This window comes from Frigoribacterium endophyticum, from assembly GCF_011759585.1.
Lineage (GTDB): Bacteria > Actinomycetota > Actinomycetes > Actinomycetales > Microbacteriaceae > Frigoribacterium > Frigoribacterium endophyticum.
Genome location: NZ_JAAOYV010000002.1, coordinates 410186 through 467856 on the forward strand (window position 1 = coordinate 410186; position 57671 = coordinate 467856).

Sequence of the window (57671 nt, forward strand, 5' to 3'; positions counted from 1 at the left end):
ACGCCTCCCCCGCCCGCTCCCCGCGCCCGGTGCGCGCGCAGCACGTCTTCGTCGTCGAGCGCACCGAGCGCCTGACGCCGCACCTCGTGCGCGTGCACCTCGGCGGCGACGCCTTCGACGGCTTCGTCGAGGCCGGCGCCGCTCAGCTCGCCGAGAGCGACCGCTACGTCAAGCTGCTGCTCGCCCGCCCCGGGCTCGGGCTGCAGCCGCCGTTCGACCTCGAGCGGCTGCGCGACGAGCTCGCCCCCGACGACCTGCCCGTGCGCCGCACGTACACGGTGCGCTCGGTCGACCACGACGCCCGCACGATCGCCGTCGACTTCGTCGTGCACGGCGACGAGGGCGTGGCCGGCCCGTGGGCCGTCGCGGCCCGGCCCGGCGACCGGCTGCAGATGTCGAGCCCGGGCGGCGGCTGGTCGCCCTCCTCCGACCCCGCGGTGCCGAACCTGCTGCTCGCCGACGACTCCGCCGTGCCCGCCGTCGCGTCGGCCCTCGAGGCGATGGGCCCCGACGCCCGGGGCCTCGCGCTCGTCGAGGTCGCGGGCCCCGACGACGAGGTCGCCCTGACCCCGCCCGCCGGGCTCGAGCTGCGCTGGCTGCACCGCGGCGAGGGCGCACCCGGCAGCGCGCTCCTCGCCGCCCTCGGGGCCCTCGAGCCGCCGGTCGGCCCGGTCACCGTCTTCGCCCACGGCGAGCGCGGGGCCGTGAAGGAGGCGCGGGTCGTGCTCCACGACCGCTGGGGCCTCGATCGGGCGTCGCTGTCGATCAGCGCCTACTGGGCGCTCGGTCGCGTCGAGGACGCCTTCCAGGCCGAGAAGCGCGAGCCGGTCGGCGCGATCTTCGCCGACTGACGCGGCGCGGCGCCGCCGCCGACGTCGCGTCATCGAGGCGACGCGTCCTGGGCCCTCGCCGTCGACGAGGGCCCGGGACGGGTCACCTCGACGGCCCCGGTAGCCTGTCCCGGTGAGGTTCTGCAGCAGGTGGGTCGTGCGTGGCCAGTGGCACGAGGTCTGCCTCTACGAGGACTTCTTCCTGTACCGCACCCGCCCGGCCGACAGCACCGCGCCTGCGGAGGAGCACCGCGTCGAGAACGGCGACATCGCCGACATCGGGGTCGACCGCGAGGGGCCGCTCTGGGGCATCACGCTCACGGTGACGAGCGGGGAGTCGCGCACGGTGCCGTGCCCGGCGACGATCGCCGCGCCGCTGCTGCTGCGCTGGCACACCCGCGACTGAGACCCCCCGGCGCTACGCGGCGCCCACCAGCAGCTCGCCGGGCTCGGCCCCCTCGGCGCCGAACTCGATGCGCCGGTTCGCGACCTTCTCGCTGAAGAACCGGTCGTGGCTGACGACGACGACCGCCCCGGGGAAGTGCACGAGGGCCCGCTCCATCACCTGCGTGCTGGCCATGTCGAGGTGGTTCGTCGGCTCGTCGAGCAGCAGCACGGAGGCGCCGGAGAGCAGGCACTGCGCCATCGCCACGCGGGCGCGCTGGCCGCCGGAGAGCGCGCCGATGCGCTGCTGGAGGTCGGCCTCGGAGAACTGGAACATGGCCAGGAAGCGCGCGACCGACTTCCGGGTGGCCTTCAGGGCCAGGCTGTCGGGCATCGCGTTGACCGAGTGCGTCACCGTGTCGGCGTCGTCGAGCTCGGCGAGCACCTGGTTGTACGAGACGACCTTGGCGCCGCCGGCCCAGTCGACCCGGCCGCGGTCGGCCGCCTCGGTGCCCTCGAGCACCCGCAGCAGCGTGCTCTTGCCGCTGCCGTTCGAGCCCACGACGACGATGCGGTTGCCCCTGCGCACCTCGAAGCCGAGGTCGTCGAAGAGCGTCTTCTCGCCGTAGGCCTTGCCGAGCCCCTCGACGCGGCAGAGCACGTCCTTCACGTGCAGCCCGCCGTAGATCTCGGTGATGATCTGGTCGACGGGCCGAGGGGTGCGCTGCTTCTTGATCTTGGCGAGGTCCTTCGTGAGGCCGCCCGCGCCTCCCTGCTTCTGCGCCTTCGCGGCCTTGACGGCCTCGCGACGGTCGCTGATGCCCTCGGCCTCGAAGGCGAGCAGCTCGTTCTCGTGCGCGAACTGCTGCTCGAGGGTCTTCAGCCGGAACTGCTTCTGCACGACGTACTCGGCGAAGGCGCCGGGGTACTCGTGCAGGTGGAAGTTCTCGACCTCGACGATGCGGGTGACGACCGCGTCGAGGAACTGCCGGTCGTGCGAGACGACGATCGCGGCGCCGCGGAAGTCGCGGAACCACTGCTCGAGCCACTCGACGCCGGCCACGTCGAGGAAGTTCGTCGGCTCGTCGAGCAGCAGCACGTCGGGCGCCTCGAGGACGATCTTCGCGAGGGCCGCGCGGTTGCGCCAGCCGCCGCTCAGGGCGTCGATCGGGCTGGTGCGGTGCGCCGCGTCGAAGCCGAGCACGGTGAGGGCGGTGTCGACGTGACGGCGATACTCCCAGCCGTCGAGCCGGTCCATCTCGGCGAAGAGCTCGGACTGCCGCTCGATCAGGCGCGTCAGCTCGTCGCCCTGGTCGGGGTCGACGGCGACGACCGCGATCGCGGCGTCGATCTCGGCGAGCTCGGCCTCCATGGCGCGGACGTCGTCGAAGAGGCCCTCGAGCACCTCGGTGACGGTGGCGGTGCCGTCGAGCTCGCTGAACTGCGAGAAGTAGCCGAGCCGCAGGCCGTCGTCGACGGTGACCGTGCCCTCGTCGGGCTGCACCTGGTCGAGGGCGAGCTTCAGCAGGGTCGACTTGCCCGAGCCGTTGCGCCCGATCAGGCCGACGCGGTCGCCGGGCTCGAGGCGGAAGAAGGCCTCGCGCAGCACCGGCCGCTGCTCGTAGCGCACGGTGACGTCGTTCAGGCGGATGAGGCTCATGCCCACCAGTCTCGCAGCCTGCGTCGGAACACTGGACCGGGCCGGGGCGTTGCACCCCCCGGAGCCGTGCGCACCACTCCGGGTGCGTCCCCGCTCCGAACTGGAGGCACCATGACCACCGAAGACCACGACCACGCACCCACCCCCGACGCCCTCGCCCGCCTGACGCCCGAGCAGCGCCGCGTCACCCAGGGCGGCGGCACGGAGCCCGCGTTCCGCAACGAGTTCTGGGACTCCCACGAGGCGGGCATCTACGTCGACGTGGTCAGCGGCCAGCCGCTCTTCGCCTCCGTCGACAAGTTCGACAGCCGCACCGGCTGGCCGAGCTTCACCCGGCCGATCGACGCCGAGAACGTCGTCGAGCGCCGCGAGGGCATGTTCTTCGCGCGCCGCACCGAGGTCAGCTCGGCGGGCGCCGGCAGCCACCTCGGCCACGTCTTCCCCGACGGCCCCACCGCGACGGGCGGCCTCCGCTACTGCATCAACTCGGCGGCCCTCCGCTTCGTCCCCCTCACCGCACTCGAGACCGAAGGATACGGTTCGTACATGACGCTCTTCTCCCCTGAGTCCACCCCCGCCCCCAGCGGAACGACCGAGACCGCGATCCTCGCGGGCGGCTGCTTCTGGGGCGCGCAGCAGCTGCTCCGCCGCCGACCGGGCATCGTCTCGACCCGTGTCGGCTACTCCGGCGGCCACGTCGCGAACGCGACGTACCGCAACCACGGCGGCCACGCCGAGGCCGTGGAGATCGTGTTCGACCCGGGCGTGACCTCGTACCGCGAGGTGCTCGAGTTCTTCTTCCAGATCCACGACCCGTCGACGAAGGACCGCCAGGGCAACGACATCGGCGACTCGTACCGCTCGGCGATCTTCTACACCTCCGACGAGCAGCGCGAGACCGCCCTCGACACCATCGCCGACGTCGACGCGTCGGGTCTCTGGCCCGGCAAGGTCGTCACCGAGGTCACCGCCGCCGGCGACTTCTGGGAGGCCGAGGAGGAGCACCAGGACTACCTCGAGAAGCTCCCCAACGGCTACACCTGCCACTTCGTGCGACCCGGCTGGGTGCTGCCGAAGCGCGAGCAGGCCGTCAGCGCGAGCTGAGCCCGGGCCCCGCGGTGCGGGGCCGCAGGTCTGCGGGAGGCGCGGTGCCGGTCGTGCCGGCACCGCGCCTCCCGTGCGTCCGGGGCCCGTCAGAGGAAGTCGGGCGCGGGCGAGCGCGGCGGCCGGCGCAGCGTGGCCACGACCCGCTCGACGAGCGGCACCGTCCACACGACGTTGGCGGCGATGCCCTCGTTCGGCTCGTCGTCGGGCTGGTGCAGGCGGTGCAGGTCGTTGAACGTCACGAACGCGCTCGGCACCCCCGCGTGCAGGAACGACGCGTCGTCGGTGCCGCTCGTCGCGGGGAACCTCGTCACGAGCTCGAGCCCCGGCCGCGTCTCCGCCGCGTGGTCGAGCACTGCCTGGCGGAACGCCGTCGAGAACGCCTCGGGTGACGCGAACGCCTCGAGGAACGACCCCCGGCCGAGCCCGTCGACGTTGACGACGAAGTCGAGCGCGTCGAGCTCGTCGGCCGACGCCTGTGCCACGTGGTGCCGCGAGCCGCCGAGGTGCCACTCCTCGGCCGTGAAGAACACCAGGCGCACCGACCGCTCCGGCGGCGCGGCCGCCCAGCGCTCGGCGAGGTGCAGCAGGGCGACGGTGCCGCTGCCGTTGTCGTACGCGCCGACCGTGTTGAAGAAGCTGTCGTAGTGGGCGCAGACGAGCACCCGCCCCTCGCCGGTGCCCGGCAGGTCGACGACGAGGTTGTCGCTGACGGCGGCGTCGACGGGGCCGCTGTCGACCTCGAGCTCGACCTCGACCCGGCGCCCGTCGCCGAGCCACTCGGTGAGCTGCAGGCCGTCGAGGCGGCCGATCGCCACGTGCGCCACCTCGCGGTCGGAGCCCGCCGGCAGGGGCTGTGGGGCGGCGGGGCCGCCGTCGCGGGCGTGCAGGTAGCCGAGCACGAGCCCGGCGTCGTCGCGCACGACGAACTTCTGCCAGACCATCGAGTCGCCCCACAGGCCCTGCGGGCCGACGGCCTCGACCGTGCCGGTCACCGCCCCCGCCGTCGCCCCCGACCACAGCATGGGCCAGGCCGGCAGGAGGCGCGGGACGGGAGCGAGGACGCCCACGCGGTGCACCGTGCCGGGCTGCCACCCCGGCAGCGAGACCGCCTCGCGGGCGACGGGCAGGCCGACCGCGGCGAGCCGGCCCTCGAGCCAGTCGGCGGCGGCGGCGATGCCGGCGGTGCCGTGGAACCGCGGGCCGTGGGCGACGAGGGCCTCGAGGTCGGCCAGCGCGGTCGCCACGAGGTCGGGGTCGGCGGGCGTGGGGGCGGGGGCGTCGGGGGTCACGGGGTGGTCCTCTCGTCGGGAGCGGGCGCGGGAGCTGGGGCCGGGGCCGGGGCCGGGGCGGGCGTCGAGCACGCCGCGGCGACGGCGGCGGCCGGCACGCCGACCAGCATCTCGACGACGAGGGCGACGTCGTCGGGGGCTCCGCGGAACCACCAGCTGGCGAAGGTGTCGGTGACCGCCTCGGGGGCGGGGCCGACGACGGGGGTGCCCCGCGCCTCCACCTCGGCGAAGCCGCCGAGGCCGCCGTCGTCGTCGTAGAGGTGCAGGCCGTCGCCGCGCACGCCGGGCGACGCGTCGGGCTCCTCCGAGTACTCGGCGGAGGGGTCGACGGGGCTCGACCGGACGAAGGCCAGCGCGCGCCCGTCGGGCAGGGCCCGCACGTGCGCGACCCGGCCGGTGACCTGGGGCGCGGCGACGCCGATCTTGAAGCGGGCGTCGCCGGGCAGCGCGACGGCCACGCCGCCGACCACCTCCGTGAGCAGCTCGCCGACCGGCTCGTAGTAGTCCGTGACCTGCACGCCCGGGGTGGCGGCGACGAAGGCCGTGCCGCCGCCCGGCACCTGGTCGAGCAGCCACGACTCGGCCTCCTGCCGGCCCTCCGAGGTGAACCGCAGCCGCACCTCCGTCCGGTACCCGGCGTAGTCGACGGCGTCGACCCGGCGACGGTCGTCGGCGCGGAGCCGGAGGTGGCGGAGGGGGTGCGCGGCCGCCGAGACCCGCAGGCGGAGGTCGGCGGTGGCGGCCCCCTCCGGCGGCGTGTGCGCGTGCAGGGTCGCCGTGCGCCGCAGCTCGGCGACGCCGTCGACGAGGTCGAGCTCGTGCTCGCCGGGGTCGAGCGAGGGCGGCATCGCGTAGCTGCCCCAGTAGTCGTCGCGGTCGGCGATCATGTACGCGATCTCGGGGCCGACCCACACGCGGTCGCCGCCGACGTTCCAGGCGCCGCTCGCCACGAGCGCGCGGAGGGCGTCGACGTCGCCGAACTCCGGCGGCAGCCAGTTGGCCGGGGCGCCGCCGTCGAAGAACGGGCCGTAGACGCGCCCGCCCCAGCTCGAGACGACGACGTGGGCGCCGGGGCCCACCTCGAGCCGGTGCGCCGGCACGTCGGCCGCGGCGAGGTGGCGCTCGACGAGGTCGAGGTCGAGGACGGCGAGGAGGCGCGGGTCGGCGGGGCCGGTCACGACGCCGCCCCCGCCCCGACGAGGGGGCTCGCGTGGAACTCGTCCTCCGCGGCGAGCATGGCCCGGAACCACCCGTCGAGCTCGTCGTCGGTGACCGGCGCGGGCAAGGTGTCGACGACCTCGGCGAGGAAGGCCACCTGGGCCCGGAAGCCCGGGGTCACGTGCAGGTCGATCCACTCCTGGACGTCGTCGGGCCGGTCGACGGGCGTCGCCGCCGCCACGGAGCACCACCGCAGGTAGAGGGTCTCGGCGGCGAGCAGGCTCGTGACCACGGCGGGGTACCCGCCCGTGACGAGCACGCGCTCGACCTGCTGCCGGAGGGCCGCGGCCCGGTCGAGCACGACGTCGAGGTCGCCCTCGACCGGCCACCGCGCGGCGAGCGCCGCGAAGTACGCCGACTGCGGCCCGACCAGGTCGGCGACGGCCGCGGCGTGCCGCTCGGCCAGTTCCCACTCGGGCTGCTGCCAGAGGCACCACCCCGCCACCCGCGCCGCGGTGCGCACGAAGTCCCGCTCGACCACGAGGTAGCGGGCGAAGACCTCGCCGGCCACCGTGCCGTCGGCGAGCTGCGTCAGCAGCGGCACGGCCGCCGAGGCGTCGAGGGCGTCGGCGCAGCGCGCCACGAGGGCGTCGGCGCGCGAGGGCCGCGCCCGGTCGACGGGCCGCCCGGGCAGCCCGGGCCGCCCGGCCGTCACCGGCTGGTCAGCCACGAGACGAGCCCCTGGAAGACCCGGGCGTAGCCGGGCCACTCCTCGCAGAACGCCGGGGGCGCCCAGTGCGGCGAGCAGTCGCTCGTGAAGACGGCGGTGCGCCCCTCGCCGGCCTCGCCCACGACGACCAGCGGGTCACCGCCGACGCGGGCGAGCTCGACGGCGCCGGGCTTCACGACCGTGCGGTTGTAGCCGAGCAGGGCCGGCCACTCCCCCTCGGCGCCGCCGAGCGCCGGGTGCGCGGCGTCGACGACGGTCGCGACGACCCCCGCCGGGCGCTCCACGCGGTCGTCGCCGACGAGCAGCTCGACCGGCAGCACGGCCTCGATCTCGGTGCGGGCGAAGCCCGCGCGGCCCTGCCAGCCCGAGAACGACAGGTACCCGCCGATCATCAGCAGCGCGCCTCCGGCCCGCACCCAGCTCGCGAGCTCCTGCACGCGGTCGCGGCCGGGCACGCTGTGCTCGAAGACGCCGGGCGAGAGCTGCAGCGAGTTGACGCCGATGTCGGAGAGCACGACGACGTCGTACTCGCCGAGCTGCTCGGGGGTCTCGGGGAACTGCGTCGAGACGAGGTGGGCGGGCAGGTGCACGACCTCGTGCCCCCCGGCCTCGAGGGCCGTGCGCAGCTGCGCGACGCCCTCGGTGTACGAGTGGGCGGTGAACTCGTCGACGCCCTTGGTGTGGGTCGTCGCGGTGATCCAGCTCTCGCCGGCGATCAGGATGCGGGACATGGTGGTGCCTTTCTGGTGGAGACGGAGACAGCGAGGAGGCGCGGTGCCGGTCAGCCGGCCGCGGCCGCGCTCTCGAAGAGGTCGCGCACGTTGCGCGTGCCGAGGCCCGCGACGACGTCGGGGTCGACGCCCGCGTCGCGCAGCCGGTCGAGGAAGACCGCGGGCACGTACGACAGGCCGTTGCCGCCGTGGCGGCGGAGCATGCTCTTGAGGAAGAGGTCGTGGCTGACCAGCAGCCGGCGGCCGAACCCGGCGTCGACGAGCCGGCCGACGGCCGCGACCGTCTCGGTCGGCGAGGGCGACTGGCCCTCCCCCGGCAGCGAGAAGCGGTAGGGCATGCCGACCATGTCGAACTCGAGCCAGACGCCGCGCTCGGCGAGGCTGCGCTGGTAGTCGGGGTCGCCGCCCGACGGGTCCATGTGGCAGAGCACGACGGCCGTGGGGTCGACGCCCTCGTCGCGGAGGACGACGTCGAGCACGCGCCCGCCGTGGCGGACGAAGCCGGGCAGGTGCACGAACATCGGCAGGCCGGTCTCGCGCTGCAGCCGGCACGCGGCGCGCAGCGAGCGCTCCTCGCGGGCGGTGAAGCCGGGCGAGACGCCGATCTCGCCGATCACGCCCGAGCGGGGCGTGCCCGTCTCGGCGGGGTCGGCGCGGTACTGCTCGACGAGGCGAGCCGCGAGGGCGTCGACCGGGTCGGAGGCGGTGGCCCCGGGGTGGAAGCGCTCCAGGTACCAGCCGCCGCCGGTGACGACGCCGACGCCGCTCCTCCTCGAGATCTCGGCGAGGCGGCGCGGGTCGCGCCCCTGGCCGTCGCTCGTGAGCTCGATGACGGTGCCGCCGCCGAGCCCGCGGAAGGCGACCAGCTCGTCGACCGCGTCGTCGTCGCTGTCGAGCACGCAGTTGTCGCGGCAGGCGAGCGGGCGGTCGCGCAGCAGCCAGGCGATGTCGGGCGTCACGGGCACGTCGAACAGCTCGGGGAACTGCGGGTCGGGCTCGAGCCCGCCCTCCTCGATGCTGTTGATCAGGTGCTCGTGCGGCAGCACGTATCCGAGGGAGTCGCTCGCCACCGGGCCGAGGACGGTCTGCACGTCGACCACCGCCGTCGGCTCGGTGCCGAACCCGCCGACGCGGCTCACTGGGTCACCCGGCGGCGCAGCAGCTCGGTCATCGAGCCGCCCCGGAGGTTGATCCAGATCACGATGATCAGGAGGCTGCCCGTGACGATCGGCACGAGGTAGGGGCTCAGGCCGAGCAGGGTCAGGCCGTTGGTGATGACGCCGGTCAGCACGGCGCCGATGGCGGTGCCGATCACGCTGCCCTTGCCGCCGAGCAGGTTCGTGCCGCCGATCACGACGGCGGTGATGACCGTCATGGCGAAGTCGACGCCGGAGTTGGCGTCGCCCGAGCCGAGGCGGGCGGCGGTGATGACGCCGGCCGCGCCCGCGGCGGTGCCGGTGAGCACGAGGGCCATCATCTTGACGAAGCGCGTGTCGACGCCGGCCCGGCGCACCGACTCCTCGTTCGAGCCGATGCCGGTGACGTACTGGCCGAAGCGCATCCGCTGCAGGGCGACGATGCCGACGACGACCGCGACGAGCGCGAGCCACGCCGGGTAGCCGATGCCGAGCAGGCGGCCCTGCCCGATCTGCGCGAAGACGAGGCCCGACCCGATGGCGATCGAGTAGCCCTTCGTCATCAGCAGCGCGATGCCGCGCACGATCGACATCGTCGCGAGCGTCACGATGAACGACGGGATGCCCTGGTAGCTCGAGAACCACCCGTTCACCGCGCCGCAGGCCGCGCCGACGGCGAGGCAGATGACGACGACGAGCATCGACTGCATGCCGGTGCGCAGCAGCGTCGCCCCGACGACCGAGACGAGCGCGAGCGTCGAGCCGACGGAGAGGTCGATCATGCCCGCGGTGATGACGAAGGTCATCGCGACGGCCACGATCGCGGCCGGGGCGACCTGCACGGCGACGTTCCGGAGGTTGGTGCCGGTGAGGAAGGTCGGCGTGCCGATCGAGAACCCGATGATGACGACGAGGGTCACGACGAGCATCAGCAGCGTCGACTTGTTGACGCGCTGCAGCGCCTCCCAGCGGCGCTGGCGCTCGGCGGCGGCGGGCGGGGCGGGCGGGGCGGTCTTCGAGGTCGCGGCGGTCATGCGGCGGCGCTCCCTTCTCGCGTGATCATGCCGACCAGCGACTCGATGGTGAGGTCGTCGATGCGGGCGTCGTCGACGCTGCGGCCCTCGTACATGACGGTGATGCGGTCGCAGACGCGGAAGAGGTCCTGCAGGCGGTGGGTGATGAGGATCACGCCGACGCCGCGGGCGGCGACCTCCTTCACGAGCCGGAGCACCGACTCCACCTCGGTCACCGCGAGGGCGGCGGTGGGCTCGTCGAGGATGAGGATGTCGGGGTCGACCGAGGCCGCCCGCGCGATGGCGACCGACTGGCGCTGGCCGCCGGAGAGCTGCGAGATCAGCTGGTGGGTCGAGGTGACCCGCACGCCGAACTCCTTCAGCACGCCGGCTGCCTCGTCGTGCATGCGCCCCGTGCGGAGGAAGGGCCCGACCCGCGGCTCGCGGCCGAGGAAGAGGTTGGCGGCCACGTTGAGGCTGTCGCAGAGCGCGAGGTCCTGGTAGACGATGCCGATGTCGCGGGCCTGGGCGTCCGAGGGCGACTGGAACCGCGCCTCCTCGCCCTTGATGCGGATCGTGCCGCCGTCGTGCTGCACCGAGCCGGCCAGCACCTTCATCAGGGTCGACTTGCCCGCGCCGTTGTCGCCGACGAGGCCGAGCACCTCGCCGCGCGCGAGCGTCAGGTCGACGCCGCGCAGCACGTCGACGGCGCCGTACGACTTGCGGATGCCGCTCAGCTCGACGAGCGGAGCCGAGGAGTCGGGGGCCGGGTGCGCCGACGCCTCACGGGTCGCGCCGGGTCGGGTGGTGTCGCTCATCAGCCCTCCAGGTAGTACGAGAAGTCGGCCAGGTTGTCGGGCGTGACGATCGTGATCGGCACGTCGATCGTGCTCGGCACGTCGGCGGTGCCGCAGGCGAGGTTCAGGGCCGCCTTCGCCGCCTCCTGGCCGAAGCCGAAGGTGTCCTGCTGGATGACGTCGGTCACGTAGCCGGCGTTGAGGCCCTCGACGGCGCTGGCCGAGAGGTCCCAGCCGACGATGGTCACGCGGTCCTGCGCGCCCTGGCTCTTGACGGCCGCGACGGCGCCGTTCAGCGCGGGCTCCCCGGTCGCGTAGATGTACTCCAGGTCGGGGCTGCCGGTGAGCAGGTTCTCGGCCGCGGTCTGGGCGTCCTCGTTGACGTTGTGGCCGTCGACGACGGTGCCGATCGTCATGCCGCCGGCCTCGACCGCGTCGGTGAAGCCGTCCTGGCGCTGGATCTGGATGGCGCTGTTCAGCGCCCCGACAACCCCGATCTCGCCCTCGCCGCCGGTGCGCTCGAGGAAGGCCTCGCCGAGCTGGGCGCCGCCCTCGACGTTGGCGGTGCCGACGTAGGCGTCGATCGCGGTCGTGTCGTCGACCGAGCCGTCGGCCGCGACGACCGGGATGCCCGCGGCCTTCGCGGCCTTGAGCGCCGGCACGAGGGCCGTGGCGTCGACCGGGTCGACGATGATCGCGTCGACGCCCGAGGCGACGAGGTTCTCGACCGCGGTGACCTGCGTGGCGCTGTCGTTGTCGCCGCTGACGATCTGCAGGTCGGCGCCCGCGGCGTCGGCGACGTCCTGCACGCCCTGGTTCATCTGCGTGAAGAAGGCGGTCTGCTCGTTGATGTCGACCATGCCGAGCTGGAAGGCGCCGCCGTCGTCGGGCGTGCACGCCGTCGGCACGTCGGTGGGCGTGGGGCGCGCGGCCGAGGCGCCGGAGCCGGAGCTGGAGCCGCCGGACGCGGAGCCGGTGGAGGCGGCGGAGTCGCAGCCGGCGAGGGCGCCGACGACGAGGACGCCGAGCGCGAGGGCGGCGACGGAGGAGCGGGTCGAGACCATGGGAGAGCCTTCCTGGGGTGGATGCAGGTGACGTGCGGGAGCGGTGCGGGCGGGGTGCCCGAGGGGCGGGTCCGGCGGGCCGGTCGTGTCGGCAATCGATTTCCCTGGTGGGGTGCACCTAGAGTGCCGCTCTCGTGTTACGGCTGTCAACGCCCCCGTGTTTCCGATGTGTAAATCCCCACACCGGGGGGCAAACGGTTGCCGACCGTGGCCGGGCTACGATGATCGGACCGCCCACGGCGCACCGCGCCGGGCCCGGTCAGAGGAGTCCATGAACGCCGTCACCCTCTCCGACGTCGCCGCGCACGCCGGCGTCTCGCCCGCGACCGTCTCGCGGGTGCTCTCGGCGTCCCGGCCCGTCGGCCGCGAGGTCGAGGCCCGGGTGCGGCGGGCCGCGGAGGAGCTCGGCTACGCCGGCAACGGCATCGCCCGCGCGCTCCGCACCCGGCGCACCGACACCGTCGGCATGGTCGTGCCGAGCATCCTCAACCCGTTCTTCACGGCGCTCGTCGACAGCATGGAGAACGCGCTGCACGCCGAGGGCAAGCACCTCTTCCTCTGCGACTCCCGGCACAGCGCCGCCGTCGAGGCCGAGCACCTGCGGTCGCTCATCGAGCGCCACGTCGACGGCATCGTGGTCAGCCCCGTGCACGACGCCGACAGCGCCCCGGCGGTCGAGCGGTCGGCCCGCTCGGTGCCGCTCGTCCAGCTCGACCGCCGGGTCGACGTGCCGGGCACCGACTGGATCGGCCTCGACGACATCGAGGCCATGAAGCTCGTGCTGACCCACCTGGCGGCCACCGGCGTGCGGAGCGCCGCGTTCGTGACGTCCGAGCTGACCAACTCGTCGACCTCGCTGCGCCTCGAGGGGTTCCGTCGCTGGACGGCGGCCCTCGGCATCCGCGTCGTCGCCGACGGCGTCGTGCTCGGCGACTTCGCCGTCGACAGCGGAGACGCGGCCGGCCGTCGGCTGCTCGACTCCGACGACCGGCCCGACGCGGTCGTCTGCGCCGACGACCTCATCGCGATCGGCGTGCTGCGGGCCGCGAGGGACCGCGGCGTGGCGGTGCCGGGCGAACTGCAGGTGACGGGCATCGACGACATCGTCTTCGCGTCGTACGTCACGCCGGCCCTCACCACCCTGGCCCAGCCCACCGACCGGATGGCGGCGGAGGCCCTCCGCCTCCTCTCGCGGCGCGCCGACGCGCCCCGCGGCGAGGGCGGCGGCGCGCGCGTGTCGTTCGCGCCGCGGCTCGTGGTGCGGCAGAGCACCGCCGAGGTGCCGGGGGCGGGGCCGGCCTAGGGGGTCGGGGCCGGGGCCGGGGCCGGGGCCGGCCTAGCGGGTCGGGGTCGGGGCCGGGGCCGGCCTAGCGGGTCGGGGTCGGGTCGAGGTCGGCCTGGTGGCTCGGCTCCCCGGGCGCCGCGTCGCCGCGGGCCCAGGCCGTGCCCGCCGCGACGAAGCTCGCCACGCTCTCGTGCACGGCCGCCGTCGGCACCGACTCGTCGACGGAGTGCACGGCCGTCGGGTCGCCCGGGCCCCAGACCACCACGGGCACGTCGCTCGGCAGGGCGCGCACGAGCACGCTGGCGTCAGTGAAGTACGCGGCCGGCCGCTCGGCGACGGGGGCCCCGAGGCCGGCGAGCCAGGGGTGGTCGCGACGCGTCCAGACCGCGCCGAGGTCGAGGTCGACCGTGACGTCGGTCACCTCGGGCTGCGACCGCCACCACGCGACGATCGCGGAGACGTCGGTCGATACGACGCGGTGGTCGACGCGGACGGAGCACTGGTCGGGCACGATGTTCGGCACCGAGCCGCCCGAGACGACGCCGACGTTGACGCTCTCGCGGCCGAGCTCGGCGTGGTCGCGGAGCGGCAGCCCGTCGAGCCGGCCGAGCACGGCGACCATGTCGAGGACGGCGTTGTGGCCGCGCTCGGGGGTGCTGCCGTGCGCCGCGACGCCCGCCGTCGACACGGTCAGCCAGAGCGCGCCGCGGTGGCCGAGCACGACCTCGCCGGCGGTCGACTCCGGCACGACGACGGCCCCGACGGCCCGCCCCTCGAGCAGGGCCACGAGGGCGGGCGCCCCGAGGCAGCCGACCTCCTCGCCGGTGGTCACGGCCAGCGCCACGGCGGCCCCGTCACGGAGCAGCCGCCGCACGGCGACGACGGCCGCCGCGAGCCCCGACTTCATGTCGGAGCTGCCGCGGCCCACGAGCCGATCGCCGACCTCGGTCAGCGTGAAGGGCGGCGAGGACCACGCGGAGGCGCGGGTCGCCGGCACGACGTCGGCGTGCGCCGCGAAGACGAGCAGCGGGGCCCCGGGCGGGAGCGCGGCGGGGGCGACGAGGAGCGCCGTCGCGCGACCGTCGGGGTCGTGGGCCCACTCGACCCGCGCCTCCGGCACGACCTCGGGCCCCGCCCCGCCGGGGCCTGCCGCGTGGGCCCGCGTGCCGTCGAACTCGGCGGCCACGCGCCGGAGCACCTCGGCCTCGCCCGGCGAACCGGTGGTCGAGTCGATCGCGACGAGGTCACGGAGCAGGGCCAGGACGTCGGGGGCGGGCTGCGTCATCGGGTCAGCGTAGCGAGCACCGTCGAGGCGACCCGTCCCGGGCCCCCGCCGGCGGCCGGGAGCCCAGGACGGGGCACCTCGTCGAGCGCGGCCGCGCAGCGACCGCCGCCGCACCTGGTAAGCAGGGGGGCATGCCCCTCGACGTCGCCGCCCTCCGCTCCGCCTTCCCCTCGCTCCGCTCGGGCATCGCCCACTTCGACGGCCCGGGGGGCACCCAGACCCCGCTCGTCGTCGGCGAGGCCATCGCCCGCGCCATGACCGGTCCCACGTCGATCCGCGGCACGAGCACCCTCGGCGAGCGCAACAGCGAGGCCACGGTCCAGGCGTTCCGTGCCGCCTACGGCGACCTGCTCGGCGTGCCGGCCCGCGGCGTCGTCCACGGCCGGAGCGCGACGCAGCTCACCTACGACTTCTCGCGCCACCTGTCGGCCGGCTGGGGCCCGGGCGACGAGGTCGTCGTCTGCCGGCTCGACCACGACTCGAACGTCCGGCCCTGGGTGCAGGCCGCCGAGGCCGTCGGCGCGACGGTCCGCTGGATCGAGTTCGACCCCGCCACCGGCGAGCTCGACCACGCCTCGGCCGCCGTCGCGATCACCGACCGCACCCGCGTCGTGGCCCTGACCGCCGCCTCCAACCTGCTCGGCACGCAGCCCGCCGTCCGGGCGATCGCCGACCGCGCGCACGCCGCGGGCGCGCTCGTCTGGGTCGACGCCGTGCACTTCGCGGCGCACGAGGTCGTCGACCGCGAGGCCCTCGGCGCGGACTTCGTCGTCTGCTCGCCCTACAAGTTCTACGGGCCGCACTGCGGCGTGCTCGGTGCCGACCCCGAGCTGCTGGAGGGCCTCAGGCCCGCGAAGCTCCTGGCGTCGACCGACGTGGTGCCCGAGCGGTACGAGTTCGGCACCCTGCCCTACGAGCAGCTCGCCGGGGCCACGGCCGCCGTCGACTTCCTCGCCGCGATCGCCCCGGGCGACGCCACGACCCGCCGCGAGGCGATCGTGGCGTCGATGCGGGCCTGCCACGAGCACGAGGGCGAGCTGCGCGCCCGGCTGGAGGCGCGCCTCCTCGCCGTCCCCGGCCTGACGCTGCACTCGCGGGCGGCGCGGCGCACGCCGACCCTCTACGTCACGATCGCCGGGCGCCGCATGCGCGAGCTGTCGGCGCACCTCGCGACGCGCGACGTGCTGGCGCCGTCGGGGCACTTCTACGCGATCGAGGCCTGGCGCGCGATGGGCCTCGACGACGAGACCACCGGGCTGCGGATCGGGCTCGCGGCCTACACGGACGACACCGACGTCGACCGGCTGCTCGCCGGCATCGAGGAGTTCGTCGCGGCCTGACGCTACTCACGCCCGCCGCGCCTGTCCAGGCCGGTGGGCGGGCGTGTTCGACACCGACGGGCCGTCGTGCACGCCCGGCCGTGTCGGACTCGCCCGCCCGACGAAGAGCGGGAGGCGAGTAGCGCGACGGCCGTCAGCGCGAGGCGACTCCCCCGGGCGGGCGACGGGTCGGGGCCGCGGCGGCGCGGCGCTTGTCGACGACGGCGGTCACGGCCGAGCCGAGCAGCAGGACGAGGATGCCCAGGGTGACGACGGCGGCCCCCAGGACGATGAGCGCGATGATGAACGTTTCCACCCCCCGATCCTGACGGAGTCGCGGGCGCCGCGGCAAGGACCCGCGGCGGATGCCCAGGCCGACCGGCCCCTCAGGGCCCGCAGGCCGAGGTGGCCGACAGGCTGAGCCCCTCCGCCGTCCCGCGGATGGTCGCGCCGGCGACGCCCGACGCCCCGCTCCCCTGCGTCGCCCAGATGTCGAGGCCGAGCGCCCGGTCGACCGGGCGCAGGCCCTGGTCGGTCCAGCTCGCCGTGACGGCGTCGAAGGGAACCTGGGCGTCGTCGACGTGGAGGAACACCGGCGCGACGACCCAGCCCCGCACGCGGACCCGCAGCGAGCCCTCGCACTGCTCGCGGCCGTCGACGGCGACGACCGCCTCGACGCCGGTGAGCGCGACCGAGGCGTCCAGGAACGCCCGCACCGCCGCCTCCTCCTCCGTCAGGTCGACGGCCTGCAGCTCGGCCTCGGTCAGCGGCGCGGGAGGGGCGTCGGGCGTGATCCGCGGGACGGTGGGCGGCGGAGGCGACCCGAGCGGGAGGCCCAGCCAGCCGTCCACGTCGCGGTCGACGCCGGCCACGCCCGGCGGGGAGACGGTGAAGCCGGTGCGGTCGCGGGTGCCGGCGTCGGCCTCCTCGTCGGTGGTCGCGGCGAGCTCGTCGGCGACCGACACGACCTCACGGGTCTCGACCCAGAGCGTCGGGCCGACGGGCCCGGCCACGGGGTCGGCGACGGAGAGGCTCAGCGACGTGAGACGACCCGCCGCCAGCTGGGCGTCGAGACGGTCGAGCAGAGCCGGCCCGGGGCTCGTCCGCCCCACCCCCAGGTACGCGGAACCGCGGGTCAGGCTGGTGCGCAGCCCGTCCACCAGCGGCCGTACCGCGTCGACCGAGGCGCGGAGGCTCGCGGAGGCGGCGACCGTGACCTGGGCGGAGGACCGGTCGACGACGACCGACTCGACCTCCGGCACGCGTCGGAGCTCGTCGGCGAGGGTGACGGAGGCGGCGTCCAGGACGTCGAGGGTGGCGGCCGAGGTGCCCTCGCCCGCGGGCAGGTGCAGGTCGAGCACGAGCGCCGCCCGCGTCACGCCCCCGAACGCGGCGCCGTCGAGGTCGTCGGCGAGGTCGATGTCCGGCCCGTCGGCCGTCACGGCGACCCTGGCGATCCAGTGGTGGGGGTCGTCCTTGGCGTCGACCTGCGAGAGGTCGGTCTCGACGCCGGCGACGCCGTCCACCGCGCGGAGACGGTCGGCGAGGGCGGCGAGCGACTCCTCCGAGCCCTCCGGCGGCGGCACGAGCAGCAGCGAGCAGGCGCTCAGCGAGGCTGCGACGAGGGCCACGCCGACGGCCCCGGCGAGGGCGCGGCGAGCACGACGGAGGCGGGGCAGCGGCATCGCCTCAGCCTAGGAAGACGCGGGCCGCCCCTCGTCGCCCGGGAGGAGGACGGGCGTCCCCCTCCCGGTGGAGCGTCGGGCTCAGCCCCGCCAGAACTCCCGCACGGCGTCGAGCACGGCCTCGGCCTGGCGCCGCCCCGCCTCGGCCGCGGGGCCGCGGGTCGCGCCGGAGAGGGAGTTCGCGCCGAACGCCGCGAGCGCCGCGTCGTCGGCCTGGATCACCATGACCTCGCGACCGGCCGCCTGCCGCGCCGCGACGACGCCCGGCAGGGTCGGCCCGAGCGGCGACTGCGCCAGCTCGGGGCCGCACGACAGCACGAGCACGCGCTCGGCGGCGTCCGCGACGTCGGCGTTGGTGCCGGAACGCACGCCGCCGTCCATCGTCGGGCGGCCGTCGACCTCGACGGTCGGCCAGACCAGCGGCACCGAGCAGCTGGCCGCGACGGCCACGTGCAGGGCGACGCCGGAGTCGCGGGTCAGCACCCGGAACTCGCCGTCGGTCGCGTCGACGGTGCAGACCGCCAGGTCGCCCGCGGGCCACGGGGTGTCAGCACCGAGCCGCTCGCGCATGGTCGTCACCAGCTCGGGCTCGTCGCCGGTGACGGGCACCTGCCGGGCGAGCGCGCCCAGGCGGGCCCGCGCCTCCTCGGGGCTGGTGGCGCCGGCGACGGCCTGGCCGACGCGGTCCAGGAAGTCGCCGCCGTCGAGGGCGGCCTCGGGGGTCGCGCCGGCCGGCAGCAGCTGCTCGCGGTAGGCGTCGGCGACGCCGCCCAGGCGGAGCGTCGTGCCGACGACCGAGCCGGCGGAGGTGCCGACGACGAGGTCGGCGTCGGCGAGGGGCACGCCGGCCTCGAGCAGGCGGGCGAGCACGCCGACCTCCCACGCGATGCCGGTGATGCCGCCGCCGCCGAGGACGAGGGCGGTGCGGGGGGTCGAGGGTGCGGTGTCGGTCACGGGGCTCCTCCAGACGATGACGGGGTCGCCGTCACGTTACGACCCCCGGCCGAGGAGCGCTCCCAGCGAACGCGACCGGGCGACCCCGAGACGGCCCCGGGTGCACCGGAGGGGGCCGGGCCACCCGAGGCCCGACCCCCTCCGGGCCTGTCAGCGCCCTGCGGGGCGCTGCTGACGAACCCCCCGAAGGGCCGTCAGACCGTCACCTCGTCCCGCAGGTCGGAGGCGAGGGCGACCGTGCGGGACTGCGCCGGGCGACCCAGCGCCCGGAACTCCCAGCCCTTCGCACGGTAGTCGTCGGCGTCGAGGGCGTGGCGCCCGTCGACGACGCGTCGGTGGCGCACGAGCTGCGCCAGGTCGTCGGGGTCGGCGTCGCGGAAGACCTGCCACTCGGTGAGCAGGGCGACGGCGTCGGCGTCGACGACGCAGGCCATCATGCTCGACGCGTAGGTGAGGTCCGGGTAGAGGCGGTGCGCGTTCTCGTTCGCCTCGGGGTCGTAGACCGTGACGGTCGCCCCCTCGAGGTAGAGCATGCGCGCCACGTCGAGCGCCGGGGCGTCGCGGACGTCGTCCGAGTTGGGCTTGAACGCGGCGCCGAGGCAGGCGATGCGCTTGCCGGCGAGGTCGCCACCGACCATCTCGCGGATGAGGTCGACCGTGCGCACGCGGCGACGGTTGTTGATGCTGTCGACCTCCTTGAGGAAGGAGACCGCCTGGCCCACTCCGAGCTCGTCGGCGCGGTGCGCGAAGGCGCGGATGTCCTTCGGCAGGCAGCCGCCGCCGAAGCCGAGGCCCGGCTTGAGGAAGCGGCCGCCGATGCGGGAGTCGTACGAGAGCGACTGCGCGAGCAGGTTGACGTCGGCGCCCGTGGTCTCGCAGACCTCGGCCATCGCGTTGATGAACGAGATCTTCGTGGCGAGGAACGAGTTCGCGGCGACCTTGACGAGCTCGGAGGTCGCGAGGTCGGCGACGACCAGGGGCGTGCCCTCCTCGAGCACGGGCGCGAAGGCCGCGGAGAGCTGGCGCTCGGCCCACTCCGACTGCACGCCGAAGACGAGGCGGTCGGGGTGCATGGTGTCCTGCACGGCGAAGCCCTCGCGGAGGAACTCGGGGTTCCAGGCGAGCTCGAGCTCGGCGCCGAGCGGCGAGAGCGACTGCACGAGCTCGGTGAGGCGGCTCGCGGTGCCGATCGGCACCGTCGACTTGCCGACGAGGAGCGCCTTGCGGGTGATGCGCTTGGCGAGCTCGCCGAAGGCCGAGTCGACGTAGCGCATGTCCGCGGCCATCGAGCCGGGCGTCTGCGGGGTGCCGACGCAGATGAAGTGCACGTCGCCGAACTCGGCGGCGGCGTCGAAGTCGGTCGTGAAGGTGAGGCGGCCGCTGTCGAGCGCCTCGCGGAGCTTCTCGGGCAGGCCGGGCTCGTAGAACGGCACGGTGCCGGCGGCGAGGGCCTCGACCTTGGCGACGTCGACGTCGACGCCCATGACCTCGTAGCCGAGGACGGCCATGCAGATGGCGTGGGTGGCGCCGAGGTAGCCGGTGCCGACGACGGTCAGGCGGGGCTTCTCGACGATGGGCAGCGGGGCGGAGCGGGTGATCGGGTCGGACAAGGGGTGCCTCCAGGCGGGTGTGGGTGAGCGGACCGTGCCGGGCGGTTCAGGTGCCCGGCAGGGTCACAGGAGGACGCCGTCGCCGGGCGTTCAGGGCGCCCGGCGGGGCGCGGTGCTGCGTTTCGGGCGCAGCGGGGGTGCATCGCAGGTGCGGTGCGGGTGGAGCACGGTGATCCGTGGTGCGGGTGATCGGGTGGTGCGGTCGGTGGCCCGTGGGGGCGGGGAGGGGCCGGGGCCCCGGAGGCGCGGGCAGGGTCAGCGCGCGCACTCCACGTTCCAGTCGCCCTCGCCGGCGCCGGAGACGGTGTTGTCGCACATCACGCGGTTGCCGAGCTCGGGGGTGAGCGAGAAGCCGAAGCCGGGCCCGTCGACCGCGGCCGTGTTGCCGCTGAAGACGTTGTCGGTGCCCCAGCCCTCGAGGAGCTCGTGGGTCTGGAAGCCGTCCATCGACGACGCGGTGCCGGTGTTGCCCTCGATGGTCCAGCCGTTGCCCTTGACGTCGACCCAGGAGTCGCCCTCGGTCAGCGAGGCGCCGTCGAAGCTGTTGCCGCGGACGACGCCGCCCGTGGTCCCCTCCTTGATGTCGATGTTCTCGGCCGTCGTGTCGGAGATGGTGTTGCCCTCGATGACGTTGCGGTCGGAGGTGTCGGGGTCGCCGCCGGTGATCTCGCCCCAGTTGTTCTTCGAGGAGCCGATGTAGATGCCCTCGCCGAACTTCTCCTTGCGGTTGCCGGTGTCGCTGATGGTGTTCGACGACACGACGTTGTCGGTGCTGCCGTCGCGGAGGTGGACGGCCTCGTCGCCGATGTGGTTCACGGTGAGGCCGGTGATCGTGCTGCCCACGGTGCCGTCGGCCATCAGGCCCTTCTGGCCGTTCGTGATCGTGAACCCCTCGAGGTGCCAGTACTCGGCGCCGTCGAGGTGCATCACGTAGCCCTTCTCGACGTCGTCGCCGTCGAGCACGGCGTCGGCCGAGCCGCAGAGCGCGATCGGCTGGTCGGCCGTGCCCGACTCCGACGCGACGAAGTTGCCGACGTAGGTGCCCGGCTCCAGCTGGATCACGTCGCCGGGGGCGGCGTCGGTCAGCGCCGAGGTGAGCTCGTCCGCCGAGGCGACCGAGACGGTCGCGTCCTGGCAGACGTCGCTCGCCGTGGCCGGAGCGGCCGGGGCGCGGGTGGCGCTCGGGGTGGGCGTCGCCTCCTCGAGGGGCGCCGAGGTGGCGCCGGCGGACGGAGCCCGTGACGCGCCTCCCTCGTCGTCACGACCGACGCCGATCGCCGTCACCGCGACTCCTCCCACGATCACGCCGGCCAGCACGAGGCCGGTCGCGGTCAGGGCGGGGTGCTTGCGGAACAGGTCGATCATGCGGTGCTTCCTCGAGGGGTGGAGGGCGGGCCGACCTCGTCGCGCGAGGCCTCCCCGCGGGTGAAGGTCGACAGCGGCGCGAGGTTCGCGTAGGGGTGGACGAACCCGCGGCGGTTGCGGCCGACGCTGGTGATGGCCGTGACGAGCAGGATGAGGCCGAGGCTCAGCCACATGATGGTCAGCGGCTGGAAGATCGACCGCAGGATCACGCTGAGCGGCTTGGTGCTCCGCCAGTCGCTGTCGTCGTTGTCGGCACGGACGGCGCCCTCGGTTCGGGCGGTGTCGATGGCGCTCGGGCCGCGGCCCGACACGACGTTGTCGCTGATGCTCGACCGGCCGGTGTCGCCGATGAGGGTGATGGCGTGGTTGCCGACGTCCTCGACGGTGTTGCGCGAGATCGTCGCGCCGGCGTCGCGGAGGTAGATGCCGATGTCGCCGCCGGAGATCGTGTTGCCCTTGATCGTGCCGCCGGTGCCCGCGTCGCGGAGCGCGATGCCCTGCAGCGCCGACTCCTCGATGGTGTTGTCGGTCAGGGCGACCTTCTCGGCGCCCTGGCCCACGACGATGCCGACCTCGTTGCCCGTCAGCGTGTTGCCGTCGACCTCGATGTCGGTGCCGCCGATGACCTCGACGCCGTAGCGGGCGTTGTCGCTCGACTTGCTGTTCGACAGCGAGTTGTTGCCGTAGACGCCGGTGGGCATGCCCGTCGCGCTCGGGCCCTCGGCGAGGGCGCGGCCGTTCATCGTGATGCCGTTGTGGCCGTTGCCGGTCGCCGTGAGGCGTTCGAGCACGATGCCCGAGGAGGCGCGGTTCACGTCGAACCCGTCGAGCGCGTTCCCGGTCGAGGTCGTGTTCTCGACCTCGCTGTTCGACACGTTGCGGTGGAAGACCATGCCGTCGACGAGGCTGTCCTTGATGGCGCTGTCGCGGACCACGACGCCGTCGGCGCTGGTGACGAACAGCCCGAAGGCGTTGCCGTCGAAGGTGACGTCGCGGACCATGGCCGAGACGTAGCTGTAGCCGCTGAGGTCGGGGTCCATGTCGAGCACGCTGGCCTCGTCGGTCGGCAGCAGCTCGGTGCCGAAGACCTCCGTGCTGGCGTCCTCCTCCGCGGCGGCCGCGGCGGCCGCCTCGTCGCTCGCGCTGGCGTTGGTGCCCTTGCGGGCCAGGGTGTCGGTGCCCTTGTCGGGGATGTCGGTGCCCGTCATCGAGACGCCGCCCGTCATGCCGCTCCAGAAGCCGAGGTCGGTGAAGAACGCCTTGCTCAGCTCGGCGCGCCCGCCGACGACGCGGATGTAGGCGCGGCCGTCGGAGGTGTCGGTGTCGACCGCCCCGGCGTCCGGGTCCCAGCTGCTGATGCGCGTGGGCTCGTCGTAGGTGCCGGCCACGACGAGGGAGCCGCCGAGGGTCACGATCGACGTGAACGCCTCCGAGTTCGACTGCAGGTGCAGCGTCAGGCCGTCCTTGTCGCTGAGGTCGAGCGTGGCGCCGTCCTCGACGACGATGTTCTCGCTGAGCAGCCAGCTGCCGTCGGGCTCGCGGCGGAACGTGCGGGGCGCCAGCTCCTCCAGGTCGCTGAGCGTGTAGGGAGCGTCACGGGCGACGAGCACCAGCGTGTAGAGGTTGCCGGTGGCGAGGCGGTACGGCTTGTAGTGCGCGACGCCGCTCCAGTCGGCGGCGTTCGCGATGGCCCGCACCTCGATGAGGCGGCGGTCCTCGGTGGCGGAGACCTGCGCCTCCGCCTCCGGGTCGCCCTCGTACGACTCGACGCCGCTGGCGTCCAGGCGCTCGGAGGTCGGCTCGGACGAGCTCGACGAGCTCGGCTCGGGCGACGCGGCGGAGGCGGTGCCCGCGCCGGTGAGGGCGATGCCGCCCGCCACGACGGCGGTGACGAGGACGGCGGAGGCGCAGCTCAGCACGGTGCGGCGGCGGAGGGCGGTCATGCGGTCACCTCCTGGGCGACGGGAGCGGTCTGGGCGGCGACGGGCTGGGCGGGGACGGGCTGCGCGGCGACGGGCTGGGCGGGGACGTGCTGAGCCGTGGCGGGCTGGACGTCCGCGGTCGACGCGGCGACGGGCACGCCGACCGGCGGCGAGACCGGGGCGGGCGGCAGGGCGCCGTGGCGGCCGGCCGGGGTGACGGCCTCGTCGGAGGGGACTCCCTCGTCGGCCGGGCCGGCGGCGTAGGCCGCCTCGCTGACGAGCGACGACGCGGTCTGGCCGTCGCCGCCGATGCGGTCGGCGTGGCGGGTCAGCCAGCCCTGCTTGTTCATCGTGATGAGCGCGAAGACCTTGATGGGCAGCGAGATGAAGATGACCACGAAGGCGACGACCGGCAGGATGAAGATGTCACCGGGGTTGCGCTTGAGGTGCGAGAACCCGCGCACGCCGCGGCTGAGCAGCACCCAGGCGAGCGTCGCACCGATGCCGAGCGCCGTGCCGTCGATGCGGCTGAAGGCGAGGTAGCCGACCGTGAGGCCCATGGTGACGGGGGTCAGGATGATCTGCATGACCGTCACCTTGGTGACGAAGGGCACCTTCCAGAGCCAGCCCTTGGCGATCGCGGTGAAGTAGGTGCGGTAGGAGTTGCGGCTCCAGCGGACGCGCTGCTTGACGAAGGCGCTGAACGTGTCGGGGAACATCGACAGGGCCTTGGCCGACGACTGGTGGACGGTCTTGTAGCCGCTGGCGAGGACGAGCCAGGTGAGGCGCCCGTCGTCGCCCGAGATGCAGCGGCGGCCGAGGAAGAACTCGTTCTCGAGGTTCTCGAGCACGGGCATCACGGCGGAGCGGCGGTAGACGGCGGTGCGGCCCGAGATGATCGCGACGGCGCCGGCGGCGCCCATGGCGGGCACGTAGTTGTAGTACCGCAGGTTGACCAGCCAGTCGGCCACGCGCCTCCACACGCTCGTGCGGCGCTGGTACACGTTCTGCTGCGTGCTGACGCCGCCCACGAGCGGGTCGGCGAACGGCTTCTGCGCGTTCTCGAGCAGGCCCGGCGTCCACGACGTGTCGGAGTCGGTGAGGAAGAGGATCTCGCCCTGGGCGCGGCGGATGCCGGCGCCGAGCGCGGAGCGCTTGCCGACGTGGTGGAAGAGCACCGGGGTGACGCGCGGGTCGCCGAGGGCGATGATGCGGTCGTACGCCTCGGTGTCGATCAGGTCGAGGACGATGATGATCTCGTCCGGCCCCTGCTCGCGCCACGTCTGGAGGCAGCGCATCAGGATGTCGGGGTCTTCGTGGTACGACGGCACGACGAGCGAGGTCGTCGAGCGGAAGTCGCTCTCGATCGGCTTCGCGCGGGCCGACAGGATGACCCGGTAGAGCCAGAGCAGCCAGACGATCGTGCCGGCGATGGCGATGGGGAAGTAGGGCTGGACGGTGGTGAAGACGTCGACGACGGACTGCCAGTTCAGGGCGATCTGGAAGTCGGTCGACAGAGCTGTGCCAAGGCGCATGGGTGGCGGGTCCTCGATCGGGGTTCGGGTAGGCGCACCGGTGGTCGACAGCCTCGATGAGGCGTGCCGCGATCGGCGGCCCCCTCAGGGGCCGCCGACCGGTGAACGACCTCTCGCGAGGTGCGTGTGGTGACCGTGTCGGGATCGGAGGGAGTTCGGGCTCCCCCCGCACGGAGCGTCGAGGTTCGGGCCTCGACGCTGGGGTACCGGCGTCTGGTGCTCAAAGTAGGGACAGCGCTGTGACCACGTCAAGACTGTGCTGTGAGCCGGGCCGGGAACCATCCGCGGATGACCCGCGACCCCCGAACGGGTGATCCCTCCCCCTTCGGGGTACACGACCCTCACGTGAGGGGAGGATACCCGGGAGTATCGGCCGGACGGGGGGCACGGCGGGGTACGGATCCGGTCCCCCACGGGCCGTCGATCGCGAGCGACGTGTACCCCGGAGGTCGTCCCCCGGTCCAGCTCCCGGATGGTCGCCCGTCGCCTCGTGTAGGCGCCTCAGAGGGGCTGGACGTCGGGCTCCGACCGAGGCAGGAGCTCGGCCGGGTCGACGTCGTCGCCGTCGCCGTCGGGGAAGCAGGCGCTGGTGGCGGTGAAGCTCGTCTTCGCGTCCGTGATGGTGACGAGCGTCAGGAAGCCGTCGTCGCGGGCGAGGAGCAGCTCGACGCTGCCGTCCGGCCGATCGGTGCGCACCACCTCGGCCCCGTACGGCTCCAACGCGCCCCTGACCGCGGACTCCGAGGTGCCCGGGTCCCGCGCGGGCTGCTGCTCGAAGTACCCCGCGAACTGCTCGCCGCCGTCGGGGCACGAGCTGAGGTTGAGGTCCCAGCCGCCGAGCCACTCTCCGCCGACGGCCTCCCGCCCCGCGGCCACCGCGTCGACGATCTCCTGGGCTGCGGTCTGGGGCTCCACGGTGACTCCGTCTCGTTCGTCGTTCTGGGCGCAGCCGGTCAGGGCGATCATGCCCGTCACGACCAGGGCGAGGGCCACGGGCCGCCTCACCTGATGACCTCGTCACCGTGGCCGGCAGCGATGTACCCGAGGTTGTAGACGGACGTCGTGCCCGGCCGCAGGTAGTCGCTGTGTCCGCTGCTCGCGTCGAGGGACTGACCCCCCGGAGCCGTCTCGTCCCCGGACGAGAACGACGTGACGCCGTCGATGTCGGTGGGGAAGACCCGGACGCCCGACAGCGCCCACCCGGTCCTCGCGAGGACGTCCGTCGGAGACAGGGTGGCGTACACGCCGTCACGGGGTGCCTCGAAGTCGTCGAGCGAGTCCGCGTAGACCCCCGGCGACCCGTAGGTCGCGGCGACGTCGACGCCCGTGTCGGGCTCCTTGAGGGCCTCGACCAGCGTCGTGCTGCCGTAGGAGTGCGCGAGCACCGAGACGTACGTCTCCGAGCCCCGCGCGTCACCGACCGCGTCGACCCCGCGGGTGGCGTCGGCGAGTCGCTCGCCCCCGACCTGCGCGTGGAACGGCAGGTTCACGGTGGCGGCGTTCGGGCTGTCGTAGTCGAGCCAGACGATCGTGGCGGCCGTGTCGTCCCCCCTGAGTCGTGACTGGGTGCTCTGCTGCACGGCACGGCCGTCGGCGAGGGCCCCGCCGGTGCTCTCCTCGACGCTGCTGAACATCCCGCTCACCATCACCGAGACGTGGCTCGCGCGGTCGACGTCACCCAGGGCGACCGCCGCGAGCGGTGGCACGACGGACGTGTCGAGGTTCACCAGCTGACGCTGGAACGGAGTCGGGCGAGTGCCTTCGGGCGTCCCTCGGCCGACCTTGTCGCGCAGGACGAGGAGCGGGGCGAGCGCTGCCGTCGCCGTGGCGTAGTCGGACGCGGCGCTCGAGCTGCCCTCGGGGAGGACGTAGCTCCCGCTCTCGATCGCCTCGATGGTCGACTCGAGATCGTCGATCGTCGACGCGAGCACGGCACGGTTCGCCGTGTCGCGCACCGTGTAGGGCAGTCCCTCACGGTCACCGAGTGCCTCGGGCACCCAGCGGAGCAGCGTCCGCTGCGAGTCTGACAGCGAGTCCGGCGCCGCAGGGTCGGCCGCTCCCGTCCCGTCGCCGAGCGACGCCCACCACGCGGCGACGGCAGCCGGGTCGGTGTCGTGGTTCATCATCTGGAGGAGGAGCTCGTCGTTGCGGCTCGCCCACCTCCGCAGCTGCGCGGGTGGCAGGGCGGCCAGGGCGCTGAGGAGGGGCAGGTCGAAGCTGCCGCCCGAGCTGACGAGGGCCCAGTCGACGCCCCCTGCCCCGGGGTCGGCACCGAGGGAGAGCCCGGCCGTGCTCACCGAGATGCCGTCGAGCGCGCGGACGCAGTCCTGCTCCGCCTGCTCGAGGGCCTCGGCGAACGCCGACACGCGCCGACGGAGGTCGCCGTCGGCGTCGGCGAGCGTCGGGTCGTCGCTCCAGTGGCCGCCATCGTCGTCCGCCGCAGCGGCGGACTGGACGTCCGCGTCGAGGGCCGCGACGTCCTGCAGCAGCTGGTTCCTGGTCGCCCGCAGCGACTCGACGGCCGCGGCGAACGTCTGCAGGGCGGAGGACGCCTGGCCGACCGCCGACTCCACCGACGCGGACGCCGCGGTCACGGGCTCCATCGCCGAGAGGGCGGCCTGGCTCTCCGGCGCCTCGTACGACGACGAGAGCCGACGCCATTCGTCCAGCGCCGAGGCGGCGGCGTCCGGCGTGCTGCCCGACCGGGCGTCGAGGGTCATGGCGACGGCCCGCAGCTCGGCCTCGTCCACCGTGATCTCGGGGACGTCCCCGGCGCTGACGCAGCTCACCACGCCTCCCACCCGTCCCCCGCGGCGGCCCGGGCATCGTCCGCCTCTCCGGCCATGAGCGCGTCAGCCACCTCGTAGGCCGTCGCGGCCTCCACCATCGCGGCCACGCAGGCAGCGACGTGGCGCTCGACCGCGTCCTGGCCGTCGTGCACGAGATCGGCCACGCGACCCACCGCAGCCCCCACGCCCGTGCTCTGGGCACAAGCCGTGGAAGCTTCGTCGAACGACGTCCCGGTCGTGGCCCGGGCCTCGGCGAGCACCTCGCCCTCGGCCCCCACGGCGAGCAGCGCCGTTCGCACCCCCTGCGTGTCCACCCTGTACCGCGTCATGGTCCCCCCAGACGTGACACGCAGTCGTCGCGCGCACTCCCCCGACGCTACCGCGAGACGTGGCACGCGTCGAGGCAGGGTCGACGGACCGGTCAGTTGTTGAAGCGGAACTCCACCACGTCGCCGTCCTGCATGACGTACTCCTTGCCCTCGATGCGGGCCTTGCCGGCCGAGCGCGCCTCCGCGATGGAGCCGGTCTCGACGAGGTCCTCGAACGAGATGACCTCGGCCTTGATGAAGCCCTTCTCGAAGTCGGTGTGGATCACGCCGGCCGCCTGCGGGGCCTTCCAGCCCTTGCCGATGGTCCAGGCGCGGGTCTCCTTCGGGCCTGCCGTGAGGTAGGTCTGCAGGCCGAGGGTCTCGAAGCCGATGCGGGCCAGCTGGTCGAGGCCCGACTCCTCCTGACCGGTCGACGCGAGCAGCTCGGCCGCGTCGTCAGGGTCGAGGTCGATCAGTTCCGACTCGATCTTCGCGTCGAGGAAGACGGCCTCGGCCGGCGCCACCAGGGCGGCCAGCTCGGCCTTCTTCGTCTCGTCTGTGAGGATCGACTCGTCGACGTTGAAGACGTAGATGAAGGGCTTGGCGGTGAGCAGCCCGAGCTCGCGGATCGGCTCGAGGTCGATGCCCGACGCCGACAGGGCCTCGCCGCGCTGCAGGGCGTCGCGGGCGGCGACCGCGGTCTCGTGCGTGAGCGGCTCGACGCGCTTGAGGCGGAGCTCCTTCTCGTAGCGCACGATCGCCTTCTCGACGGTCTCGAGGTCGGCGAGGATCAGCTCGGTGTTGATGGTGCCCATGTCGCCCTCGGGGTCGACCCGGCCGTCGACGTGCACGACGTCCTCGTCGACGAAGCCGCGCACGACCTCGGCGATGGCGTCGGCCTCGCGGATGTTGGCGAGGAACTTGTTGCCGAGGCCCTCGCCCTCGCTCGCGCCCTTGACGATGCCGGCGATGTCGACGAACGAGACCGGCGCGGGCAGCGTCTTCTCGCTGCCGAAGATGCCGGCGAGCACCTGGAGGCGCGGGTCGGGCAGGTTGACGATGCCGACGTTCGGCTCGATGGTCGCGAACGGGTAGTTCGCCGCCAGCACCTGGTTCTTGGTCAGGGCGTTGAACAGGGTGGACTTGCCGACGTTGGGCAGTCCGACGATCGCGATAGTGAGAGCCACGGTCAGCCATCGTACCGGCGCGGGGCCCGACGCACCGCCTGGAGCCGGGGAGGCGCGGGCCGGGCCGGCGACGTCGGGGGTGCGTGAGAGCATGGCCCGGTGCCCATCGACTTCACCGCGATCGACTTCGAGACCGCCAACGCGAGCAGCGCGTCGGCCTGTTCCGTCGGCCTCGTCAAGGTGCGCGACGGCGTCGTCGTCGACAAGGTCGGCTGGCTGATCAAGCCGCCCGCCGGCCACGACGCCTTCCTGGAGTGGAACACCCGCATCCACGGGATCGTCGCCGACGACGTCATCGGCGCCTTCGAGTGGGAGGAGCAGTTCGACCTCATCGCCGACTTCGCCGGCATCGACGTCTTCGTCGCCCACAACGCGGGGTTCGACATGGGCGTCATCCGCGCCGCCTGCCACGCCACGGGCATCCACCCGCCCGACTGGGCCTACCTCTGCAGCCTCCAGGTGGCGCGCAAGACGTACGCCCTCGACTCCTACCGGCTCCCGATGGCGGCCGCCGCCGCGGGCTTCACGGGCTTCTCGCACCACGACGCCCTCGCCGACGCCGAGGCCTGCGCGGCCATCGTGACCCACGCGGCCGCGGTGCACGGCGCCGACGACCTCCGGCAGCTCGCCGAGGCCTCGCGCGTGACCATGAAGCGCCTCACACCGCTGTCGGGGGCTGCTGCGACACTGCGGGCATGACCTCACCGATCGCCGTCCTGGCCCTCGTCGTCCTCTCCCTCGCCGTCGGCGTCGTGCTGGGCGTGCTGGCGACACGGGCCCGGTCGGCCGAGTCGACGGCCCGCCTGTCGGCCGAGCTCGCCGGCGCCCGCGCCACCGTCGAGGGGCACCGCGAGCGCCTCGCCGACCTCGACGAGCTGCACCGCCGCCAGTCCGCCGACCAGGAGGCGCGCCTCCGCGAGTTCCAGGACCGCCTGCGAGACGTCCGCATCGCGGAGGCCGAGCGCACCCGCTCCGAGGGCCAGGTCATGACCGCGCTCAGCCCGGTCGCGCAGAGCCTCGCGGCCGTCCAGGCCAAGGTCGCCGAGCTCGAAGAGCAGCGGGCGCACCAGTACGGCACCCTGAGCGAGCAGCTGCGCAGCGCCGTCGAGTCGGAGGAGCGCCTCCGGAGCACGGCGGAGTCGCTGGCCAGCGCCCTGCGCTCCAACAGCACCCGAGGCGTCTGGGGCGAGACCCAGCTGCGCAACGTCGTGCAGGCGGCCGGCCTGATCGAGCGGGTCGACTTCGACCTGCAGTCGAGCATCAGCTCGGACGCCGGCCAGGGCCGGCCCGACATGGTGGTGCACCTGCCCGGCGGCAAGTCCATCGCCGTCGACGCCAAGGTGCCCTTCTCCGCCTACCTCGAGGCGAGCACCATCCCGGCCACCGCCTCCGGCGAGGAGGCAGCCCGCCGCGACCTGCTCGTCAAGCAGCACGTGAAGGCCCTCCGTGCGCACGTCGACGCCCTCTCGGCGAAGACCTACTGGGCGGGGCTCGACTCCTCCCCCGAGCTCGTCATCGCCTTCATCCCCAGCGAGTCGCTCGTCTCGTCGGCCCTCGAGGCCGACCCCGCCCTGATGGACTACGCGTTCCAGAAGCGGGTCGCGCTCGCCTCACCCGTCACGCTGTGGTCGGTGCTCAAGACGGTGGCCTTCAGCTGGCAGCAGGACGTCGTGACCACCGAAGCGAAGGCCCTCTTCGACCTCAGCCGGGAGCTGCACGGCCGCCTCGCCACGATGGCCGGCCACGTCGACAAGCTCGGCCGGTCCCTCCGCGGGTCGGTCGTCGACTACAACCGCTTCGTCGGGTCGCTCGAGCGCACCGTCCTGCCGTCGGCCCGGCGCCTCAGCGTGCTCGACGAGTCGACGGTGCTGGCTGCCCCCGCGGTCGTCGAGGAGGTGCCCCGCGACCTCACCGCGCCCGAGCTGACGGCGGCGCTCGACGAGGCCGAGCAGCGCACCGGGCAGCCGCAGGGCGAGCACGAGCACCAGCACCAGCACGACAGCGTCTGATCACCCCGCGAGCGGCGGCGTGGGGCAGACGGCGGGCCGGGGCGAACACGTCGCCCCGGCCCCTCCGTCACTCGGTGACTAGGCGTTCTCGCCGTACCACTTCGAGACGAGGTGGTCGGCCTCGACGCGGCGGATCGTGCCGGAGTGCGAGCGGAGCACGATGCTCGAGGTGCGGATCATGCCCTGCTTGCGCTTGACGCCCGCGACGAGCGCGCCGTCGGTGACGCCCGTGGCGACGAAGTAGGCGTTGTCGCCCTTGACCAGGTCGTCCTGGTCGAGCACGCGGGTGAGGTCGTGGCCGGCGTCGATCGCCTTCTGGCGCTCCGCGTCGTCCTTCGGAGCCAAGCGGGTGAGGATGAGGCCGCCGAGAGCCTTCACGGCGCAGGCGGTGATGATGCCCTCGGGGGTGCCGCCGATGCCGACGCACATGTCGATGCGCGAGTCGGGGCGGGCGGCGTTGATGCCGCCGGCGACGTCGCCGTCGAGCAGCAGGCGGGTGCCGGCGCCGGCGGCGTGGATCTGCTGGATGAGGTCGGCGTGGCGCGGGCGGTCGAGGACGGCCACCTGGACGTCCTCCACGGCGAGGCCCTTGGCCTCGGCCAGGGCACGGATGTTGTCGCCGATCGGGCGGTCGAGGTCGATGACGCCGATGCCCTCGGGGCCGGTGACGATCTTGTCCATGTAGAAGACGGCGCTGGGGTCGAACATGCTGCCGCGGTCGCTGACGGCGATGACCGAGAGGGCGTTCATGCGGCCGGCGGCGGTGAGGCTCGTGCCGTCGATCGGGTCGACCGCGATGTCGCAGGCGGGGCCGAAGCCGTTGCCGACGTGCTCGCCGTTGAAGAGCATCGGGGCTTCGTCTTTCTCGCCCTCGCCGATGACGACGACGCCGTCGAAGGCGACGGTGCCGAGGAACTTGCGCATCGCGTCGACCGCGGCGCCGTCGGCGGCGTTCTTGTCGCCCTTGCCGATGAAGGGAGCGGAGCGGATCGCCGCCGCCTCGGTGGCCCTCACCAGCTCCATGCCGAGGTTGCGGTCAGGGTGCGAGTAGAGGTTCCCGGAGGACGAATCAGCCATTCCACGAGTGTACTCGCCACGCCTTCCCCTCACGGCTGTCATGCGATATGTTCTCACCCGGCATGAGGCATGCATGCCCGACCGGAAGGCCTCCCTTGACCCCTCTCTCCACTCCCCTCACCCGCGGGGTGACGGCAGCCGCCGTCGCCGCTGCGCTGATCGCGGCGGCCACCGTCCCCGCGGTCTCCGCCCGCGCCTCCTCATCGCCTCCCCCCGAGCCCGGGGGGCCGTCGACGACGGCCCCACCGAGCGAGCGCTCCGAGGTCTCCGCCGACGGGCTCCGGCTCAGCGTGGCGGTCTCGTCGGACGGCCTCGGGCGCTTCAGCGACGACGACCGGCCCGGGGGCGACAGCGGTCCGCGCAACGGCGTGGTCCGCACGGCCGACGCCGTCGTCTACGCCGTCACCGTCGGCACCTCGGAGGGCTCGGCCACGGGCGGGGTCCGGCTCACGGCCGCCGAGGGCACCAGCTGGGCCGGCGTCCCCGACGAGTGCGCGGCCGGCTCGGCCGTCGTCGGCGACGTGCTGAGCTGCGAGCTCGGCACGCTGACCGGCGGCGCCCGCACGGTCAGCGCCGTGGCGTCGGTCTCGACGGCGCTGCCGCACGCGACCGTGCTCGAGGCCGGGGTCGAGGCCCACGCCGTCGGGCTCGAGCCGGTCGAGGTCGCGGCGCCCGCCGTCACCGTCTCCGCCGCGCCGCGCTTCGACGTGTCGATGTCGCGCACCGTGCCGGCCTTCACGCCCTTGCTCGGCGCCGACGGCACGACGCCGGGGTTCTCGATCGTCTACCCGCTGCAGGTGCACTGGGAGTCGCTCGTCGAGGGCGGCGGCCTGTTGGGCTACGAGCAGCTCGCCGACGGCATCACCCTGGTCGACGACGTGTCTCGCATGTACGGCTCGGCGCCGAGCCCCGCCGTGCTCCACTCGGTCGACGGCGCCCCGGCCTGCGGCGTGAACACGGGCCAGATCGCCGCCGCGCCGGGCGGCGTCGGCGGCGGAGAGCGCGCGGTGGTCGACTCGGGCACCGTGACCTGCGAGCAGGCCGCCCCGGGCGAGCCCGTCTCGATCACCGTCAGCGGCACCGACACGAGCCTCGCCTCGGTGCCGACCCGCAGCGTCTCGGGCGGGCAGATCGCCGGCGGCGTGGTGCCCTACGTCGTCTCCGCCTACGTCAGCCTCTGGGTCCCGGCGCCGCCGCTCGGCCAGTCGTTCACGGCCCGCAACACCTACCGTGACGTCGCCGCCACCTCGATCAGCGGTCGCGCGAACTACGACGGCGACCCCGAGCCCGACCACGACAACTCCGTCGACCGGAACGTCAGCCAGAACGCCGGCGTCGGGGGCGTGACCCGGTACTACGGCTGGGACGCCGAGCGCTCCGCGTCGTTCCCGCTGTCGGGCAAGAACGACCTCCCGTACGTCACCCCGGCCCAGTCGATCCTCAGCAGCACGAGCCTCAACAACCGCGGCGTGGGCCCCTGGGGCGACACCGTCGTCTGCTCCGTCTTCGACAACACCGTGCAGACGCTGCGCGAGAACGCCCCGGGGTCGTGGGCGTCTAGCAACAGCGTCGGCACCACCGGGCGGCCGGAGTTCGCGGCCTTCGCCGGCGGTGACCAGGAGGCGGCCCGCAGCGCCACCTGCGACGACGACGACCGGGAGTGGCACGCCGACCCGCGTGACGTCGAGGGCGGCCCGGCGGCCGTCGGCGCCGTGCGCTGGTCGTACGACCACCCGGCCACGACGACCATCGGCTTCAACGTCCACCTCACGGTGGCACCGCGGCTCGAGAACGACACCCGCGTGCGCACCTTCTCCAGCATGCGCACCTCGGCCGACGGCGAGTGGACCCACGACCGCGCCGACGCGGAGAGCGCGAACGGCCCCTGGTCGGACTTCCTCACGACGACCAGCAACACCGCCCGCATCACGAGCGCGGTCGTCGACCCCGGCCACGACGCCGGCGACACCCCCGACCAGAGCGCCTTCGTGACGGCGGGCGGCACGGTCCGCTACGCCCTGTACCCGTCGGTGACGAACGCCAGCGACGACCGGGTGGCCGAGGTCGTCACGGTGCGGGACGTCCTCCCCGCCGGTACCGAGTTCGTCCCGGGGTCGAGCTCGCCGGAGCCGGTGGTCGACGAGGTCGAGATCGACGGCGAGGCCCGCCAGCGGCTGACCTGGCGCTTCGACCCGGTGGAGGTCAACGCGACGATCGCGCCGCTGGTGTTCGACGCCCGCTTCACGAGCACGCGAGCGGGGGTCGAGGCCCTGAACCGCGCGACGATCGAGTCGAGCCGTGACGTGTCGGCGGCGTCCTTCCGCACCTCCGACCGGGCCCTCCAGGTGCTGGCCGGCAGCGGCTTCGACACGGAGGAGACCGTCGACCGCCCGGTGCACGTCGTCGGCGACGAGGTGGTCTTCACGCTCTCGTACCGCAACGTCGGCTCCGAGGCGCTGCCCTCGAGCTCGTTGATCAGCACGCTGCCCCATCCGGGCGACGGCAGCACCACCGCGGCGACGCAGCCTCGGCTCGTCGCCCCGCTGGCGGCGGACGGCGACACGGAGACCGTGAGCTACACCGACGCCCCCTCGGCCGACGTCGACACCGACCCCGCCCACGCGTCGAACCAGCCGGGAGGCGCCACCACCTGGTGCCTCGAGGCGGAGCTCGGCCGGGCCGGTTGCCCGACGGGGCTCGACGACGTCACCGCCGTGCGCGTGCACCGCGACGGCCCCGTCGAGCGCGGCGGCTCGGTGGAGCACGAGCTCGTCCTGACCGGAGCCGACGACTCCGCCGACGCCGAGCTCTGGGCGTCGAGCTTCGCCCTCCGGGTCGCCGGCATCGACTGGGCCACGACCTCGAACCGGGCCAGCACGCGGGTCGCCGCGGGCACGCTCGGCCACCGCGTCTGGACGGACGTCGACGCGGACGGCGTGCGCGGCGACGACGAGCCGGGTCGGCCCGGCCACCCGGTGCTGGTCACCGGCACGGACGACCGCGGCGACCTCGTCTCGCGGGCCGTCGAGACCGACGCGCTCGGTCGCTGGTCGACGACCGGCCTGCGCCCCGGCGACTACCGGGTCGACGTGGGCGCGGTGCCCGGCGGGTGGACGACCCTCCGGGCCGGCGACGACCCCGAGCGCGACTCCGACGTCGACGCCGACGGGCGGGCCGTGGTGACGGTGAGCCGCGTGCTCGACGCCAGCGGTGCGCTCGCGGGCGTCTCGCGACACGACCACGTCGACGCGGGGGCGCTGGCCGACCCGGTCGAGCCGCCCGTCGTGGAGCCCCCCGTCGTCGATCCCCCGGTCGTCGAGCCTCCCGTGGTCGACCCGCCCGTGGTCGACCCGCCGGTCGACGAGGGCGGCACCTCGACCTCCCCCGGGGCCGACCCGGAGGAGCACCTGACGGCCGGGGCGCCGGAGCCTCGACCCGCCGTCCTGGCGTTCACCGGAGCACCCCTCGTGCTGGGCCTGACGGCGCTGGCCGCCCTGCTCGCCCTCGCCGCCGGGGGCGTCGTCCTCCTCGCCCGTCGACGCTCCGCGGAGCGGGACGACAGCACGCCGAGCTCCGTCTGAGGCGACCCGGCGGAGGGTCGGCACCCCCGGGTGTCGACCCTCCGCCGCCGCCTCCCGAGCCTGGGCCGACGCCGGGCCCGCTGACTAGGCTGGGCCGAGCAGAGCCGCACCCGCACCACCGAAGGAGAAGCCATGCCCGTCGCCACCCCCGAGCAGTACGCCGAGATGCTCGACCGAGCGAAGAAGAAGGGGTTCGCCTACCCCGCCGTCAACGTGTCGTCGTCGCAGACGATCAACGCGGTGCTCCAGGGCCTCACCGAGGCGGGCAGCGACGGCATCATCCAGGTGACGACCGGCGGTGCCGACTACTTCGCCGGCCACACCGTCAAGAACCGCGCCGCCGGGGCGATCGCCTTCGCGAAGTTCGCGACCGAGGTCGCCAAGAACTACCCGATCACGGTCGCGCTGCACACCGACCACTGCCCGAAGGACGCCCTCGACGGCTTCGTCCTGCCGCTGATCGCCGCCTCCGAGGAGGAGGTGAAGGCCGGCCGCAATCCGCTCTTCCAGTCGCACATGTGGGACGGCTCGGCCGTCCCCCTCGACGAGAACATCTCCATCGCGGAGGAGATGCTGAAGCGCACCGCCGCCATCAACGCCATCCTCGAGGTCGAGATCGGCGTCGTCGGCGGCGAGGAGGACGGCGTGCAGCACGAGGGCACGAACGACGCCCTCTACACGACCGTGGGCGACGTGACCCGCGTCGTCGAGGCGCTCGGCCTGGGCGAGAAAGGCCGCTACATCGCTGCCCTCACCTTCGGCAACGTGCACGGCGTCTACAAGCCCGGCAACGTCAAGCTCCGCCCCGAGCTGCTCGGCGAGATCCAGCAGGGCATCCAGGAGCGCTTCGGCACCGCCGAGAAGCCCCTCGAGCTCGTCTTCCACGGTGGCTCGGGCTCGTCCGACGCCGAGATCTCCGAGGCCGTCTCGAACGGCGTCGTCAAGATGAACCTCGACACCGACACGCAGTACGCCTTCAGCCGGTCGATCGCCGACACCGTGCTCAAGAACTACGACGGGTTCATCAAGGCCGACGGCGAGGTCGGCAACAAGAAGCAGTACGACCCCCGCGCCTGGGGCAAGGTCGCCGAGTCGGCCATGGCGGCGCGGGTCGTCGAGGCCACGCGGCAGCTGGGGTCGTTCGGCCAGTCGGGGAGCTGACCCGCGACTCCCCCGTGACGTCACGACGCCCCGTCGGCTCAGGCCGGCGGGGCGTCGTCACGTCCGTGCCCCGGGTCGACCGGGGCGGCGAGGTCAGGGGCGGTTGCCGGCGTCCATGACGGACTGCACGAAGGCGGCGTCGCCGAGCACCACCGAGAAGACGGCGACGAGCTGCACGGCGGTCACGAGCGCGCCCGCGGCGAGAGGCACGAAGAACGAGAGACGGCCGGCTCGCAGTCGGCGCAGGGACCACCAGAGCATCACGACGAAGACGACCAGCGAGGTCACCGCGATCACGGCGCCCGCCGTCTGCAGGCCCGCCTGCGACGTGAACGTGTCGACGTCGTAGCCGCTGCGTCGGAGCAGGTCGAGCAGGGTCGCCGAGAAGTTCGGCACCAGCACGACGTTGCCCACCACGTTGTAGACGGCGAGGCCGATCAGCGCGAGCGTCGCGACGCGGTCCACCCGGCGCCCCGTGCTCAGGGCAGCAGGAGTCGCGGGGCCCGCCGTCGAGGCGGTCTGCGTCACCGGGGCTGCGCCCGGCCGGGCGTCCACGGCTCGCGACTCAGCGGCCTTCGCCGCCAGCTCGGCCTCCCGCGCCGCGGCCGCGTCGGCGACGGGGCTGACCCAGCCCTCGGGCGCGTACTCGCCGTACCGCGGGCGGGGACGGGCGTCGCGGGGGGCCGACGACTCGTCGGTCATCGGGTCCGTCCGCCGAGGGCCCGGCTGTCGACGGCGCCGGTGGAGTCGGTGCGGAGCTCCTTGGGCAGCGAGAACATGAGGTCTTCATGGGCCGTGACGACCTCGGAGACGTCGAGGTAGCCCGCATCGGCCAGGTCGTCGAGGACCTCCTTGACGAGCACCTCGGGCACCGACGCGCCGGAGGTGACGCCGACGGTCTCGACGCCGTCGAGCCACTCCTGCTTGATCTCGCTCGAGTAGTCGACGCGGTACGCGGCCTTGGCCCCGTGCTCGAGGGCGACCTCGACGAGGCGCACGCTGTTCGAGCTGTTGGCCGAGCCCACGACGATGACGAGGTCGGCCTCGACCGACACCTTCTTGATGGCGACCTGGCGGTTCTGCGTGGCGTAGCAGATGTCGTCGCTCGGGGGGTTCTGGATGGAGGGGAAGCGCTCGCGCAGGCGGCGCACGGTCTCCATGGTCTCGTCGACGCTGAGGGTCGTCTGCGACAGCCAGACGAGGTTCTCGGGGTCGTCGACGACGAGGTCGTCGACCTCGTCGGGGTTCTGCACGAGGGTCGTCCGGTCGGCGGCGTGGCCCATCGTGCCCTCGACCTCCTCGTGGCCGGCGTGGCCGATGAGGATGATGTGGCGGCCCTGCGACCCGAAGCGGACAGCCTCGCGGTGCACCTTCGTGACGAGGGGGCAGGTGGCGTCGATCGCCTGGAGGCCGCGGTCGGCCGCGCCCTGCACCACCGCCGGCGAGACGCCGTGGGCGCTGAAGACGACGTGCGACCCCTCGGGGACTTCCTCGACCTCGTCGACGAAGATCGCACCCTGGCTCTCGAGCGTCGAGACGACGTGGACGTTGTGGACGATCTGCTTGCGGACGTAGACCGGCGAGCCGTAGTGCTCGAGGGCCTTCTCGACGGCGATCACGGCGCGGTCGACACCGGCGCAGTAGCCGCGGGGAGCGGCCAGCAGCACGCGCTTGCGTCCGGCGACGGGGGTGTCCCGTAGCCTGTTGCGCACGGCGGGCACGCGGGGGGTCGGGAGGTCGACGGCGAGCGCGCCGTTCGTGATGTGGGCCACCAGGAGAGTGTAAGGCGCTCGACTGCCGACCCACTGGGAGCGGGGCACGCCCCGCGCCGCCGACCGAGCACCGACCACCACCCACGACCACCGGGAGCAGCATGACCATCGTCACCCCGCCGCCGACCGCCGAGGCCCCCTGGCCCGTGGGGCTGCTCGCCGCCAAGGTGCGCGACTGGATCGACCGCCTCGGCACGGCGTGGGTCGAGGGCGAGATCACGCAGTGGAACGTCTCGGGGGGCAACGTCTACGGCAAGCTCAAGGACCTCGAGCAGGACGCCACGATCTCGTTCTCGATCTGGTCGAGCGTGAAGTCGCGGGTGCCGGCCGACCTCAAGCAGGGCGACCGCGTCATCGCCGCGGTCAAGCCGAACTACTGGGTCAAGGGCGGCTCGCTCACCATGCAGGTGTTCGACATGCGCCACGTCGGGCTCGGCGACCTGCTCGAACGACTCGAGCGGCTCCGGCGCCAGCTCACCTCGGAGGGGCTCTTCGGCGCCGACCGCAAGCGCCCGCTGCCCTTCCTGCCGCAGTGCATCGGGCTGGTGACCGGCCGCGACAGCGACGCCGAGAAGGACGTCCTCCGCAACGCGCAGCTGCGCTGGCCGTCGGTCGCCTTCCGGGTCGTGCACGCCGCGGTGCAGGGCGACCGGATGGTGGGCGAGGTGACCGCCGCCGTGCAGCAGCTCGACGCCGACCCCGAGGTCGACGTCATCATCGTCGCGCGCGGCGGCGGCGACTTCCAGAACCTCCTCGGCTTCAGCGACGAGGGCCTGGTGCGCGCCGTGGCGGCGTGCACGACGCCCGTGGTCAGCGCCATCGGGCACGAGGCCGACCGGCCGCTGCTCGACGACGTCGCCGACCTCCGTGCCTCGACGCCGACCGACGCCGCGAAGCGCGTCGTGCCCGACGTGTCGGAGGAGCTCCAGCGCGTGCAGCAGGCCCGCACCCGCATCGGCCAGCGGCTCACCTCGCTGGTCTCGACCGAGATCGACCGGCTCGAGCAGCTCCGCAGCCGCCCGGTGCTCGCCTCGCCCCAGACCCTGGTCGACGTCCGCGCCGACGAGGTCGTGCGGGCCGTGGCCCGTGGCGAGGAGCTGCTCGCCCGGGCGGTCGAGCGCGCCCACACGCGCGTCTCCGAGCTGACCGCGCAGCTGCGGGCGCTGTCGCCCCAGGGCACGCTGCGGCGCGGCTACTCGATCGTGCAGCTGCCGGGGGGCGGCGTGCTGCGCGAACCCGACGACGCACCGGCCGGGGTCGAGCTCGTAGTCACCCTCGAGGGAGGCGCGGTGGGGGCCGTCAGCACCGGCGCCTTCTCCCCAGGCCGGTCGCCCTCCCCCGCCGGCGCGGGCCAGGGCCCCGCCGTCAGCTCTGCTCGGTAGCATGGTGCCCGTGACCACGACCCCCTCCGACTCCCCCGCGGCCAGCGCCGACTCCGCTCCCGACGTCTCGTCGCTGAGCTACGAGCAGGCCCGCGACGAGCTCGTCCGCGTCGTCGCCGAGCTGGAGCAGGGTGGGTCGACGCTCGAGCGGTCGCTGGCCCTGTGGGAGAGGGGCGAGGCCCTGGCCCGCCGCTGCGAGGAGTGGCTGATGGGCGCCCGAGAGCGCCTCGAGGCCGCTCGCCGCCAGGTGACCGCCGAATGAGCGGCGAGGGCAGGGGCCGACGCCCGAAGGAGCCCCGTGTCGTCGCCGAGCTCGGCCGCCCCGAGACGCCCGACGAGACGGCCCGGCGGAAGGCCGAGAACACCCGCAAGCACTACGCCAACCAGACGGCGAAGAACCTCACGCTCTCCATCCTCGCGTCGCTCGGCATCGTGCTGTTCCTCGTGCTCGTGGTCGTCCGCCCCGGTGGCACCGTCAACCGCCAGGTGATCGACTACCGCAGCGTCGCCGAGCAGTCCGAGGCCAGCGTCGACGTGCCGCTCGCCGCCCCCGCCCTGCCCGACGGCTGGTCGTCGAACCGTGCCGAGATCGACACGGGCACGGCCGACGGCGTCTCGACCTGGTACGTCGGCCTGATCACCCCGGCCGACCAGTTCATCGCCCTCGAGCAGGGCATCGACGCCAACGACACCTGGGTCAGCGCCGCCGTGCAGACGGCCGTGCCGAACGGCACCACGACGATCGGCGGGCTCGACTGGCTGGTCTACGACCAGCGCGACGCCGACGACCCCGGCAACTACGCCTACAGCCTGACGACCACCGTCGACCGCAGCTCGTACGTGCTGCACGGCACGGCCGACGACACCGAGTTCGAGACCCTGGCGACCGCCCTCGCCGAGCAGATCGCCGACGAGACGAGCACCCGATCGTGACCTCCCCCGAGACCACCGCCACGCCCTCGGCCCCCGAGCACCTGACCCCCGGCCAGGCCTGGCAGCGCATGGCCGACGGCAACGACCGCTTCGTCGCGAACAGCCCCGAGCACCCCCACCAGGACAGCGACCGGCGGTCGCTGCTCGCCGGCGGCCAGGAGCCCGTCGCCGCGCTCTTCGGCTGCGCCGACTCGCGCCTCGCGGCCGAGATCATCTTCGACGTCGGCCTCGGCGACCTCTTCGTCGTGCGGAACGCCGGCCAGGTCGTCGGCGACACCGTGATCGCCTCCCTCGAGTACGCGGTCTCGGTGCTCAACGTGCCGCTCATCGTCGTGCTGGGGCACGACAGCTGCGGCGCCGTCGCGACGGCCATCGAGTCGATGACCTCCACCGCGCCTCCCGGGTCGCGCTTCCTCGGCGACCTCGTCGAGATGATCGTGCCCTCGGTGCGCCGCGCCACGATCGACCTCGAGCCCGGGGCCGTGCTCGACCCCCGCTCGGTCGGCAAGCTGCACATCGAGGCCTCCGTCGAGACGCTGGTCGGCCGCTCGGCCCTGGTCGCCACGGCGATCGCCGAGGGTCGGCTCGCCGTCGTGGGGGCGAACTACGACCTCGCGAACGGCCGTGTCGACCGCTCGGTCGTCATCGGCCGCCTCTGAGACCACCCCCGGCGAGCCGGGGTCGAGAGCGCCCCACGAGGGCCACAGGAAGGGACCACGACGCCGTGACCACATCCGAGTACCGCATCGAGCACGACACGATGGGAGAGGTGCGGGTGCCCGCATCGGCGCTGTACCGCGCCCAGACCCAGCGTGCCGTCGAGAACTTCCCGATCTCGGGGGCCGGCCTCGAGCCGGCGCAGATCGTGGCGCTGGCGCGCATCAAGCGCGCCGCCGCGATCGTGAACGGCGAGATGGGCATCGTCGCCCCGGCCGTCGCCGACGCGATCGTCACGGCCGCCGACGCCGTGATCGGCGGCCAGCACCACGACCAGTTCCCGGTGGACGTCTACCAGACGGGCAGCGGCACCTCGTCGAACATGAACATGAACGAGGTTCTGGCGACGCTGGCCGGCACCGTCGACGGCACCCCGGTGCACCCGAACGACCACGTCAACGCCTCGCAGTCGTCGAACGACGTCTTCCCGACGTCGGTGCACGTCGCCGTCACGGGCGCTCTGCTCGAGCAGCTCGTGCCCTCGCTCGAGCACCTCGCCGAGTCGCTCGAGCGCAAGGCCGTCGAGTGGGCAGACGTCGTCAAGGCGGGCCGCACCCACCTGATGGACGCGACGCCGGTCACCCTCGGCCAGGAGTTCGGCGGCTACGCCCGCCAGATCCGGCTCGGGGTCGAGCGCGTGCGCGCCACGCTGCCCCGCGTCGCCGAGGTGCCGCTCGGCGGCACCGCGACCGGCACGGGCATCAACACGCCCGTCGGCTTCCCCCAGCGGGTCATCGCCGCCCTCGCGGCCGACAGCGGGCTGCCCGTCACCGAGGCCCTCGACCACTTCGAGGCCCAGGGCGCGCGCGACGCGCTCGTCGAGGCCTCGGGCGCCCTCCGCGTCGTCTCGGTGAGCCTGACCAAGATCAACAACGACATCCGCTGGATGGGCTCCGGGCCGAACGCCGGGCTCGGCGAGCTGCACGTCCCCGACCTGCAGCCGGGCTCGTCGATCATGCCGGGCAAGGTGAACCCGGTCATCCCGGAGGCCGTCCTCATGGTCTCGGCGCGCGTGATCGGCAACGACGCGACGATCGCCTGGGCCGGCGCCTCGGGGGCCTTCGAGCTCAACGTCGCCATCCCCGTGATGGGCACCGCCCTGCTCGAGTCGATCCGCCTGCTCTCGAACGGCGTGCGCGCCCTCGCCGACAAGACCGTCGACGGGCTCGAGGCCAACGTCGAGCACGCCCGCGCCCTGGCGGAGTCGTCGCCCGCGATCGTCACGCCCCTCAACCGCGTGATCGGCTACGAGGCCGCTGCCAAGGTCGCGAAGCACGCCGTGGCGCAGAAGCTCACCGTGCGCGAGGCCGTCGTCGACCTCGGCTTCGTCGAGCGCGGCGAGGTGACGGAGGAGCAGCTCGACTCCGCCCTCGACGTGCTGAGCATGACCCATCCGGGCTAGCTCGCCTCCGGGGCCGACGGCAGGCCCGGCCCGGGGCCGTCGACAGCCCCGGGCCGCGCCGGGCTGACCGGGGCCGTCACGCGGTGGAGGCGCCGGTCGCCTCCACCGTGACGGTCGCCCACCACGCGGCGAGCAGCACGGGCCCGAGCGGGACGCCCCGCGCGGGGCCCGTGCCCTCCGCGCCGCTGCCGAGCCGGGCGTCGCCCGGACCCCGGGCTCTGCGTGCGCGTCGGACCGCGACGGCGACGGCTCCGGCGGCCACGACGCTGCCCGTCGCGAGCACGGCTCCCCCGGCGATCTCCGCAGCGGTGCCCGTGAGCGCCGTCGACGTCGCCAGGGCGGCGCCGAGCTTGACGTCGCCCATGCCGAGGCCGCCCCACCACGAGACCGCTCCCCCGGCGACGAGCACGGCGACGCCCACCGCCAGCCCCTGCAGCACCGACGGCCAGGAGCCCGCGCCCGTCGCGGCGTGGAGCACCAGGCCCCCGAGCGTGGCCGCGACGAGCGGGCCCACGAGCCGGTCGGGCAGCCGACGGGAGACCAGGTCGGTGACCACGAGCCCGGGCGTGACCAGCAGCGCGACGGCGACGACGACCGCGACGGCCGGGGGCGGCGAGGACGCCAGCACCACGGCCGCCAGGAGCGCGGCGGGCACGGCGGCGGCCACGACCAGGTGCCAGCGCCGGCGCAGGGCACGTGCTCGGCCTGCCGGTCGGGGCGCGGGAGCGGCGGGAGGGGGGTCCGGTGGCGTCGTCATGCGCCGAGGGTGCCGCGCAGCGCACCTCGTCGCGGGCGCCGTGGTCGCCGATCGGGGACCGCGGCCCTCGTGACCGGGCTGGGGAGGACCGGGCGACCCGCGCCTCCCCGGTGGTGCCCTCCGGCCCGGCGACGGCGGCGCGGCGGGTCGTGGTCGGCCCCGGCGGGCGGGCGCCCACCCGCCGGGGAGCACACCGACCCGCCGCACCCCCGCAGGGGGCCGTGCGACGGCCCGGCTCAGCTCAGCTCGTTCGACTCCAGCAGCTCGGTGACGAGCGCCGCGATGGCGCTCCGCTCCGACCGCGTCAGCGTGACGTGCCCGAACAGCGGGTGCCCCTTGAGCGTCTCGATCACCGAGGCGACGCCGTCGTGGCGGCCGACCCGCAGGTTGTCGCGCTGCGCGACGTCGTGGGTCAGCACGACCCGCGAGTTCTGCCCGATGCGGCTCAGCACCGTGAGCAGCACGTTCCGCTCGAGCGACTGGGCCTCGTCGACGATCACGAACGCGTCGTGCAGCGAGCGCCCGCGGATGTGCGTGAGGGGCAGCACCTCGAGCAGGCCGCGCTCGACGATCTCGTCGAGGACGTTCTGCGAGACCAGGGCGCCGAGCGTGTCGAACACCGCCTGGCCCCACGGGTTCATCTTCTCGCCGGCGTCGCCGGGCAGGAAGCCGAGGTCCTGCCCGCCGACCGCGTAGAGCGGGCGGAACACCATGATCTTCTTGTGCTGCTGCTTCTCGAGCACCGCCTCCAGCCCCGCGCAGAGCGCGAGCGCCGACTTGCCGGTGCCCGCGCTGCCGCCGAGCGAGACGATGCCCACCTCGGGGTCGAGCAGCAGGTCGATGGCGAGCCGCTGCTCCGCCGAGCGTCCGTGCAGGCCGAACACGTCGCGGTCACCGCGCACCAGCCGCGCCTCGCCCCGGGCCGTCACGCGGCCGAGGGCCGAGCCGCGGTCGGAGTGCACGACGACGCCGGTGTTGACCGGCACGTCGCCGAGCGCGCGCGAGCTGAGCCGCTCCGTCTCCCAGAAGGTCGCCATCTGCTCGCTCGAGACGTCGAGCGCCATCTGCCCGGTGTACCCGCTGTCGACGACCTGCTCGGCGCGGTACTCCTCCGCGGCCAGGCCGATCGACGCCGCCTTGACGCGCAGCGGCAGGTCCTTCGAGACGACGGTGACGGCGAGGCCGTCGGCGGCGAGGTTGCTGGCCACGGCGAGGATGCGCGAGTCGTTGTCGCCGAGCTGGAGCCCGGAGGGCAGCACCGACATGTTCGAGTGGTTCAGCTCGACCCGGAACGACCCGCCGTCGCCGACCGCCACGGGGAAGTCGAGGCGGTCGTGCTGCACGCGCAGGTCGTCGAGCAGCCGCAGCGCCTGCCGGGCGAAGTAGCCGAGCTCGGGGTCGTGCCGCTTGCCCTCGAGCTCGCTGACCACCACGACGGGCAGGACGACGTCGTGCTCGGCGAAGCGGAAGACCGCCTGCGGGTCGGAGAGGAGGACGGAGGTGTCGAGCACGTACGTGCGCTGAGCGACCGACGTGCCACGCGCCTCCCCGGCGAGGGTCTCGGCAGCGCGTCCGTGGCCGCTGCCCGGCCCGCGGTCGGTGCCGCGGTCGGTGCTCTGATCGGTCCGGGTCTCGGTGCGGGGCTCGTTCAGCGAGGTCACGACGACTCCATCTCCGGGTGCCTGGGCACCCGTTCGCTTGCGGCGGAGACGGCCGGAGTGCGACACGAGGACGAACTTTCGTGGCCGCCTCGACCGGACGACTTGCCCGGTGATGCGAACCTACGACGAGCCCGGCGGCCGTGTCGACGGCGACGCGCCGCGTCGTGTGACGATCAGGTGAACGACCCTCATGCTCTGGTCGAGACCTGGACGACGCCGAGGGCAGGGCCCCGAGGAGTCGCGGTGCCGGCCGCCCGCGCCGGTCGCCGCTAGTAGGTGACCGCGCTCCCGAACGACGTCAGCGCCGCCCGCAGCAGGTCGAACGACTCGTCGTCGTTCGACACGTGGGTGCTGAGCCGCACCGTCGTGTCGCGCACCGTCGCGGTGACGCCGTGGTTGATGAACGCGGCCGTGAGGGTCGTCAGCTGTGCCGGCTCGGGCTGGAGCACGACGATGCCGGCCCGCTCCGCCTCGTCGCGCGACGACATGACGGGCACCGCGGCCTCGTCGGCGAGGTCGATCAGCCGGGAGGCGCGCTCGGCGACCGCCGCCGCGATGGCCGGCACCCCGACCGCCGTGACGGCCTCGGCGGCCGTGGCGAGCCGGGCCTGCGCGATGGGGTCGGGGTTCGCCACCTGGAACGCGGCCGCGCCGGCCCGGACGGGCACCGGCTGGTCGTACCGGCCGCCGAGCACGAGCTCGGAGCCCGCGACGCCGGTGAACACCGGGGTGAGCTCGGTCGCGGCGCGCTCGCTGAGCGCCAGGAAGCCCGTGCCCCAGCCGGCGCGCAGCCACTTCTGGCCGCCGGCCATGACGACGTCGGCCAGCGACCACGGCAGGTCGGCGACGCCGAGGCCCTGGACGGCGTCGACGATCAGCAGGCGGTCGCCGATGACCTGGCGGATGCCCTCGAGGTCAGCGAGGTACCCCGTGCGGTAGTCGACGGCGCTCACGGCCACGGCCGTGGTCGACGACGTGAGGTGCTCCTGCACGAGGGCGGGCGTCACGGCGCCGTAGGTCGGGTCCATCCAGACCGGGTCGAGCACCCGCAGGGCCGACGAGGCGCGGGTCACCGCGAGCGGCAGGCTCGGGTACTCGCGGGCCGAGAGGACGATCTGCCCGGTGAGGCCGAACATCGTGTGCAGCAGGCCCTCGCTGGTGTTGGGCTGGAAGACGACCTGGTCGGCGGGGAACCCGACGAGCGCCGAGACCGCCCGGCGCACGCGGCCGGCCTGCTCGTCGAGGGCGATCTCCGAGCCGTGCCGCGAGCGGGCCTGCAGGTCGACGAGGCCGCGCTGCTCCTCCGCGACCGGGGTCGAGATGGGGCCGTACTTGGCGAAGTCGAAGTAGCCGGGCTCGTCGGCGAAGCCGGCGGCGAACTCGTCGATGGTGGTCACGGTCGGCTCCTCGGGTGGGGGTCAGCCTCCTACGGTAGTGCGCGACGCGCCGGCGCGTCGCCCTGAGGCCCCCCTGCTGTCCGGGAGGAGGCGCGGGTCAGCGCCCGGAGGACAGCCCTGCCGTCAGCTGCCGTACCGCCGGTGCCGGAGCGCGAAGTCGCGCACCGCCCGGAGGAAGTCGACCTCGCGGAGGTCGGGGTAGAAGGCCTCGACGAAGTAGAACTCGCTGTGGGCGCTCTGCCAGAGCATGAAGTCGCTGAGCCGCTGCTCGCCCGAGGTGCGGATGACGAGGTCGGGGTCGGGCTGCCCGCCGGTGTAGAGGTGCTGCGCGATGAGCTCGGGCGTGAGCACCTCGGCGAGCGCGTCGAGGGTGCCGCCCGCGGCGTCGTGCTCGCGGACGATGCTGCGCATGGCGTCGGCGATCTCGCGACGCCCGCCGTACCCGACGGCGAGGTTGACGTGCAGCCCGCCACGGTCGGCCGTGCTCGTCTGCGCCCGCGAGAGCGACTCGCGGAGCGACGGCGGCAGGTCGTCGGTCGACCCCACGTGCTGCACCCGCCAGTCGCGCTGCCGCGACAGCTCGTCGGCGACGTCGCCGATGATGCCGAACAGCTCGGTGAGCTCGTCGGAGGCGCGGTTGCCGAGGTTGTCCGCCGACAGGAGGTAGAGGGTCACCACCCGGATGCCCAGGTCGTCGCACCAGGTGAGGAACTCGCTGATCTTCGCGGCGCCCGCCCGGTGGCCGTGCGCGGCCGTCTCGAGCATGCGGAGCTTGGCCCACCGCCGGTTGCCGTCGACGATCATGGCGACGTGGTGCGGCAGCTCCGCGCCCTCGAGCTCACGGCGGAGCCGACGCTGGTAGAGGCCGTAGAGCACGCCACCGGCCAGGGGGGTGCGCCGACGGTTCTTCACGTGCCTACGTTAACCCACGCTCGGCGGGAGATTCCCAGCGCCTCGTCCCCCGCCTCCCCGGCCCCTCGCCTACGCTCGGGGGCATGAGCACGACCCCCGCGCGCGACGGCGTGGCCGAGGACGGCGGCGCCGACCTCCCGAACCTGCCCCTCCTCGACGACGCCCTCGACTACGCGTCCATCGAACGCAAGCCGACCTGGCGCGGCTGGATCCACGCCGCGACCTTCCCGGTGGCGATCGCCACCGGCGTGGTGCTCGTCGTGCTGGCCGACGGCACCGCCGCGACGTGGGCCTCGGCCGTCTTCATGACGACCTCGCTGCTGCTCTTCGGGATCTCGGCGACGTACCACCGGTTCCCGTGGAGCCCCGGCGCCAAGATGTTCCTCAAGCGGCTCGACCACTCGAACATCTTCCTGCTCATCGCCGGCACCTACACGCCCATCGCGGCCATCGCGCTGCCGCCGGGCAAGTCGGAGCTGCTGCTCGTGCTCGTCTGGACGGCGGCGGCCCTCGGCATCGCCTTCCGGGTCTTCTTCATCCACGCGCCGCGCTGGCTGTACGTGCCGCTCTACGTGCTGATGGGCGTCGGCGCGCTGGGCTTCCTGCCCGACCTCGTCGCGGCGAGCGTGCCGATGACGGTGCTCGTGCTGGTCGGCGGGCTGCTCTATGTCGTGGGCGCCACGTTCTACGGCCTGAAGCGCCCGAACCCGGCACCGGGCCACTTCGGCTTCCACGAGCTGTTCCACGCCTGCACGGTGGCGGCGTACCTCTGCCACTGGAGCGGGATCCTCGTGCTGGCGCTGAACGCGCCGTCGTTCGGCTAGGCCCGGGGCCCGCCCTCGCGGAACGGCTCGTCGTCGCCCTGGCCGGGCCGCGCCTCCTCGTCCAGGCCCGCCGCGGCCTGGCTCGCCTCGGCCCGCTCGGCCTCGATGCGCTCCCGGACCTCGCCGCGGTAGCGCGTGCGGCGCACCCGCCGCGTCATGTCGACGATGATCAGCACGGTCGCGATCGCCACGAACGCGATCGCGACGAAGCCCCAGACGCCGGGCGTGACGGCCTCGTCGGGCACGGTCGAGGCCGGCAGCGTCGGCGACGGGGTGGAGGGCTGCGCGAGGAGGCGCACGGTCGCCCCGAGGGCGAGGTCGCCGAGGGCGGTCACGAGCGCTCCGTCCCGACGAGGCCGGTGTCGGGGTCGACGACGCCGGCGAAGAGGTCGGTCTCGGGCAGGGTCGACTCGACGGTCGACTCGACCAGCTGGAAGTCCTCCGTCGGCCAGGCCCGCACCTGGAGGTCGTTCGGCCAGAAGAAGAACGCGCTGTCGAGCGGCACCTGGCTCGCGTGGGCGCGGAGGGCCGCGTCGCGCACGGGGAAGAAGTCGGAGACCGGCACCTTCGTGGTGGCCAGGTCGGGCCGGTCGCTGAAGCGCTCGAGCATCTCGGCGAGGCGCTCGATCAGCGGCGACTCCGGATCGCTCTCGCGGAGGTGGCTGATCATCGCCTCGATGCGGCCCGTGCTGAACATCCGGTCGTAGTAGACCTTCTCGATCGACCACGGCTCGCCCGTGGCAGGGTAGCGCGCGGGGTCGGCGGCGGCGCGGAAGGCCTCCATCGAGATCTCGTGGGTGCGGATGTGGTCGGGGTGCGGGTAGCCGCCGTTCTCGTCGTAGGTGATGAGCACCTGCGGGCGGAAGCGACGGATGACGGCGACGAGGGGCTCGGCGCTCGTCTCGAGCGGGATCGTCGCGAACGAGTTCACGGCGACCGGCTCGCCCTCGGCCGGCAGCCCGGAGTCGGCGTAGCCGAGCCAGACGTGGTCGACGCCCATCGCCTCCTGGGCGGCGCGCATCTCGTGGACGCGCAGGCCGGCGATGTCGCGCTCGGCGTGGTGCCGGGCCTCCAGCTGCTCGTTGAGGATGGAGCCCTGCTCACCACCGGTGCAGCTGACGACGAGGACCTCGACGCCGAGGCTGCGGTAGTGGGCGTACGTCGCCGAGCCCTTGCTGGACTCGTCGTCGGGATGGGCGTGGACGGCCAAGAGGCGCAGGGTCACGGGTTCCTCGCAATTCGTGCAGGGCAGACGTTGCTACCCTGTGACCAGGATAATCGGACGGAGTCCCGAGTGGCGTCCACGCCCCCCGCAGCATCTCCGGCGCCCTCGACGCCGGCCCCCGACACGGCTCGCTCGTCGCACCTCGACGACCGCTACGGCCGGTCGCCGGGCACGCGCCGCCGGCGCACGGTGATCGCCGTCTCGGTCGCGGTCGCCTTCGTCGTGGTCTTCGCCGCCTGGGTCGTCTTCGCCGCCTTCGACGGCGACGGGTCGAAGCTCGAGAGCACCGACGTGGGCTACACCGTGCTCGACGACCGCTCGGTCGACGTGCAGTACACCGTCAGCGTGCAGCCGGGCACCGAGGTCAGCTGCGCCGTCCAGGCGCAGAACCAGAAGTTCGCGATCGTCGGCTGGAAGGTCGTCCACCTTCCCGCCGCGGCGCAGCACTCGACCACGTACACCACCTCGCTGGCCACCAGCGAGCGGGCGGTGACGGGGTTGATCTACGAGTGCTGGCTTCCGTAGACTGCATCGGATCACCGGAGACCGGCCACTCGGCCGGTCTCCTTCTTTCGAGGGGCGTGCCTCGTCCGCCCCGCGGCTCCCCGCACGCGCGACGTGAGCACCCGTGACCGGACCACCCGCGCGGGCGACCGCGCGGCCGGGCCGCCACACGAACGGAGACACCATGAACGACGCCAACGACGCCACGACCTGGCTGACGCCCGACGCCCGCGACCGCCTCCAGGCCGAGCTCGCCACCCTGAGCGGCGAGGGCCGCAAGGAGATCACCGCCCGCATCGAGGCGGCGCGTGAAGAGGGCGACCTCAAGGAGAACGGCGGCTACCACGCCGCGAAGGACGAGCAGGGCAAGATGGAGGCGCGCATCCGGGTGCTCACCAACCTCCTGAAGAACGCCACGGTCGGCGAGTCGACCGCTGCCGCCGGCATCGTCGGCCCCGGCACCGTCGTCACCGCGACGATCGCCGGCGACCCCAGCACCTTCCTGCTCGGCAACCGCGAGATCATCGCCGCCGACAGCGACCTCTCGGTCTACAGCGAGACCAGCCCGCTCGGCCAGGCCATCAACGGCCTGAAGGTCGGCGACTCGACGAGCTACACGGCCCCCAACGGCAAGGAGATCGCGGTCTCCGTCACCGCGGTCGAGACCTACACGCCGTAGTCTCGGCGCTGACGACGACGGCCCCCGCTCCTCGGAGCGGGGGCCGTCGTCGTCCTAGAAGTCGACGCGGGGCTCGTAGCCGGCGTCGCGGAGGCGCTGCAGCACGTGTTGGACGTGCTCGGGGCCGCGCGTCTCGACGCTGAGCTCGAGCTCCACCTCGCTGATCTGCAGCCCGCGGCCGTGCCGGGTGTGCAGCACCTCGACGACGTTCGCGTTCGCGTCGGACAGGATCTCCGACACCCGGGTCAGCTGACCGGGGCGGTCGGGCAGGCCGACCCGCAGCTTGAGGTAGCGCTCGGCAGCCGCGAGCCCGCGGCCGATCACGCGCTCCATCATCAGGGGGTCGATGTTGCCCCCGCTGAGGACGATGACGGTGGTGCCGAGGTCGCGCACCTGCTCGGTGAGCACCGCGGCCACGCCGACGGCGCCCGCGGCCTCGACGACGAGCTTCGCGCGCTCGAGCATGACGAGCATCGCGCGGGCGGTGTCGTCGTCGCTGACCGTGACGACCTCGTCGACGGTCTCGCGGACGATCTCGAAGTTCAGCACGCCCGGCTTCGCGACCGCGATGCCGTCGGCGATCGTCGGCAGGGCCTCGATGTCGGTGCGGACGCCGCGCTTCATCGACACCGCGTAGGGGGCCGCGTTGACCGCCTGCACCCCGATGATGCGGACGTCGCGGCCCGTCCGGGCGGCGTTCTGCTTGAGGGCGCTCGCGACGCCCGAGATGAGCCCGCCGCCGCCGATCGGCACGATGACCGTGTCGACGTCGGGCACCTGGTCGAGGATCTCGAGGCCGACGGTGCCCTGCCCGGCGACGACGTCGGGGTGGTCGAAGGGCGGGATGAAGACGGCGCCGGTGGTGGCCGCGAACTCCTTGGCGGCCATCAGCGACTGCTCGACGGCGTGGCCGCTGAGCACCACGTCGGCCCCGTAGTCGCGGGTGGCCTGCAGCTTGGGCAGGGCGACCCCGACCGGCATGAAGATGGTGGCGGCGATGCCGAGCTCCCGCGCCGCGAAGGCCACGCCCTGGGCGTGGTTGCCGGCCGAGGCGGCCACGACCCCCCGCGCCTTCTCGACGTCGGAGAGCTGCGTGAGGCGGTTGTAGGCGCCCCGGATCTTGTACGAGCCCGTGCGCTGCAGGTTCTCGCACTTGAGGTACACCGGCGAGCCCAGCACGTCGGCCAGGAACCGCGAGCTCTCCATCGGCGTGACGCGGGCGACCGTCGAGACGCGGACCCGCGCCTCCTCGATCTCGGCCAGGGTGGGCCCGGCGATGGTGAGGTCAGGCATCAGCGGCCTTTCGGGACGGGGAGGGACGAGCGGAGGCGGCGGCCGGGTCGACCGAGGAGGGGGACGTGACCGCGGGGGACGTGGCCGCGGGGCCGACCACGGTGCCGCCCCCGGTGTTCGGGGCGGGGGCGCCGGCCGACGGGCCCGGGGGCACCCGACCCGGCGGAGCGGGCACCGACCGTGGCCCGTCGCGCCAGCTGCCGCCCGCGACGTACGAAACCATGACGTTCAGCACCGCGACGACGGGCACCGCGAAGAGCGCGCCGGGGATGCCCGCGAGGAGGGCGCCCGCCGCGACCGCGAAGACCACGGCCAGCGGGTGCACCTTGACGGCGCCGCCCATGACGAAGGGCTGCAGCACGTGGCCCTCGATCTGCTGCACGATGATCACGACCACGAGCATCGCCAGCGCCACCAGCCAGCCGTTGTAGACCAGCGCGATGACGACGGCGACGGTGCCGGTCGCGACCGCGCCGACCACGGGCACGAACGAGCCGAGGAAGACCGCGATGGCGATCGGCGCGACGAGCGGGAGGCCCAGGAAGAACGCGCCCAGGCCGATGCCCACGGCGTCGACCGCGGCGACGAGGATCTGCACCTTGACGAAGTTGGTCAGCGTCGTCCAGCCGGCGCGGCCCGCGCCGTCGACGGCCGTCCGGGCGCGTCGCGGGAAGAGACGGACGAACCAGCGCCAGATGTCGCCGCCGCCGGCCAGGACGAAGATCGTCGAGAAGAGCACGAGCACGAGCCCGGCGCCGACGTGGCCGGCCGTCGTGCCGACGGAGAGGGCGCCGCGCAGGAGCGGCTGGCTGTCCTGCTGCAGGGCGGTCACGGCGTCGGTCACGTAGCCGTTCAGCTGCGCCTCGGTGAGGTGCAGGGGCGAGTCGAGCAGCACGCCCTTCAGCTCGACGTACGAGGCCACCGACCGGTCGCGCAGCTGGGGCCAGCCGTCGATGATCTGCAGCACGACGAGGTAGAGCAGCCCGGCCACGACGACGACGAAGCCGACGAGGCTGACGACGACGGCGAGCCACTTCGGCCAGCCGTGCCGCTGCAGCCACGACGAGAGGGGCACGAGCAGCGCCGCGATGAGCAGGGCCACCATGAACGGCACGACGATGATGCGCAGCTGGATGACCAGCCAGACGAAGACGGCGATGACGCCGACGATCGCGAGGACGCGCCACGACCACGCGCCGGCGACGACGACGCCGCGGGGCAGGGCGCCGTCGAGGTCGCCCTCCGTACGGCGCTCGGTGGTGGCCTCCGGGCCCGTGACGGAGGCCGGCGGGAGCGCCGCGGCGCCGGGCACGGGCTCGGCGGGCACGGGCTCGGCGGGCACGGGCGTCGCGACGCCGCTGCCCGGGGGGCGTCGGAGGAGCCGTCGGAGGCGGTTCATGCGCTCAGTGTAGGTGTCGCGGCCGACCGTGACGCCCGCGCCACATGCCCCTCCCGGCATGCTGACCCCGTCTCGTGCCCGGCTGCGTCGGCACCGGGACACGAGGAGGCGCGGGCCGGGTCGGCCGTGTCGGCGGCCGTCGGTAGGGTCGCCCCGTGACCCGCGACGCCCTCTCCCCCGCCCAGGCCCGCCGCACGGCCCTCGCCGCGCAGGGCCTCGGCCGGCCCGTCGCCGAGGCGGCAGGCCCCCGGGTCGTCGGCGCCCGGCAGCTCCACGGCGTCGTCGACCGCCTCGGCCTGCTGCAGATCGACTCGGTGAACGTCTTCGAGCGCAGCCACCACCTCCCCGTCTTCGCGCGTCTCGGCCACTACGACCGCGACCGGCTCGACGGGCTGCTGTTCGCCCCGCGCGGGCGGTACGTCGAGTACTGGGCGCACGAGGCCGCGCTGCTGCCCGTCGAGACCTGGCCGCTGATGCGCTGGCGCATGGACGACCACCGGGCCCGGGCGGAGGGCGACCCCGGGTCGTGGCTGTCGGCCAACGCCCGGACGGCCGCCTGGCTGCTCGACGAGCTGCGCGGCGAGGGCCCGCTGCCCGCGAGCCTCGTCGAGCACGACGCGAACCGGCGCACGGGGCCGTGGTGGGGCTGGAGCGACGTCAAGCGCGGGCTCGAGGCGCTCTTCCGCGTGGGGGCGCTGGTCAGCGCCGGGCGACGACGCTTCGAGCGGGTGTACGCGCTGCCCGAGCAGGTGCTGCCCGCCGAGCTCCTCGCCGTCGAGGTGGGGCGGGAGGAGGCCCACCGTCGACTGCTCGCCCACGCGGCCCGCGCCTCCGGCGTGGCGACCACCGCCGACCTCGCCGACCACTGGCGCATGAAGACGGCCGACGTCGTGCCCGCCCTGCACGACCTGGCCGACCAGGGCGTCGTGACGCCGGTGACCGTGCCGGGCTGGCCGCGGGGCGGCTGGCTGCACCGCGACGCGACCTTCCCGCGGGGGATCACCGCCGACGCCCTGCTCTCGCCGTTCGACCCCGTGGTCTGGACCCGGCCCCGGGCGGAGCGCCTGTTCGGGTTCCGCTACCGGATCGAGATCTACACCCCGCAGGAGAAGAGGGTGCACGGCTACTACGTGCTGCCGGTGCTGCAGGGCGACCAGCTCGTCGCCCGCGTCGACCTGAAGAGCGACCGGCAGGCCCGCGTGCTGCGGGTCCAGGCCTCGTGGCGGGAGCGCGACCTGCCCGTCGACGTCGACCGGCTCGCGGCCCTGCTGGCGCGGGCGGCCCGCTGGCAGGGGCTCGAGCGGGTGGAGGTCGTCGACCGGGGCGACCTCGCGGCGACGCTGCGGGGCGCCGTCGGGGCGGGTGACGTGGCAGCCGCCCACGACGCCGGTGCGGGCGACGTCAGCTAGGGGTCAGAACTGGACGCGCGGCGGCTCGGCGATGGTCGACGGCTGCTCGACCTCGAAGAAGTCGCGCTGCGAGACGCCCAGGCGCGGGGCGAAGAGCCGCGCCGGGAAGCCGGCGGCCTTCGCGTTCAGCTCGCGGACGCCGCCGTTGTAGGAGCGACGGGCGGCCTGGAGGCCGTCCTCGGTCTCGACGAGCTCGGACTGCAGCTGGAGGAACGACTGGCTCGCCTGCAGCTGGGGGAACGACTCGGAGACCGTGAAGGCCCCGCGGAGGGCGGTCTGCAGGTGCCCCTCGGCGGTCGACGCGGCCGCCGGGGTGCTCGCCTCGAGGGTCTCGACCCGGGCGCGCTCGACGGTCTCGAGCGCCTTGGTCTCGTGCGACGCGTAGCCCCTGACCTGCTCGACGATCGTCGGCACCAGCTCGGCCCGGCGGCGCATCTGGACGACGATGCCGTCCCACGCCTCGTCGACCCGGGTGCGGAGCGCCACGAGCGAGTGGTACGACGCCCAGGCCCAGATGCCCGCGAGGAGCAGGAGGAGGACGACGACGCCGACGGCGACGAGGATGCCGGTGAGGCCGGGTTGCATGACGGGTGACTCCTCCAGGTGCGTGGCGACCCGCGGCCGAGCGGGAGGCTCGGAGACGTCGTCGGGTCGGGGCTCGGTCCGGAGAACACTATAAATGCGCCCGACGGGGCCTCCACGTCGACTGGGCGTTCTCGGAGCGAACTCACGACATGCGTCGTCGACCGGCGCGGAGGAGCACACGGTCCTCCTCCGCGCAGCGGATTGACTTGTCCCCCGCGGCCGTGCTGAATGGGTCTCAGTGATCGACCTCCCGCCCTCCGCCGCCCCGCGACGCCCGGCACCGACCGGCCGCCCCGCGGGCCTCCGGCACGCCTCGGCGCAGGGCAGGGCCCGGGCGTCCGTCACCGTGGCCCTCGCGGCCGTCCTGGGCCTCGCGCTGCTGCTCGCCGGGCCGTCCGCACCCGGCTGGGCGGCGGCGAGCCCGACCCCGTCGCCGGCGCCGCCCTCCCTCGGTGCCCCGCCCACGACTCCCCCGCCCACCGCCGAGCCGGCAGCGCCGACGATCGGCTCGGTGGGCGACAGCGCGACGGGCACGGTGCTCGTCAGCGGCACCGCGACCGCCGACGCGCGCGTCAAGGTCTCCGTCAGCGGCTCGGGCACGTTCCGCACCCTCTGCGACGCGGTGACGGCCGGCGCCGACGGGGCGTGGTCGTGCTCCGGGCCGGTGCCCACCGGCGCAGGCTGGACGGCGACGGCCCGCGACCTCGACCAGCCGAGCGCGCCCGACGTCGACTCGGGCCCGTTCTCGGTGCTGACCCCGCCGACCGTCCGCGGCGGCCTCCTCGTGGGCGGCAAGCTCTCCGGCACGGCCGCGCCCGGCGCCACGGTGACCGTCACGGCCGGCGGCGGCGCCCGCGCCACGGCGACCGCCGGCGGCGACGGGTCGTGGACGACGACGCTGCCCGCCTCCTCCTTCCCCTCCGGCTCGTACACGGTGACCGCGACGCAGTCGTCGCCCTCCGTGCCCGACGTGCCCAGCTCCGCCGCCTCGAGCGCCGTCTCGGTGCGGGTCGACCGCGACCCGCCCGGCGCGCCGCGCCTCACCTCGCCGACGGCCGGGCAGCGGATCGCCGCGCAGCCCGTGACCGTCACCGGCAGCGGCGAGGCCGGAGCACTCGCGACCGTCTACGTCGACAGCTCCCCCGTCTGCCAGGTCGTCGTCGGCGACGGCCCGTGGTCGTGCAGCACCGCCGGCTCCGACCTCCCCCTCGGCTCGCACGTCGTCCAGGCCGCCCTCGTCGACCCGGCGGGCAACTACGGGCCCCCCTCGGCCGGCGTCACCGTGACCGTGGTCGACCCGGGGTCGGCCGTCGCGCCTCCCGTCGTGGGCCCCACGCCTCGCCCCGGCGCCACGCCCGCCCCCACCGCCGCCCCGTCGCCCCCAGGCCCGTCGACGTCGGCCGCGCCGGTCGCGCCCGGGTCGCCGGGCGGCGACGGCGGATCGCCGACCGACGACGCCGCAGGAGGCGCGGGGGGCGCCCCCGGCGCCGGTGACGGCCCCCGGGGCACCTGGGCCACCGCCACCTCGTTCGGGGAGCACCTGCCCACGCTCGGCCAGACCCTCGGCGGCCCGGCCTGGGCGCTCGCCGGCGGTCTGGCGCTGCTGTTCCTCCTGCTCGTGGCCGCGCCGGCCCGCCTCGCGGCCGCGTCACTGCGCGGGAGGCAGCGACGGCGCCGCGCCTCGCTGACCGGCCGCAACCGCGGCGTCGAGCTGCCCACGTCGTTCAGCGCGGCCACGGTCAGCCCGTGGCTGCCGGTCGCCCTGGCACTGGTCGCGGGCGCCGCCGTCACGGCCGTCGCCGCCGGCGTCGACGACGAGCTGCAGTACGCCCGCCTGGCGCTCGGCATC

At 74.0% G+C, this 57671-nt stretch carries 52 protein-coding genes (2 of these 52 running past the window's edge); 19 read left to right on the forward strand and 33 right to left on the reverse strand.

Annotated elements, in window-relative coordinates:
- Together FHR77_RS09260 and FHR77_RS09265 are read left to right on the forward strand one after the other, a co-directional pair.
- Positions 1-851, forward strand: partial view of a siderophore-interacting protein gene (locus tag FHR77_RS09260; RefSeq protein ID WP_167259807.1) — the 3' portion only. It extends 13 nt beyond the left edge of the window; 851 of the gene's 864 nt are visible here — the last part of the coding sequence; the start codon falls outside the window, past its left edge; it ends in the stop codon at positions 849-851.
- A 112-nt stretch (positions 852-963) separates the two neighbouring features.
- Entirely contained in the window at positions 964-1236 is a 273-nt protein-coding gene (locus tag FHR77_RS09265; RefSeq protein ID WP_167259809.1) for a hypothetical protein, read from the forward strand.
- 12 nt (positions 1237-1248) lie between these two features.
- On the opposite strand, the gene FHR77_RS09270 is transcribed toward FHR77_RS09265, so the two are convergent.
- Complete coding sequence (locus FHR77_RS09270) at positions 1249-2874, reverse strand: ABC-F family ATP-binding cassette domain-containing protein (protein WP_167259811.1); 1626 nt, start codon at positions 2872-2874, stop codon at positions 1249-1251.
- A gap of 111 nt (positions 2875-2985) precedes the next feature.
- Here FHR77_RS09270 and FHR77_RS09275 point away from each other — a divergent pair, with 111 nt between their 5' ends.
- Positions 2986-3978, forward strand: coding sequence for a bifunctional methionine sulfoxide reductase B/A protein (locus tag FHR77_RS09275; RefSeq protein ID WP_167259813.1), 993 nt, complete (start codon positions 2986-2988; stop codon positions 3976-3978).
- An 89-nt stretch (positions 3979-4067) separates the two neighbouring features.
- On the opposite strand, the gene FHR77_RS09280 is transcribed toward FHR77_RS09275, so the two are convergent.
- From FHR77_RS09280 to FHR77_RS09315, 8 genes are read right to left on the reverse strand one after another with little or no spacing between them, the layout of a single operon-like run.
- Complete coding sequence (locus FHR77_RS09280; protein WP_167259815.1) at positions 4068-5270, reverse strand: M20/M25/M40 family metallo-hydrolase; 1203 nt, start codon at positions 5268-5270, stop codon at positions 4068-4070.
- Entirely contained in the window at positions 5267-6448 is a 1182-nt protein-coding gene (locus tag FHR77_RS09285; RefSeq protein WP_167259520.1) for a hypothetical protein, read from the reverse strand. The genes FHR77_RS09280 and FHR77_RS09285 overlap by 4 nt, the downstream gene beginning before the upstream one ends.
- A complete protein-coding gene (locus FHR77_RS09290) occupies positions 6445-7158 on the reverse strand; it encodes a thiaminase II/PqqC family protein (RefSeq protein ID WP_167259817.1) in 714 nt (237 codons plus the stop codon). Before FHR77_RS09290 ends, FHR77_RS09285 begins: the two co-directional genes overlap by 4 nt.
- Entirely contained in the window at positions 7140-7889 is a 750-nt protein-coding gene (locus FHR77_RS09295; RefSeq protein WP_167259819.1) for a glutamine amidotransferase, read from the reverse strand. The genes FHR77_RS09290 and FHR77_RS09295 overlap by 19 nt, the downstream gene beginning before the upstream one ends.
- A 50-nt stretch (positions 7890-7939) precedes the next feature.
- A complete protein-coding gene (locus FHR77_RS09300; protein WP_208380773.1) occupies positions 7940-9028 on the reverse strand; it encodes a phosphotriesterase family protein in 1089 nt (362 codons plus the stop codon).
- Positions 9025-10059, reverse strand: coding sequence for an ABC transporter permease (locus FHR77_RS09305; protein ID WP_167259821.1), 1035 nt, complete (start codon positions 10057-10059; stop codon positions 9025-9027). Before FHR77_RS09305 ends, FHR77_RS09300 begins: the two co-directional genes overlap by 4 nt.
- A complete protein-coding gene (locus tag FHR77_RS09310) occupies positions 10056-10856 on the reverse strand; it encodes an ATP-binding cassette domain-containing protein (RefSeq protein ID WP_167259823.1) in 801 nt (266 codons plus the stop codon). The genes FHR77_RS09305 and FHR77_RS09310 overlap by 4 nt, the downstream gene beginning before the upstream one ends.
- Positions 10856-11899 (reverse strand): substrate-binding domain-containing protein, encoded by a 1044-nt coding sequence (locus FHR77_RS09315; RefSeq protein ID WP_167259825.1) that lies wholly within the window; start codon positions 11897-11899, stop codon positions 10856-10858. Before FHR77_RS09315 ends, FHR77_RS09310 begins: the two co-directional genes overlap by 1 nt.
- 271 nt (positions 11900-12170) lie before the next feature.
- Between FHR77_RS09315 and FHR77_RS09320 the strand changes: the two genes are divergently transcribed.
- The gene (locus tag FHR77_RS09320; protein ID WP_167259826.1) at positions 12171-13202 is read left to right on the forward strand and encodes a LacI family DNA-binding transcriptional regulator; all 1032 of its coding nucleotides are present in this window, start codon (positions 12171-12173) and stop codon (positions 13200-13202) included.
- Between the two features lie 64 nt (positions 13203-13266).
- On the opposite strand, the gene FHR77_RS09325 is transcribed toward FHR77_RS09320, so the two are convergent.
- Positions 13267-14469, reverse strand: coding sequence for a M20 family metallopeptidase (locus FHR77_RS09325; protein WP_167259828.1), 1203 nt, complete (start codon positions 14467-14469; stop codon positions 13267-13269).
- Positions 14470-14600: 131 nt separating this feature from the next.
- Here FHR77_RS09325 and FHR77_RS09330 point away from each other — a divergent pair, with 131 nt between their 5' ends.
- Positions 14601-15809, forward strand: a complete 1209-nt coding sequence (locus FHR77_RS09330) for a cysteine desulfurase-like protein (protein WP_167259830.1) — start codon at positions 14601-14603, stop codon at positions 15807-15809.
- Between the two features lie 133 nt (positions 15810-15942).
- Here FHR77_RS09330 and FHR77_RS09335 read toward each other — a convergent pair whose 3' ends face one another.
- The 11 genes from FHR77_RS09335 to ychF all read right to left on the reverse strand — a co-directional run bounded on the left by FHR77_RS09335 (position 15943) and on the right by ychF (position 29143).
- Positions 15943-16104 (reverse strand): hypothetical protein, encoded by a 162-nt coding sequence (locus FHR77_RS09335; protein ID WP_156370064.1) that lies wholly within the window; start codon positions 16102-16104, stop codon positions 15943-15945.
- Between the two features lie 70 nt (positions 16105-16174).
- On the reverse strand, positions 16175-17473 hold the full coding sequence (locus FHR77_RS09340) for a hypothetical protein (protein WP_167259832.1): 1299 nt from the start codon (positions 17471-17473) through the stop codon (positions 16175-16177).
- An 81-nt stretch (positions 17474-17554) separates the two neighbouring features.
- Positions 17555-18427, reverse strand: coding sequence for a patatin-like phospholipase family protein (locus tag FHR77_RS09345; protein WP_167259834.1), 873 nt, complete (start codon positions 18425-18427; stop codon positions 17555-17557).
- Positions 18428-18621: 194 nt separating this feature from the next.
- Positions 18622-20037 (reverse strand): UDP-glucose dehydrogenase family protein, encoded by a 1416-nt coding sequence (locus tag FHR77_RS09350; protein ID WP_255354163.1) that lies wholly within the window; start codon positions 20035-20037, stop codon positions 18622-18624.
- Between the two features lie 255 nt (positions 20038-20292).
- A complete protein-coding gene (locus tag FHR77_RS09355) occupies positions 20293-21402 on the reverse strand; it encodes a right-handed parallel beta-helix repeat-containing protein (protein ID WP_167259836.1) in 1110 nt (369 codons plus the stop codon).
- Positions 21399-23345 carry a right-handed parallel beta-helix repeat-containing protein gene (locus FHR77_RS09360; protein ID WP_167259838.1) on the reverse strand — a complete coding sequence of 649 codons (1947 nt, stop codon included), beginning with the start codon at positions 23343-23345 and terminating at the stop codon, positions 21399-21401. The genes FHR77_RS09355 and FHR77_RS09360 overlap by 4 nt, the downstream gene beginning before the upstream one ends.
- Positions 23342-24859: a glycosyltransferase gene (locus FHR77_RS09365; protein ID WP_208380774.1), complete on the reverse strand. Its 1518-nt coding sequence runs from the start codon at positions 24857-24859 to the stop codon at positions 23342-23344. Before FHR77_RS09365 ends, FHR77_RS09360 begins: the two co-directional genes overlap by 4 nt.
- A gap of 501 nt (positions 24860-25360) precedes the next feature.
- A complete protein-coding gene (locus FHR77_RS09370) occupies positions 25361-25852 on the reverse strand; it encodes a hypothetical protein (protein ID WP_167259840.1) in 492 nt (163 codons plus the stop codon).
- 8 nt (positions 25853-25860) lie between these two features.
- Positions 25861-27648 carry an alpha/beta hydrolase gene (locus FHR77_RS16610; protein WP_167259842.1) on the reverse strand — a complete coding sequence of 596 codons (1788 nt, stop codon included), beginning with the start codon at positions 27646-27648 and terminating at the stop codon, positions 25861-25863.
- Positions 27645-27962: a hypothetical protein gene (locus FHR77_RS09380; protein WP_167259844.1), complete on the reverse strand. Its 318-nt coding sequence runs from the start codon at positions 27960-27962 to the stop codon at positions 27645-27647. Before FHR77_RS09380 ends, FHR77_RS16610 begins: the two co-directional genes overlap by 4 nt.
- 107 nt (positions 27963-28069) lie before the next feature.
- The gene (gene ychF / locus FHR77_RS09385; RefSeq protein ID WP_167259846.1) at positions 28070-29143 is read right to left on the reverse strand and encodes a redox-regulated ATPase YchF; all 1074 of its coding nucleotides are present in this window, start codon (positions 29141-29143) and stop codon (positions 28070-28072) included.
- A gap of 99 nt (positions 29144-29242) precedes the next feature.
- Between ychF and FHR77_RS09390 the strand changes: the two genes are divergently transcribed.
- The gene (locus FHR77_RS09390; RefSeq protein WP_167259848.1) at positions 29243-29842 is read left to right on the forward strand and encodes an exonuclease domain-containing protein; all 600 of its coding nucleotides are present in this window, start codon (positions 29243-29245) and stop codon (positions 29840-29842) included.
- A complete protein-coding gene (locus FHR77_RS09395) occupies positions 29839-31152 on the forward strand; it encodes a DNA recombination protein RmuC (protein ID WP_167259850.1) in 1314 nt (437 codons plus the stop codon). The genes FHR77_RS09390 and FHR77_RS09395 overlap by 4 nt, the downstream gene beginning before the upstream one ends.
- A 78-nt stretch (positions 31153-31230) precedes the next feature.
- Here FHR77_RS09395 and glpX read toward each other — a convergent pair whose 3' ends face one another.
- On the reverse strand, positions 31231-32229 hold the full coding sequence (gene glpX / locus FHR77_RS09400) for a class II fructose-bisphosphatase (RefSeq protein WP_056056650.1): 999 nt from the start codon (positions 32227-32229) through the stop codon (positions 31231-31233).
- Positions 32230-32324: 95 nt separating this feature from the next.
- On the opposite strand from glpX, the gene FHR77_RS09405 reads away from it, so the two are divergent.
- Both FHR77_RS09405 and fbaA read left to right on the forward strand, forming a co-directional pair.
- Positions 32325-35810, forward strand: a complete 3486-nt coding sequence (locus FHR77_RS09405; protein ID WP_167259852.1) for an SdrD B-like domain-containing protein — start codon at positions 32325-32327, stop codon at positions 35808-35810.
- Between the two features lie 132 nt (positions 35811-35942).
- Positions 35943-36971 (forward strand): class II fructose-bisphosphate aldolase, encoded by a 1029-nt coding sequence (gene fbaA / locus FHR77_RS09410; protein WP_056056655.1) that lies wholly within the window; start codon positions 35943-35945, stop codon positions 36969-36971.
- A 93-nt stretch (positions 36972-37064) separates the two neighbouring features.
- Here the strand turns inward: fbaA and FHR77_RS09415 are convergent, their stop codons facing one another.
- Both FHR77_RS09415 and FHR77_RS09420 read right to left on the reverse strand, forming a co-directional pair.
- Complete coding sequence (locus FHR77_RS09415) at positions 37065-37673, reverse strand: DUF6264 family protein (RefSeq protein WP_167259854.1); 609 nt, start codon at positions 37671-37673, stop codon at positions 37065-37067.
- Positions 37670-38743 (reverse strand): 4-hydroxy-3-methylbut-2-enyl diphosphate reductase, encoded by a 1074-nt coding sequence (locus FHR77_RS09420; RefSeq protein ID WP_167259856.1) that lies wholly within the window; start codon positions 38741-38743, stop codon positions 37670-37672. Before FHR77_RS09420 ends, FHR77_RS09415 begins: the two co-directional genes overlap by 4 nt.
- 101 nt (positions 38744-38844) lie before the next feature.
- Here FHR77_RS09420 and xseA point away from each other — a divergent pair, with 101 nt between their 5' ends.
- The 5 genes from xseA to FHR77_RS09445 all read left to right on the forward strand — a co-directional run bounded on the left by xseA (position 38845) and on the right by FHR77_RS09445 (position 43177).
- Positions 38845-40125 carry an exodeoxyribonuclease VII large subunit gene (gene xseA / locus FHR77_RS09425; RefSeq protein ID WP_167259858.1) on the forward strand — a complete coding sequence of 427 codons (1281 nt, stop codon included), beginning with the start codon at positions 38845-38847 and terminating at the stop codon, positions 40123-40125.
- A gap of 1 nt (position 40126) precedes the next feature.
- On the forward strand, positions 40127-40387 hold the full coding sequence (locus FHR77_RS09430) for an exodeoxyribonuclease VII small subunit (RefSeq protein WP_056056660.1): 261 nt from the start codon (positions 40127-40129) through the stop codon (positions 40385-40387).
- Positions 40384-41058, forward strand: coding sequence for a DUF4245 domain-containing protein (locus FHR77_RS09435; protein ID WP_167259860.1), 675 nt, complete (start codon positions 40384-40386; stop codon positions 41056-41058). Before FHR77_RS09430 ends, FHR77_RS09435 begins: the two co-directional genes overlap by 4 nt.
- Entirely contained in the window at positions 41055-41717 is a 663-nt protein-coding gene (locus tag FHR77_RS09440; RefSeq protein WP_341777301.1) for a carbonic anhydrase, read from the forward strand. Before FHR77_RS09435 ends, FHR77_RS09440 begins: the two co-directional genes overlap by 4 nt.
- Before the next feature lie 65 nt (positions 41718-41782).
- A complete protein-coding gene (locus FHR77_RS09445) occupies positions 41783-43177 on the forward strand; it encodes an aspartate ammonia-lyase (RefSeq protein ID WP_167259862.1) in 1395 nt (464 codons plus the stop codon).
- A gap of 76 nt (positions 43178-43253) precedes the next feature.
- Here FHR77_RS09445 and FHR77_RS09450 read toward each other — a convergent pair whose 3' ends face one another.
- From FHR77_RS09450 to FHR77_RS09465, 4 genes are all read right to left on the reverse strand, one after another.
- Positions 43254-43934, reverse strand: coding sequence for a prepilin peptidase (locus tag FHR77_RS09450; protein WP_167259864.1), 681 nt, complete (start codon positions 43932-43934; stop codon positions 43254-43256).
- 236 nt (positions 43935-44170) lie between these two features.
- Positions 44171-45595, reverse strand: a complete 1425-nt coding sequence (locus FHR77_RS09455) for an RNA 5'-3' helicase PhoH2 (protein ID WP_341777302.1) — start codon at positions 45593-45595, stop codon at positions 44171-44173.
- A gap of 269 nt (positions 45596-45864) precedes the next feature.
- A complete protein-coding gene (locus FHR77_RS09460) occupies positions 45865-46992 on the reverse strand; it encodes an aminotransferase class V-fold PLP-dependent enzyme (RefSeq protein ID WP_167259866.1) in 1128 nt (375 codons plus the stop codon).
- Between the two features lie 123 nt (positions 46993-47115).
- Entirely contained in the window at positions 47116-47904 is a 789-nt protein-coding gene (locus FHR77_RS09465; protein WP_235491255.1) for an isoprenyl transferase, read from the reverse strand.
- Between the two features lie 83 nt (positions 47905-47987).
- Between FHR77_RS09465 and trhA the strand changes: the two genes are divergently transcribed.
- Positions 47988-48728: a PAQR family membrane homeostasis protein TrhA gene (trhA, locus tag FHR77_RS09470; protein ID WP_167259868.1), complete on the forward strand. Its 741-nt coding sequence runs from the start codon at positions 47988-47990 to the stop codon at positions 48726-48728.
- On the opposite strand, the gene FHR77_RS15610 is transcribed toward trhA, so the two are convergent.
- Positions 48725-49063, reverse strand: a complete 339-nt coding sequence (locus tag FHR77_RS15610) for a hypothetical protein (protein ID WP_208380778.1) — start codon at positions 49061-49063, stop codon at positions 48725-48727. The genes trhA and FHR77_RS15610 overlap by 4 nt on opposite strands.
- Positions 49060-49953, reverse strand: a complete 894-nt coding sequence (gene mca, locus FHR77_RS09480; protein ID WP_341777303.1) for a mycothiol conjugate amidase Mca — start codon at positions 49951-49953, stop codon at positions 49060-49062. The genes FHR77_RS15610 and mca overlap by 4 nt, the downstream gene beginning before the upstream one ends.
- A gap of 69 nt (positions 49954-50022) precedes the next feature.
- Between mca and FHR77_RS09485 the strand changes: the two genes are divergently transcribed.
- Positions 50023-50478: a DUF4307 domain-containing protein gene (locus tag FHR77_RS09485; RefSeq protein WP_167259870.1), complete on the forward strand. Its 456-nt coding sequence runs from the start codon at positions 50023-50025 to the stop codon at positions 50476-50478.
- Between the two features lie 163 nt (positions 50479-50641).
- Entirely contained in the window at positions 50642-51136 is a 495-nt protein-coding gene (gene greA, locus FHR77_RS09490) for a transcription elongation factor GreA (RefSeq protein WP_056056674.1), read from the forward strand.
- Positions 51137-51190: 54 nt separating this feature from the next.
- On the opposite strand, the gene ilvA is transcribed toward greA, so the two are convergent.
- Together ilvA and FHR77_RS09500 are read right to left on the reverse strand one after the other, a co-directional pair.
- Positions 51191-52429, reverse strand: a complete 1239-nt coding sequence (gene ilvA / locus FHR77_RS09495) for a threonine ammonia-lyase (RefSeq protein WP_167259872.1) — start codon at positions 52427-52429, stop codon at positions 51191-51193.
- Complete coding sequence (locus FHR77_RS09500) at positions 52422-53828, reverse strand: AI-2E family transporter (RefSeq protein WP_208380779.1); 1407 nt, start codon at positions 53826-53828, stop codon at positions 52422-52424. The genes ilvA and FHR77_RS09500 overlap by 8 nt, the downstream gene beginning before the upstream one ends.
- Positions 53829-53983: 155 nt before the next feature.
- Between FHR77_RS09500 and FHR77_RS09505 the strand changes: the two genes are divergently transcribed.
- Positions 53984-55237 (forward strand): DNA glycosylase AlkZ-like family protein, encoded by a 1254-nt coding sequence (locus FHR77_RS09505; RefSeq protein WP_167259874.1) that lies wholly within the window; start codon positions 53984-53986, stop codon positions 55235-55237.
- 3 nt (positions 55238-55240) lie between these two features.
- Here the strand turns inward: FHR77_RS09505 and FHR77_RS09510 are convergent, their stop codons facing one another.
- Positions 55241-55822 carry a LemA family protein gene (locus FHR77_RS09510; protein WP_056056679.1) on the reverse strand — a complete coding sequence of 194 codons (582 nt, stop codon included), beginning with the start codon at positions 55820-55822 and terminating at the stop codon, positions 55241-55243.
- Between the two features lie 238 nt (positions 55823-56060).
- Here FHR77_RS09510 and FHR77_RS09515 point away from each other — a divergent pair, with 238 nt between their 5' ends.
- A protein-coding gene (locus FHR77_RS09515) for a hypothetical protein (RefSeq protein WP_167259876.1) crosses the window boundary here: on the forward strand, positions 56061-57671 show its 5' portion. Its footprint extends 669 nt past the window's final position; 1611 of the gene's 2280 nt are visible here — the first part of the coding sequence; the start codon lies at positions 56061-56063; its stop codon lies off the right edge, out of view.

Bases quoted from the DNA above. Each gene is read 5' to 3' on its own strand.
- FHR77_RS09325 (WP_167259828.1), bottom strand. From the start codon at position 14,469: ATGACGCAGCCCGCCCCCGACGTCCTGGCCCTGCTCCGTGACCTCGTC.
- FHR77_RS09330 (WP_167259830.1), top strand. From the start codon at position 14,601: ATGCCCCTCGACGTCGCCGCCCTCCGCTCCGCCTTCCCCTCGCTCCGC.
- ilvA (WP_167259872.1), bottom strand. From the start codon at position 52,429: ATGCCTGACCTCACCATCGCCGGGCCCACCCTGGCCGAGATCGAGGAG.
- FHR77_RS09305 (WP_167259821.1), bottom strand. From the start codon at position 10,059: ATGACCGCCGCGACCTCGAAGACCGCCCCGCCCGCCCCGCCCGCCGCC.
- FHR77_RS09415 (WP_167259854.1), bottom strand. From the start codon at position 37,673: ATGACCGACGAGTCGTCGGCCCCCCGCGACGCCCGTCCCCGCCCGCGG.
- FHR77_RS09320 (WP_167259826.1), top strand. From the start codon at position 12,171: ATGAACGCCGTCACCCTCTCCGACGTCGCCGCGCACGCCGGCGTCTCG.
- trhA (WP_167259868.1), top strand. From the start codon at position 47,988: ATGAGCACGACCCCCGCGCGCGACGGCGTGGCCGAGGACGGCGGCGCC.
- FHR77_RS09360 (WP_167259838.1), bottom strand. From the start codon at position 23,345: ATGACCGCCCTCCGCCGCCGCACCGTGCTGAGCTGCGCCTCCGCCGTC.
- FHR77_RS09365 (WP_208380774.1), bottom strand. From the start codon at position 24,859: ATGCGCCTTGGCACAGCTCTGTCGACCGACTTCCAGATCGCCCTGAAC.
- FHR77_RS09500 (WP_208380779.1), bottom strand. From the start codon at position 53,828: ATGAACCGCCTCCGACGGCTCCTCCGACGCCCCCCGGGCAGCGGCGTC.
- glpX (WP_056056650.1), bottom strand. From the start codon at position 32,229: ATGGCTGATTCGTCCTCCGGGAACCTCTACTCGCACCCTGACCGCAAC.
- fbaA (WP_056056655.1), top strand. From the start codon at position 35,943: ATGCCCGTCGCCACCCCCGAGCAGTACGCCGAGATGCTCGACCGAGCG.
- FHR77_RS09355 (WP_167259836.1), bottom strand. From the start codon at position 21,402: ATGATCGACCTGTTCCGCAAGCACCCCGCCCTGACCGCGACCGGCCTC.
- FHR77_RS09315 (WP_167259825.1), bottom strand. From the start codon at position 11,899: ATGGTCTCGACCCGCTCCTCCGTCGCCGCCCTCGCGCTCGGCGTCCTC.
- FHR77_RS09395 (WP_167259850.1), top strand. From the start codon at position 29,839: ATGACCTCACCGATCGCCGTCCTGGCCCTCGTCGTCCTCTCCCTCGCC.
- FHR77_RS09430 (WP_056056660.1), top strand. From the start codon at position 40,127: ATGGTGCCCGTGACCACGACCCCCTCCGACTCCCCCGCGGCCAGCGCC.
- greA (WP_056056674.1), top strand. From the start codon at position 50,642: ATGAACGACGCCAACGACGCCACGACCTGGCTGACGCCCGACGCCCGC.
- FHR77_RS09295 (WP_167259819.1), bottom strand. From the start codon at position 7,889: ATGTCCCGCATCCTGATCGCCGGCGAGAGCTGGATCACCGCGACGACC.
- FHR77_RS09435 (WP_167259860.1), top strand. From the start codon at position 40,384: ATGAGCGGCGAGGGCAGGGGCCGACGCCCGAAGGAGCCCCGTGTCGTC.
- FHR77_RS09275 (WP_167259813.1), top strand. From the start codon at position 2,986: ATGACCACCGAAGACCACGACCACGCACCCACCCCCGACGCCCTCGCC.
- FHR77_RS09310 (WP_167259823.1), bottom strand. From the start codon at position 10,856: ATGAGCGACACCACCCGACCCGGCGCGACCCGTGAGGCGTCGGCGCAC.
- FHR77_RS09270 (WP_167259811.1), bottom strand. From the start codon at position 2,874: ATGAGCCTCATCCGCCTGAACGACGTCACCGTGCGCTACGAGCAGCGG.
- FHR77_RS09510 (WP_056056679.1), bottom strand. From the start codon at position 55,822: ATGCAACCCGGCCTCACCGGCATCCTCGTCGCCGTCGGCGTCGTCGTC.
- xseA (WP_167259858.1), top strand. From the start codon at position 38,845: ATGACCATCGTCACCCCGCCGCCGACCGCCGAGGCCCCCTGGCCCGTG.
- FHR77_RS09340 (WP_167259832.1), bottom strand. From the start codon at position 17,473: ATGCCGCTGCCCCGCCTCCGTCGTGCTCGCCGCGCCCTCGCCGGGGCC.
- FHR77_RS09450 (WP_167259864.1), bottom strand. From the start codon at position 43,934: ATGACGACGCCACCGGACCCCCCTCCCGCCGCTCCCGCGCCCCGACCG.